Genomic DNA, 57671 nt, shown 5'->3' with positions numbered 1-57671 from the left:
GAGTACGATGGCCGGGTTATTCCGCCAGATCACCTTGCCCAGCTTAACGCATCAATCAGCCATGAGGGCGTTTCGTGCCGGATCATTACCGAGCCCTATATGATAGCGGCCGTGACCGAACTGGCTAAAGAAGCCTGCATGCGCCAGTTTACCAATACCGCCTTTGTCGATGAACTGGTGCACTGGATTCGGTTCAACCAGGCCAAAGCCGAAAAAACGCAGGATGGCCTGTACAGTGCGGCCGTGGGAAGTCCGTCGGTGCCCGACTGGTTCGGCAAATTCATCATGGGTAATACCGTATCGCCGGAACACGAAGCGGCCAAGTGCGAAAAGCTGATCCGAAGTTCGTCGGCCCTCGTGGTTTTTGTGGCGAAACAGAACACCCTGGCCAACTGGATCAATGTCGGGCGGGCCTTTGAACGCTTTACGTTGACCGCCAGCGCCTTGGGCATTCATAACGCCCCCGAAAATATGCCCTGCCAGGAAGTTGATGTCCGAGAGAAGTTAGCCCGACTACTCCAGCTAACCGAAGGCGAACAACCGCTGATGCTGGTCCGCATCGGGTATTCGGCGAAAATGCCGTACTCCTACCGCAGACCCATAAACGAGGTGGTTGTCGAATCTTCCCGTACCCTGGCAGACCCAAGAGGCCCCCTGGCAAACTAGCCCAATAAGCCAGCACGCAGAGACGCCTAAAACTTTTCTGCGTCAGGTGTGGCGTTGAATGTAATTATTACGCACCTTTGCATTGATTATAATTAGTCTAAATAATAGCAACGCTTTCGCCTGTCAGAATATCCATGTAATCAGCATGAAAAAATACGTAACAATAGCGCTTTTCTCCCTTGTTTGTGCCACATTCCTGCTTGTGTTGACCACGAACAGTTTCGCCAAACCCGTATTCACCGATACGACCCGCACCTTTGCCGTACCTACGCTTACCCGCACGCCTAGCGGCAGTGTTGCCTTGTCATGGACGGAAAAAGACCAGCAGGGTACCATCTACTTTTACTGGGCGGAGTCGACGGACAACGGCGCTACCTTCGGCGCTAAAAAACTGATTTTTGCCTCGCCGGGTATCGGTAGTTCGCGGCTGATGCGTCCGAAACTGTTGTTCCGGAAGGGTGGTCAGCCGGTAGCGGTTTTTGCCCTGCAGGGCCCTGAGGTAGCCAAAGCCGCCATGAACAGCCAGGCCGATGCCGGGCATCGCCATGCCGGTCATCACAACCACGGCGCAGCCGCCAGCGAGACCAAACCGGCCCAGCAGGCTAACCGGGGCGGCCGCGCTTCCGACTTACAAATCGTATACTGCGCTTCGAATGATGGTGGCACTACCTGGAGCATACCTACCCCTGTGCACCAGGACAAAACAGCCCAGATGGTACGTGGCTTTTTCGACGCCATTGTGCTGGCCAACGGCGAAGTGGGCGTCGCTTATCTGAACGATATTCCGGGCAAACCGCACGAGCGTGACCTCCGCTTTGTAACGACAGCCAACGGTAAATTCGGCCCCGAGAAAGTACTCGATCCGTTTGTGTGCGACTGCTGCAACATCAGCCTGCTGGTCGATGCCTCGGGCACGCTGCGGATGTACTACCGCGAAAACCAGGATAACATCCGCGACATTGCCCACCTGAGTTCGACCGACAACGGGCAGACATTCACCAAAGCCAGCATCCTGTCGCCCGACAACTGGAAAGTCAACGGTTGTCCGCACTCCGGTCCTACTTCAGCCATCGGAGCGGGCACTAACCTGATCGCCTGGTTTTCGGGCACCACCGATGCGCCGGGTATCCGGGTAGCCAACCAGCAGGGCAAGCGCCTGTTTGTGATAGATAACCCAACGGCCAAAAACGCGTGGCTGGCCCCGGCACCGAACGCGGCCGTGCTGGTGTGGGAGCAAAGCCAGGTAGCCGAATCCGGTACCTCCTCGGTGATCGCTTACCAGACGATCCGGTCCGACAAGCCGTCGACCACTCAGTTTGTGAAGAAAGCTATTAACGCGACCAACTCCACCGGGCTGGTGAATCAGGGTAAGCTTTTGGTCGCCTATGAAGTCCGGAATCCGAACAACCGGAACTCCATAGAGGTGGCTCAGGCTGACCTGTAATCGGTAAAAATTTCTTTCGAATGCCCGGCTGCCCATCTCCTGGAAGCCGGGCATTTTTTTTACCGGTAAACCCTTTGGCAGTACACCCCGTTACGTACGTGAAAGCAACGTACGTAATGGGACAAGTTCTCTCTTTTCTGACCCTTTTCAGGCAAACCTTCGCCAACTTCAGGAAGAACGATCCTGTACGCATGGCCGGGGCAACGGCATTCTTTGCCTTCTTCGGCCTGCCCCCCATGGTTATCATTCTCAGCCAGGTTTTCAGCACGCTCCTGCAGGATCGCCAGCAAACGATCAGTGTCCGGCTGTTCGGGCGGTTAGCCGAGATTTTCGGGCCGCAAAGTGCCCGCCAGCTCAAAGATATTTCCCAGCACCTCCAGCAGGACCGCACCGATCCGCTGCTGACCACGTTGAGCATTTTGATTTTGCTGATAAGCGCCACATCGATGTTTGCCATCATGAAGCGGTCGCTCAACCAGCTCTGGAATGTGAAACCGAAGGAAGACCGCTCGTCCCTGTATATTCTGCGGGACCGTCTGGTTTTTCTGGCGCTGGTACTCGGCTCCGGTCTGTTGTTTATGGGTGCCATTGGTATCCACCAGGCGCTGAACCTGCTGAGCGCCCCTCCCTCCGGCAGCGACAAGATTTTTCTGGATACAGCCCATTACGTACTATCGGTGGTACTCCTCATGATCTGGTTTGTCATGCTCTTTAAGGTGCTGCCCGATAGTCGCATACGCTGGCCGGCGGTCTGGATTGGCTCCCTGGTGACGGCCGTGCTGTTTACCTTCGGCGAACTGATCCTGAATCAACTGCTCACCTATAGCCAGCTTCGGTCCCTGTACGGCACTGCCGGCCGGATTACGCTGGTGCTGCTGTTTGTGTATTACTGCTCCCTGATTTTTTATTTCGGAGCGTCTTTTACCCGCCAGTACGCCAAATGGATCGATATGGAGATCGAACCCAAAACGACTGCCGTGGGCTATTCCATTACCGAAGACGATGAGCAGCCGAAGGAGTAGTTGGTCAGCGTACTTTGTCTGCGGCCACAAAGTGCTGGCCTCTCAGGTGTTGCTGGATAACCCGGACCGCATCGGCCGAGGCATCGATACTCCAGTCGATCATCCGCGTGATATCGTCGGGCCGCCATACGGTAGTCCAGTTTTCATCTTTCTCGGTGTTAAAGAACACCACCGACCGGATTTCCGGGTATTGGGGCAACCGGGTGAGGGCATCGTCGAGCCAGCGGACCTGATCACCGCCGAATGTTGTTGACCCAAACTCCGCCAGCATCACAGGTTTGTTCCGGATACGCGTATCGTCGTACCGCAGAATTTGCGTGCGCAGGGGTTCGTACAGCGCCTGAAAGGAATGCCACTCCCCATCGGCCGCGGCTTTGCCGTAGTTCAGGCAGGTAAACCCGATCCAGTCTACGTAGTCTGTGCCGGGGAAATAGGTTTTAAAAGCCGTATCCTGCCAGGGGTTCCAGACCCATTGGACGTTGCGGACCCCGGCCTGCCGGAAAAAAGTTACCACATACCGCCAGGCAGCAATAAACTCACCCGGCGTATTGTTGCCCCGGTTCGACCAGGGGAAGTGGGGGTTATCCGCTTCGTGCGCGAAGCGGATAAAAACCGGCGTGGGCTGCGCCTTGATCAGCGCTGCGTACCTGCGCAGGTACGCGTCAAACTTACCTCCGGTAATATAACGAAACACCTGATGGTTCCGGCTCAGTTCGGGATGCGTTTTAAACTCCGGGAAGGTACTCGACCAGGGCTCCCAGGTAATTAGCGGCTGCGCGCCCTGGGCGGCAATGGTCCGGATACGGTCGGCCGGGAAGGAGTCGAGGCTCTCTGGTCCCCAGGCCTGATAAAAGGAGATGACGGCAAAGGAGGTATTCAGGTTCTTTTCCAGTTCGGTCACCCGCTCAAACCCGTTCTTCCGGTCCATTTCCGGTACGTAAATACCCGCCAGCACCGGGCTGTTCTTCCAGCGGGCTCCCAGTTGCTCCACCCGGACCGGCCGCAGCACCGAAAACGTATTGTAGGCCACCTCCAAATAAGCAACCAGGCCAATCAGCGGCACAATAAACATCAGCGCGTATTGACGCAATACCCGATAAAAGCCGTGCTGCAGGTGCCAGATCGCCACCCGAACCGGCTGCAGACGCCCGGTAAACCCGGGTTTTCGCTTGAAGAAGCCGTATACCGTAGCGATAAATTTCTCCTGTCCCATCAGCACATTAAAGCCCAGTACCCCTACATTTATGAAGGCAAAACAAGCCATGAACAGGGCGTAAGAGTAGTATTTGGGCAGGGCTTCGGCTTCCAGGGCTTCCCACCAGATGTCTTTATAGAAACCATAATAATAGTAGGCATAGCCGATAGCGCCGAGGCTCAGTACCATGGCAAGTATATTGGGTAAACAAAGCCAGAAGTTGTTCCGCAGCTTATCGTTCTTGGGTGTGGGGATATACGGCACATTTACCCCCACCACGGTGTAAACCAGTCCCAGCAGATAGATCCACCAGGTACCCACCCGCAATAGTCCTCCCAGCATGTGAAAGCCTTTTTCGTGTTCTTCGAGCAGCCACCGCTGCGCGTATTGCCGGATCAGCATGGCCAGAATAAAGACCGGCAGGAACCGGAGCAGGAACTCACCGAAATGGACCGTCCAGGGATACTCGGCCATGACCAGCGAAGCCGCCGGTACCAGCAGATCAATGAGGCCAATCAGGCCGAAGAGGTAATACAGCGGAGCCGTCAGGTAGTGCAGCTTCTGCCGCCATGTAAACCGGCTGAACAGCCTGGGGTAAACGTGTACCAGCAGATCAAACGAGCCCCGGGCCCACTTCACCTGCTGTTTGTAATAAGCCGCCAGGGTGGCTGGCACCAGGCCGTGCGACAGGATCTCGGGGGCGTATACCGACTTCCACCCCGCGGCATGGAGCCGCATGGCGGTATGCATATCCTCGGCCAGGCCGGGAGCATGGCCGCCAATCGAATCCAGTGCGGCCCGCCGAAAGGTACAGTTAGCCCCAATAGCCTGCGCCGTGCCGTACTGTCCCATGCTCATCATCATGGGGCCGTAGAAATGGTAGGTCTGCTCGGCCGCACCGAAAGCAACCAGGCTTTCGCGTTTGTTGTAATAGGCTTGCACCACCTGCACATACCCGACTTCTTCATCCTCGAAGTACGGCACAACCCGGTCCAGAAACTGAGGCACCGGTATATGATCCGGGTCCAGAATAACGCACAGGTCGCCAGTGGCCTGCCGTAGCGCGTTGTTGATGTTGCCGGCTTTGGCGTCAACCTTCTCGGTACGGGTCACGTGAATGACCCCCAGCCGGCGACACACTTCCTTCAGCACCGGGTCGTCGCCTTCATCACAGAGGTACGTGGTATGCGGGTAGGTTATACGCTGAATGGCTTCCAGGGTGTTGATGATCATCTCGTGCGGCTCACCGGGGCAGGCCGTGGTCAACACATCGACGGCATAGGGGCGATGGGCAACCGGGCGTTCGGGCACACTGATGCTGACGTAATGGTACCACTCGTGCAGCATCCGGAACACTTTATATAACAGCGAGAAGGTCAGCAGCCCGTAGAGCCAGGGATGCCCTTTGTGACCGGGCAGGAAAAACCACCAGATGAACTGCAGCAAGGCCAGCAGCCCCAACCCAATCAGAAATCGTACCGTAAGGCGTTCTTTCCGGGTAGGCTTTGGGGCTTTTATGACGTCAGACGTACCAATCATGCGTTTGTCCAGAAAGAAATCGGGGTGTTATGCCATTCCGTTCTGGTGTCTATCTTTACCGGTAAAAATAAACTATTTACACACTTTGAGGAAATTAGTTTACCTACTGCTCCTTTTTACGGGGGCAGGGGTAATGGGCTGCCGGCCACAGGAACGGCCGGGCAGTCAGCCGGATAGCGCATCGGAATCCCGCACAGTAATTATTCGTAAAGATGATCATGGGTACCGGCTTTACCGCAACGGACAGCCCTTTTTTATCAAAGGAGTCGGCGGGTATGGTTATTACGACCGGCTGCGGGCCATGGGCGGCAACTCCATACGGGTGTGGGATACCAACGATGCCGAGCGCATTCTGGACCAGGCACATGCGCAGGATCTCACGGTAATGCTGGGGTTATGGCTGATTCGCGAAAAAGAAGGATTTGATTTTTTTAATCAGGAAGCCGTCGCCCAGTTAAAAGAGCGTATCCGGCAGGATGTGCTGCGGTACCGGAACCATCCGGCCCTGCTTATGTGGTGCATCGGCAATGAAATGGAACTGGGTACGGCCAACGGGAAAGTATGGCGGGTTATCAACGAGATTGCGGCCATGATTCACGAACTGGACCCGAACCATCCGACCACCACCGCCATGAATGCTATCCTGCCCGAGAAGATCCGGCTGCTGCAAAAGGAGTGCCCGCATATTGACATTTTGTCGGTAAACCGATACGGGGGTCTGGCCCACCTGGCCGAAGATGCCCGCCAGGCCGGCTGGAATGGGCCTTATATCATCACCGAATATGGACCACCTGGTTACTGGGAAACACCCCTGACGGAATGGAAAGCGCCGATTGAGCCCACCAGTTCGCAGAAGGCGCAGTTTCTCAGCTCCCGCTATAAGGCCGGGGTGCTGGGCGACTCGTCCCGCTGCCTGGGGGCCTACGCCTTCTACTGGGGCCAGAAGCAGGAATGCACCACCACCTGGTTCGGCATGCTGGGCGAGAAAGGCGAAAAAACGGCCGTAGCCGATATGCTGCAATACCTCTGGAGTGGTCAGTGGCCGGCCAACAAAGCGCCCCACCTGGTGTCAATTCACGTACATGATCAGGCAGGCCTTAACACCAGCCGCCTGTTGCCCGGCACCACGTACACGGCCAGCGTAGCGGCTCAGGACCCGGAGGGCGACTCCCTGCGCTACCATTGGGAACTGCTGCCCGAGTCGGACTGGCGGGAGTTAGACGGTTCTGTAGATAAAGAAATCAAGCCCCTGCCGGTTAGGGGCGTGCTGCGTAGCGACAATACGGCCACAGTGCAGTTTACCTGTCCTGCGCAATCGGGCCCTTACCGCCTGTTTGTGTATGCCTACGACGGGAAAGGCAGCGTAGCTACGGCCAACGTGCCCTTCTTTGCCGGAGATAATAAGCAACTGAGTTCCAGATAAGCGAAACGTTTCTTTTCTTTACGGGGCAGATGCCCTCACCAGCAGCTGTGTCCAAATAAATCTGTTTTATCCCCCTCTCCCATTATGACATCCCCGGTACTCTGGCAGGGCGTTTATCCTGCGTTATTGACTCCATTTACGGCCGACGATACGGTAGACCTGGCCCTTTTTGAAACCAACCTGCAGGCGCAGCTATCCGCCGGGGTGCATGGGCTGATCCTGAGCGGATCGCTGGGCGAAACCAGTACCCTCACCCGCTCCGAAAAACAGGATTTGCTGGCCACCGCCATTGCCGTCAGCGCCGGTCAGGTGCCTATTATTATGAACATTGCCGAAGCGTCGACGCGGGAGGCCATAGCGGCCGCCCGTGAAGCCGAAGCGGGCGGGGCCGACGGGCTGATGCTGCTGCCCCCCATGCGCTACTTCGCCGATTCGCGGGAGACGACCGTATTTTTCCGGACAGTGGCCGAATCGACCCCGCTACCGATCATGATCTACAATAATCCGGTAGATTACAAGATCCCGGTAACCATTGCCATGTTTGAGGAACTGGCAGAATTGCCCAACGTGCAGGCGGTGAAGGAGTCAACGCGGGACCTGACGAACCTGACCCGGATGCGGAATGCGTTTGGTGACCGGTACAAGTTGCTGGGTGGTGTGGATACCCTGGCGCTGGAAGCCCTGCTGCTGGGTGCCGACGGCTGGGTAGCCGGTCTGGTAGATGCCTTTCCTGCGGAGACCGTACAGTTGTACGAACTGGCGCTGGCGGGCAAACTGGACAAAGCCCGCGCCCTGTACCGCTGGTTCATGCCCCTGCTGGAACTGGACATCCACCCCAAGCTGGTGCAGTACATCAAACTGGCCGCCACCGCCACGGGCATCGGCTCCGAATACGTGCGGGCCCCGCGCCTGATGCTGGAAGGCGATGAGCGCAGCCGCGTGGAAACCATTATCCAGACGGCCCTGGCTAACCGTCCCGCCCTGATCCGGCCCGAAGAAAGCCTGGCCTGATGAATGGCACCCCCATTCATCATTTATCATTCCTAATTCATCAAATACCTGAATGTCTGCCTACCATTTCTTCTGCATCGACGCCCACACCTGTGGCAATCCCGTTCGGGTGGTGACCGGCGGCAGTATCCCGCACCTGCAAGGGTCGTCGATGAGCGAAAAGCGTCAGCACTTCCTGGCCGAATACGACTGGATTCGGAAGGGTCTGATGTTTGAACCCCGCGGCCACGACATGATGTCGGGCAGTATCCTGTACCCGCCTACCGACCCGGCCAACGATGCCGGGGTGTTGTTCATCGAAACCTCCGGCTGCCTGCCCATGTGCGGCCACGGCACCATCGGCACCGTTACCGTCGCCATTGAGCAGAACCTGATCCGGCCTAAAACACCGGGCGTACTGAATCTAGAAGTACCGGCCGGACTGGTCCGCGCCGAGTACCGGCAGGAGGGCCAAAAGGTAACGTCGGTGAAGATCACCAACATCAAATCGTACCTGGCGGCCGAAGGAATCAGCGTGACATGCCCGGATCTGGGGGAGCTGACGGTTGATGTGGCGTACGGGGGTAACTTTTACGCCATTGTGGACCCGCAGCCCAACTTTCCGGGCTTGCAGCACTACAAAGCCGAGCAGCTGATCGGCTGGAGCCGGGAGTTGCGAAAGCTGTTGAACGAGGAGCATACGTTTGTGCATCCCGAAAACCCGACCATCCGGGGCCTCAGCCACCTGCTCTGGACCGGTGAACCGCTGAAGGCAACCTCCACCGCCCGCAATGCAGTATTCTACGGCGACAAGGCCATCGACCGGTCGCCCTGCGGCACGGGTACATCGGCCCGTATGGCGCAGTGGTACGGGCAGGGCCGGCTGAAACCGGGGCAGGATTTTGTGCACGAAAGCATCATTGGCTCCATCTTCACCGGCCGTATCGAAGCGGAGACCGAGCTTGGGGGCAAATCCGCTATCATCCCGAGCATTGAAGGCTGGGCGATGATTCACGGCTACAATCACATTATTCTGGACGAAGACGACCCGTACATCTTCGGGTTTCAGGTCATATAACGATTGAGTGAATGAATGATTGATTGAAAATTTACCCGTCAGTATTTCACTCAATCATTCATTCACTCAATCATTTACTCAATCTAAAATGCACATAGCCATCATCGGCGGAGGCATCATTGGCCTTTGCTCGGCGTATTACCTGCAGCAGGCCGGCTTCCGCGTTACCGTTTTCGACCAGAACCCGATTACCGACGGCTGCTCGTTTGGGAATGCGGGCATGATTGTGCCTAGCCATATTATTCCGCTGGCGCAACCGGGTATGATCGCTAAGGGTATGCAGATGCTACTGCGGTCGACCAGTCCCTTCTACATCAAACCCCGACTCAGTGCCGAACTGCTCCGCTGGGGCTGGCTCTTCTACCGGCACTCGACGACGGAGCATGTAGAGCGGTCGATACCGGTTCTGCGCGACATCAGCCTGCTAAGTAAGCGCCTGTACCAGGAACTGGCCGCAACTGGTAAGGTAGACTTCGGCTGGCAGGAGCGCGGGCTGCTTATGCTGTACAAAACGGCCGCGGCCGAACATGACATGGCCGAAGAAGCCGAAGTCGCCAACCGGGCCGGCGTCGAAGCACAGCTATTGACGGGACAGCAGGTGCAGGATTTAGAGCCAGAGACGCGGGTAGACGTGCGCGGAGCGGTGTTCTTTCCGGGAGACGCTCACATCAATCCCGGTCAGTTGGTCCGTTCGCTGGTTGCTTACCTGAGGCAGCAGGGTGTTACCATTCTGGAGGAGCAGGCAGTTACCGGCTTCGAAACATCAGCCGGACGGGTTACCGCCGTCCGCACGGCTCAGGGGGATCATGCGGTAGACGAAATTGTCGTAGCCGGGGGAGCCTGGTCGCCGGTTATTGCCCGACAGCTTGGACTCTCGTTGCCGTTGCAGGGAGGTAAGGGCTATAGCTTTATGCTGAAGAATGTAACAGATAACGTGAGGGTGCCCGCCATTATGCTCGAAGCCCGCGCCACGGCCACGCCCATCGGTACCGATCTGCGCTTTGCCGGTACGCTGGAGGTAGCCGGGGTTGATCTGTCCGTAAACATGAACCGGGTGCGGGGCATTGTCCAGTCTATTAATCAATACTATCCCGACATTCAGGTGGACATGCCCAAACCCGAAACGGTCTGGCGCGGTCTGCGCCCCTGCTCTCCCGATGGTCTCCCCTACATCGGCCGACTACAGGGCTACAATAACGTGACGCTGGCAACGGGGCACGGTATGATGGGTATAAGCCTGGGACCGGCAACGGGAAAGTTGATTGCGGAGACGATAGCGGGACAGCCGCCTAGTATGGATCTGGTAGCTTTCCGGCTAGAACGGTTTTCCTGACAGTGATAAAATGCAGATGCCCGGTTCGCGAACCGGGCATCTGGCTTTCATGACGTTGAGTAAGTTGAGAATGCGTATTCTATCTATATCTATTGCTACCGACTGTAGCGAACTACTGATCCCAAACGGCTTTCGCCTGCCCAATTATATACTGAAATCGTGCCAGTTGATCTTCGTTCAAAAACCCCCTGAAAATCAATCACTTTAAAAGTTTTCATTAAAAATACCGCACAAAAACTGTGGAATACTTCCCCACTTTTGTACGGGTTTGAACACATTTCAGGCCTACTTTGACCTCTTCATCCGTATAGGAAACAATAAGGTTTTGGTGATTGTGGGTCAGCGAACAAAGTAGATATGGTATTTTTTTTTATTTTTAAACATGCTTCCTCTGCGACATTCGATGCTTGCGCGATTCCTTCTAGTTGTGTGCCTAACCATTCTATTGAGACATGGATTCGCCCAGTTGCATAGTGCCTCAGGTAGTTTCCCAAAAAAGGATCCTCTACGCTCCGTTACCAGCCAGTTTGAGCATCTGTCGGAAAAGGATGGCTTATCGGACAAATCCGTCAGATGCATCCTGCAGGACCGCGAAGGGTTTATCTGGATCGGCACAATAGACGGTCTTAACAAATACGACGGAAACACCTTTACCGTGATTCAGCAGGAGCCCGCCAGACCCGACTCTTCCCTCCGCGGTACGTATATTTCCGACCTGTATGAAGACCGCTCCGGTAACCTGTGGGCGGCAACCATAGCAAACAATTTTACGGGAGAAGGTGGCCTTCACCTGATCGATAAACGGACCGGTGCCGCTACGCGGGTAAACATCCGGGTAAAGTCGGACGAGTGGAGCCGGGCAATGGATATCTTTGAAGATCGTCAGGGCGTTTTGTGGATTGGATCATGGGGCGGTTTAATCCGGTACGAGCCTAAAACAAAGCATGCCAAATTATACCGATCACCCAGACCAAAGACAACGGTCATTTGTAGTCTGGAGGACGAGAAAAATCGGTTCTGGGTTGGCACCGTTAACGGCCTTTACCAGTTCGATCGCCAGTCAGGCCGGTTTACGCTGGTCCCCTATCCACCCGATTCGGCCGGCCAACAACCCTGGGTGAGTACCCTGTTTCAGGATAAAGCCGGCCGTTTGTGGGCGGGCACCAACAACCACGGGCTAATGCGGCTAAACCCAGAAGGTCAATCACCCGGCCTCGTTCGGTATACAGCGGGGGGGCAGATTAATCGCCACATTTTTATGAATGCCATTCAGGAGAGCCCAGCCGGACAACTGTGGCTTGGCACGACTGAAGGGCTACAGCAGGTTGATACCCGCACCGGCGAGGTGATTACGCACCGGTGCAATCCGGCGCTCCCCGATGGCCTTAGCAGCGACCGGGTTTCCTCGGTATATTTCGACCGGTCCGGTACGCTCTGGCTTGGAACGTACCAGGGGATCAATAAGCGAATCGGAGCGTCGCCAAAGTTTACCTCCGTTCAACTCGTACCGGCATCTCCGGTGGTTCCGCCGTCAGAGAACCATGTATCGGCCCTGGTTCGGGATCACACCGGCCTGATCTGGTTTGGCTCGAACAACCGTAAACTCTACCGCTATGACCCCAAAACCGGGGCGATAACCTTTGTACCTATTGATCCGGAGAACCCCGGCGATCCGGCCCCGGCAAATCGATTACAAACCGTATACGAAGATCATTCCGGACAGATGTGGGTCAGCACGGATAGTGCCCTGCTCCGGATGGACCGCGTAACCGGCACGTTTGTCCGGTGCTCGCCCCGCATCACCCGAATCCAAACGTTCGCTGAAGACAAATCCGGCTCACTCTGGTTGGGGGGCGAAGGTGGCGTCGCCCGGTTTACGCCCAAAGACGGTCGGTTCAGGTATTATTTACTGGATACCAAAACGCCTGTTGACGTTAATAGCGTTATGGTAAGCCGCACCGGCGATATCTGGATGGCCGTTAGGGGTAAGGGCATCACCCGGCTGAATCCGAAGACAGACCAGTTTACGCACTACCACCCTGTGCTGCCCGCCCCGGCCGGTCAGTTGAATGATACGCAGGTGACTGGCTTTTATGAAGACCCCGACGGAGTGATCTGGATGGGGACAAGGAGTGGTGGCCTGAACCGGTTTGATCCGCCGAGTGGCCGGTTTACAGCCCTAACCACCCGCAACGGCCTGCCGTCCAACTATGTTGCCTCCGTCATCAATGACCGGCATGGCCACCTGTGGATCAGCACCACCCGCGGTATCTGCCGATTTAATACCCGGACAAATACCTTTCACAACTACACCACCGATGATGGCCTGCCCCATAACATGTTTTTGAGTAAAGTAGCGCATGGCCTGAACGGGGATCTTTTGTTCGGCAGCCTGAACGGGATTGCCATGGTGCATACCGACCGCTTCTATGAGGATGCCACATTCCCGGTTTATATTACCGGGTTCAGCGTACTTGATCAGAACAGACCCCTGCCGGCCGGCCGGGTCGAACTCCCGCACGACGAAAATTTCCTCTCCTTTGATTTTGCCGCGCTGACGTATCAGTCGCCCGAAAAAAACCAGTATGCTTATCAGTTAGCCGGCGTAGATAAGAACTGGGTCTACTGCGGTACCCGTCACTTTGCCAGCTATACTGATTTATCGCCGGGCGAGTATACCTTCCGGGTAAAAGCCGCTAACCGGGATGGTATCTGGAATGAATCGGGCACGGAGATACTCGTTATAATTCATCCCCCCTGGTGGGCTACCTGGTCGTTCAGGATAGCGCTGACCGTAAGCCTGATCCTTCTGGCGATAGCCGGCGTGCGTTATTACACCCATTACCGGCTTAGCCGCCAGCGCACGGAGATGAAGCGGGTGCTGCAGGCCCAGGAAGAAGAACGCCAGCGGCTGGCCGCCGATCTGCACGACGACCTGGGGGCTACCCTCTCCGCCATAAAAGTGCAGCTCAAAGCCCGGCAGACTAATCCGGACAGATTAGCGAATCCGGTGCAACTGATTGACAAAGCCATTCGCGACCTGCGCCTGATTTCTCATAACCTGATGCCGCCCGAATTTGGCAAACTGGGGTTGACCGAAGTTATTCGGGAGACCGTTAAACGGGCTCAGGCCAGTTCAGGCTTAAATTGCATGTTTATCACCTACGGGCAGGAACATCCCCTTGACCAGGAAACGGAACTGACTATTTACCGCATTGCCCTGGAACTGATCAACAACGCGATTAAACACGCTAAAGCCGGACAGGTTACCGTGCAATTAATTTTTTACGCCCATCAGCTTACCCTGCTGGTTGAAGATGATGGCCGGGGCTACTCCCTTACCGAGCAGCAGGAACCTATCGGCATCGGTTTGCGAAACATTCGTTCGAGAGTAGCTTACCTAAACGCAAAACTGCTGATCGATTCCGGACAGAGAGGCACTACCATTACGGTAGATGTACCGTATACAAAAGCCCCGAAGGGCTCCCCAGAAACACCGTTTTTCTTTCCCGGAGTTTCCAGAAATAATGGCTTAAATTAGTCCCGCCGGCTAAAAGACGTTATGTAAATAAGCCAGGGCCAGACACTAGTTCACCTTATTGACCAGTACATAGTAATTTGGGTCGGTGGAAAGCGTATTGGCGCCAGATGCCCGCAGTGTCTGCCAGGTCGTGGTTGGCCGGAGCGGCTGGTACTCGGCTGATTCGTTGAGACAGATGCGGACAGGCATGTTGAAGCCGTCGACGCAGTTGGTCCACCGGTATTGTACGCCGTCTTTGGTCATCCGGTACTCCAGCGTGGGCAGGCGGGTATCGCGCAGGTATTGGTCGAAGACTTTCTGCAGATTGATGCCGGCCTGGCGGCTTACGTTTTCCTCAATTTGCTTACCCGTTACGGTCTGGTGGTAAAAGGTTTTGTTCAGCCCCCGCAGGATCTGTCGCCACTTTTCGTCATTGCCTACTACCTGCCGGATGGTGTGCAGCATACTGCCGCCCTTGTAATACATATCGCCCGAACCGGAGAAGTTGACATTGTACACCCCAACAATGGGCCGGTCGTTGCGGATCTGATTACGGCACCCGATCACATACGTGGCACCGGCCGCTTTGCCGTGGTAGTATTCGATGTACAGGTTTTCGGAGTAATTGGTGAAGCTCTCGTGGACCCACATATCGGCAATGTCCCGGTAGGTGATGTTGTTGGCAAACCATTCGTGCCCGGATTCATGGATGATGATAAAGTCCCACAGCAGGCCCCAGCCGGTGCCGGACAGATCGCGGCCCAGGTACCCGTTACGGAATTTATTGCCGTAGGTTACTGAGCTTTGGTGTTCCATACCCAGGTAAGGCGTCTCCACCAGTTTATAGCCGTCTTCATAAAACGGGTACGGACCGAACCAGTGTTCAAAAGCTTTCAGCATCGGCTTCACCTGCTGAAACTGCCGCCGGGCCTGCGCTTCGTGTTCGGGCAGGGCGTAGAAGTCGAGCGTCAGGCGTCCCTTTTCGCCCTGTAGCGTATCTGACCAGTGTGTATACCGCCCTATGTTCAGGTTGACGCCGTAGTTGTTGATGGGGTTGCCGACAAACCAGTCGAACGTTCGGGTTCCGTCGCGGTTCTCGACCACCCGGCGCAGACGACCGTTGGAGACGTCGGTCAGTTCTTTGGGAACGGTGACGCTGATGAGCATGCTGTCGGGCTCATCGTACATATGGTCTTTGCAGGGCCACCAGACACTAGCCCCCAACCCCTGGCAGGAAGTTCCGATAAACCATTGGCCGGTGGTATCCCGCGACCAGCTTACCCCCCCGTCCCAGGGTGCCCGCCGGGCAACTCGCGGCTTACCCGCATAATGCACCACCAGCGACTCTGTTTTGCCGGACTGCTGCGGCTTCTTCAGCGCGATAAAATAGGCATTTCCCTCCTGCCGGTACGCTAGTTCCTGCCCGTCCTGCTCTACCTTCACCACCCGCAAAGGTCGCTGCAGATCCACCTGCAGCGTCTGGTTTGGTTTAAGCACCCTGTACCGGATGGTGGTACTGCCATTCAGGGCGCTATCGTTGGGCTGAACGCGCACCTGCAGGTGGTAGTAGGTCAGGTCCCACCAGGCCCGTTCGGGCGTGATGCTGCCCCGCAGGGTATCGTCGCGGGTAAACTCGTATTTCTGGGCGGATGCAGTGAGTGCTGTTAGCAGACAAGCCCAGGTCAGAAGGATTCTGTACATTGACTGGTGGAAAATAAAAACCTAAATTAAGGCAAAATATTGATTTACTATTCTACTATGCATTCCCTAAACCCGGTTGCTCCTGCCAGATTGCTGATGCGAAGTATCTCTCCTTATCTAACCCTCCTTATTTCAGGCTTATTCGTCCACCTATCCGGCTCCGGCCTGGCACAGGGAACAGCCGCTGATTACCAACGCGCCGAAACCCTGCGTGAGCAGCTAAAAGACAAAGTGTATTACGCTCCCACGGCGTTCAACTGGTTACCCGACAGTCAGAAAGCCTGGTACTGGCAGCAAACGCCAAAAGGCAAAGAGTGCTGGCTGGTCGACGCCCAGGCCCGCATCAAAAAGCCGGCTTTTGATCAGGAGGCTCTGGCAGAACAACTGGCAAAGGCTACCGGCAAACCGGTCAAACCTTACAATCTGCCATTTACCACTATCAGCTTCGACAGCACGCAGACCGAACTGGAATTTACAACCGAGGGGTTTGTCTGGCGCTTTCCTCTAAACGGCACGGCAGCCCTGCGCAAAAAGGAACCCGTTAAAACCCCGACAAACGATAACCGTTACTGGGCCGCTGGTCGGGATGAACTGAGTGGCAAACCCGTAACCTCACCCGACAGTCTCTGGACCGCTTACGTCAGAAACTACAACGTGTACATCCGCCACCGCAAAACCAAAGAAGAAATCCAGTTGAGCTTCGACGGGTCAGAAGGTGAGTACTACTCCAATTATATGCAGTGGGCACCCGACGCCAAAAAACTGGCTACCTATAAATTCCGCCCGAACACAAAGCATCTGATCTACTTCGTCCGCTCGTCGCCCGAGGATCAGTTACAGCCTAAACTCGAAAGCCGGGAGTACCTGAAACCCGGCGATGCGCTACCCGTGCGGACGCCGGCCATCTTTCTGATCGATAGTCGAAAACAGCTGCCGGTTGACAATGCGATGTTCAGTCACCAGTACAGCCTGTCGAGGCCCGAGTGGCGCAAAGACAGCCGCGCGCTGACGTTTGAGTATAACCAGCGGGGCCATCAGGTGTACCGGGTGCTGGAGATAAACAGCACAACCGGCACCGTGCGACCACTGGTGGAGGAAGTCAGCAAAACGTTTATCGATTACAGCGGCAAACGTTACCGCTACGATGTCGCCGACGGCAAAGAGATCATCTGGGCGTCGGAGCGCGACGGCTGGAACCACCTGTACCTGTATGATGGGCTGACCGGCAAAGTCAAAAAACAGATCACCAAAGGCGAATGGGTGGTCAGGAACGTCATCAAAGTAGACGAAGACAAACGGACCATTCTGTTTGCCGCCAGCGGTAAAAACCCCGATCAGGACCCGTATTTTCTGCACTACTACCGCATCAATTTCGACGGCACCGGCCTGACCGCGCTGACCGCGGAAAACGCTAACCACCTGGTGTCCTTCTCACCGGATTATCAGACCTTCATCGATACCTATTCCCGGATTGATATGCCATCAACCACCGTTTTGAGAAGTGCCGTCGATGGCAACATGCTGATGGAACTGGAAAAAGCCGACGTTACTGACTTGCAAAAGAGCGGCTGGAAAGCCCCCGAAGTCTTTACGGCTAAAGGGCGCGACGGCAAAACGGATATCTGGGGTATGATCATCAAACCCACCAATTTTGATCCAACCAAAAAGTACCCGGTAATTGAATCTATCTACGCCGGGCCGCACAGCTCATTCGTCCCGAAATCGTTTGGTGCCGGCTATAGCTACCTGCACCAGGTGGCCGAGTTAGGCTTTATTGTCGTGCAGATGGACGGCATGGGAACCTCGAACCGCTCCAAGGCTTTTCATGATGTGTGCTGGCAAAATCTGAAGGATGCCGGGTTCCCCGATCGTATTCTCTGGCTTAAAGAGGCCGCCCGGAAAAATTCGTATCTGGACATCGACCGGGTGGGCATCTTCGGCACCTCCGCCGGCGGGCAGAGTTCAGCCGGTGCCCTGTTATTCCACCCTGATTTTTATAAAGTGGCGGTATCTTCCTGCGGCTGTCATGACAACCGCATGGACAAAATCTGGTGGAATGAGCAGTGGATGGGCTACCCCATTGGTCCGCACTATGCCGACTGCTCCAACGTAACCCATGCCGCGAAGCTACAGGGCAAGCTGATGCTGATTCTCGGTGAAGTTGACGATAATGTCGATCCGGCATCGACTATGCAACTGGTCAACGCACTGATCAAAGCCAATAAAGACTTTGATTTTGTGATGGTGCCGGGCATGAACCACTCATCGGGTGGTGACTACGGCGAACGCAAACGCCGGGACTTTTTTGTCAGACACCTGATCGGGGTAGAGCCGCCGGCCTGGACACCGAAAGAAGCGGCTGCGCCAATTTCAGCCCGATAACAATACGTCTCCTTCCCTTGGCTCTTAGATGAACTGGTCGATGATCAGCAGGATTATCAATCCTGTTAGGCCAGCCACGGTACCGGCCAGGGTCAGGGCTTTTAATGTTTGCGATACGGTGAGGTTACCAAAGCGGGATACGACCCAGAAACCAGAATCGTTGGGCAGGGAGAAACACATGCCTCCGCAGCAGATCGCCAAAGCAACAATCAGCGGATTAGCTCCCATCGGTACAACCATGGGAGCCAGAATAGACGAAGCGGTTACCAGCGAGACCGTAGCCGATCCCTGAGCGACCCGGATGAGAAGCGTCAGCACAAAGCCCATCACCACCAGCGACAGGTTGAAGCCGGTCAGTGACTTTACCAGATAATCACCGATACCCGATGAACTGATGATGCTGCCAAAAGAGCCGCCGGCGCCGGTAATCAGCAGGATCAGGCCCGCGGCAGAGGCCCCTTCTACAATGAGCTGATCAAAGGTTTTCCGCAGGTAGGGGCGCATGGTCAGATAAGCCACCAGCACGCCGGCCAGCATGGCTACGTTTTTGTCGCCGATAAAGCCCATCAGCCGCCGTCCCGACGAGCCGGTCGGCAAGAACTGGCTGGTAATGCTGCCGATCAGAATCAGCAGAATTGGAAACAGCAGTACCAGCAGGGATAATTGTCCGGACGGTACCCGGCGTTCGACCACAACAGCAGCGGTGGGAGTCTCCGGCACCGGATCAGGCAGGTTTTCAATAACGATATGCCGACCCAATATGCGACCCATAACCAGCCCCCCCATCAGTGAGGCAGGGAGGGCAACAAGCATTCCCAAGCCCAGAAAAGCCCCGGCATCCAGACCCATATTGCCCATAACAGCCAGCGGACCGGGAGTTGGGATAACCAGGCAGTGCGTAGTCAGCAAGCCAATCGACATGGCCGTCACATAGGTTACCAGCGGAATCCGGGTATCGCGGGACAAATCGCGGAGCAGCGGCATGAAAATAACAAAGGCCGCATCGAAAAACACGGGAATAGAAGCAAAATAGCCGGTCAGGTTAATAGCCAGGGGCGACTGCTTACGCCCAACGGTCCGCAGCAACATGGCGGCAATCTGTTCCGTCGCCTGGCTCTCGGAGAGAATACTCCCGAAAATGATACCGAGACCAATGACGATACCAATGCCACCAAGCGTCTGCCCAAACCCGGCGGCCAGCTGCTTTGTCACCGCATCGGGCGGCATGCCGCAAAGCAAACCGGTAATCAGCGCCGTTCCGAGCAGGGCCAGAAACGGGTTTACTTTAAATCGAATGATCGATACCAGCAGCAGCAGAATCGACAGCACAAAAACCACCAGAAGGTAAGATCCGGATACCATGTAAGGGTTACGTTAGGGTCTAGGGTAGGAGAATGAAATCAATATTATTGAAAAAGCACACAGGAATGAAACTTTACCCGGAACCTGTTGACCTATTCACGGCGCAGCCTTACTGTCCGCCCATAACCGGTAGGATTAGTTCTGCCCCCTTCAACCCATTTACATACGCCGTAATTTTTACCGAACCAGCCGTAGGCCCGGTTCTCAGCAATATGGAAGCGATACCGGCCTCGGCGTTGATGGGGTTCTGCCCCACCAGTTCAGCATCCCCTTCGGCCCGGAAAATAATACTATGCGCAGCATCGGGCACCACCGTGCCCCGCTCATCGACCACCGAAGCATAGACAAACACCACGTCGTTGGAACTGAGATCGCGGCCGCTCCGGTCCACGGTAAGCCTGAGGCTCTGCGCAGCACCCGGTGTCTGAACGGCCGTTTCTACCATAGCAGAACCGTTAAGGTAGCCCACGGCTTTTAGCTCACCGGCGGTAAAGCGAGACAGCGGGAAGGTAAACGGCGGATGCGCCAGCTGGGTGGCGTAGGCATTCTGGTCGGGCTTTTGCCGGCCAACGGATTTTCCGTTCAGGAACAGTTCAACTTCCTCGCAGTTGCTGTATACCACGACATCTCTGGCCGAACTCCGGGTCCAGTAGGTAGCGATGTAGATCATGGGTTTACCAAACCCCGTACGATCCGGCACTGGTCCGTACTGGCTCTGGTAAAAATAGAAGGCAAACTTGGGCAGTCTGAAAATATCCGAAATACCGGAAGCCTCCAGATCGGGCGCATAGCCCCGGTTGTAGTCGTACATTAGCCAGTTGGCATCGCCGGCCGCCCGGCCGCGCAGGTTGTCATTATGGGCCTCCTGGTAGTTAAGCGCCTGTTGCAGCAGCCGTTTTTCGCCGGCACCCCGTAACTGCCGCGAGGACCGCTCGCCTTCCTTCAGGTCTTTGAATGCCTTCTGGTTGAAGCCCGCATTCTGGGCGTAGTATTCCCAGTCGCCGTATTCAGCAATCAGCAGGGGTTTGTTTTTGTCGTAGGTATTCCAGTAGTGGGGCGGTTTGGCATGCTGCCGGACGGGGATGAACACATCGTAAACCGAATCCAGCCACCCGCAGGTATACACATCGCCAGCTGGCAGTTCATCGTGTACCGTCCGGTGCGCCTGCTCCATATAAGCCGGCGACATACCCGACTCGTTCAGCGATGCCTCCCAGAGAATAACACTGGGGTGGTTACGGTCCCGGCGCACCATACCGCGCACATCCTGCAGGCTGTTGGTCTGAAAGGTACTGTCGCCAAAGAACTGCCAGCCCGGAATAGCGTCCATCACCAGGAGCCCCAGTTCATCGCAGGCATCCAGAAAAGCGGGCGACTGCGGGTAGTGCGAACACCGCACGAAGTTGAAACCCGCATCTTTGATCTTCCAGGCATCGCGATAATTAGCGTTATCAGACAGGGCGTAGCCGAGGTACGGGTACTCCTGGTGGCGATTGGTGCCCCGGATCTTCAGCTTTTCGCCGTTCAGGTAAAACCCATCGGCGGTAAACTGAAAGGTGCGAATCCCTACCCCTACCTCCTCCTTATCAGCCACCCGGCCACTTTGCAGCACCTCCACCAGCAGCCGGTACAGATAGGGGTCCGACGGCGACCATAACCGAGGACGAGTTACCCGGATCGCTTGCGTAAACCGGCTGTATGCTCCCCGCCGGACCGACACCTCTCTGGACAGCGACTGCCCAACGGGCCGCCCGGCCGAGTCCAGCAAGGTGAGCCGGATCTTTGTTAGCTGCGCCTTCCGATGGTCGTTCTTTACCTCTGTCTGTACATTAACCACCGCCGACTCCGGACTTACCTGGGAATAATACACCCATATACCTCCTCCGGCTTTCCGGTCGGCCTGCACCGCATCGGGTATATGCAGTTTATCTTCAACAATCAGATACACATTGCGGTAGAGGCCGCTGTAGTAATTGAAATCAAGATCCTTAATGGGTTTACCGGGGGGAATGGCCGGGTTATCCTGGTTGTTGACCTTAACCAGCACACAGTTCTCGGCACCGATCGTTGCGTACTGGCTGATATCTACCTCAAACGGCAGGTAGCCGCCGATATGCTTCAGCAGGTGCCTGCCGTTCAGGTACACATCGGCCTCGTGCATAGCGGCTTCAAAATGGATAGCCAGCCGTTTGTCTTTGTCTGCGGCCGAAATGGAAAAAAACTTACGGTAAAAGCAGGTTCCCTGCCACTGATTACCGGTAATGATAAGGGGTTCAGGCTGCGCCGTATGGGGCAACGACACCAGCCGCCAGGGAATAGCCGGCCCGGCATTTTTTCGGAAGAAATCCGCCGTAACGGTTGTATCAATGTCTTTAACAAACTCCCAGCCGATATTGAAATTCAGCGCCTGACTGATGGCCGGCTTCGACCTGACTCCCCCGGCTACAGCCTGACTTGTGCCATTCAGCATTACCAGCAGCAGGAAGAAAAAGGATATACGTACGCTCATTAATGCAGTAGCCTGATGGAGACCTTTTGCATTTAACTACATTGGTTTGGCTGATGTTGCCGGTACTTATTTTGTATAAGTGGTAACAGGCTTTTTTAAACGTGCATATTGGAAAAAGCGGTAAGGACTCCCTACACCAGGGTGTTTATGAGTGCCGCCAATCAAAAACGAACAGACAGGCTCGTTGTCAGCGCGGTATTGGTTCGCCCGGTCCCGCTACCGGTTTGAAAAACGGCATCCTTACTGCGAAATGTCCGGGCTTCCACGCGAAACAGTGCCTGGTCACTAACCGCATAATCGATATTTGCCGAATATCCCCAGGTCTGGAATACCCGCGACCCGGTTTCCGTGGCCGTATCAGGGGTAATCATGACCCCGGCTTTGTCATCATAGTATTCCACTCTACCACCCAGTCGCAGTTTCTCGCTGAGTCTATACCGCAGAACGGCGGTGGGCGTAAACCAGACGTTGCTACCGCGTCCCTCCCGCCGACCCATGACCACCGGTTTGCGCTCCGACCCCACATCGAAGCCGAGGGTCAACCCTACCTTTCCCGGTTGATAAATCGCGTAAAAGTTATGGTACATCCGTGCTGACCGTAGGGAGTCGGAACGGTCGCTGCCCAGAAACGTACTCCAGTTTAGGGTAAGCCGGGATGACGGACGGCACTGAACCTGGGTACCGAACGACGGCCCCGAATACCCGGCCAATCGCCTTACCCGTTGCCACCCATTCAGGACCGAACCCAGCAGCGTCCACTTGCCGTCTGACGTCGTGTAGGTCAGTCGGGCTCCGGCCAGGTAATACGGTGAGTTCTCGGCGACAATGCTGCGCGTAAGCGTCCAGTTATCCTGGCCAATCGCACTTTCGTAGCCGATATGCGAGGAAAACAGGCCTACATCCAGCCACAGATCCCGGTTACGGCTCAGTTTTACGCCGGCATAGGCTTCAAATATGTTTTTGACCAGATCCTGCTCCGACGCATAATTATATTGCGGATAGGTGCCTACCTGAAGGGCCAGATTGGCCCGCACATACTCACCGGTATACGCACCTCTGAGGAAAGCCAGATTCAGGTTCACCTCCCGATTCCGCGTGAAATTATACAGAAAGCCCGGCCGCTCCTGAACCGTTCCCGGCACCGTGAAATCGTAGGCATAATACGCTTCGACATAGCCGCTAAAGGTCACCTGATTACCCGCTGCCGGCTGTTGCGATAATAAAGCGGTTGGAGCCGTACCCCTGGTGGTATCGGTAGCCTGCCCAAATGCAGACAGGGCCGACAGGACGATCAGTACACCGGTCTTTATATAGTTTACCATGATACAGATCACGGGATCGGTAGTTAGGTTTGTAAAATTAGCTTAGCCAGCATAATCCAGACGCTTCAGGTTTACGTTCTCCACCGGGCGAATCACCAGTGGCACCTTCTCTACCTTCACCGAACTGCTGTCGAGACCAAACCAGCGATCTTCCGACGTAGTGAACCCTTTGATGAAGAAGTAGAGGTTCATGATGATCCGCTCCTTCAACGGCAGGTCATTCTCGAAAGACAGGAACTTCTCCAGCACCACGAACCGGAAGTCGCCAATCACGTTCTGGCGGTGGAGCGATTCGTAACGGCTGGTAATATCCACCTCTTTGTTCTTTACCATATCTTCAATTACCTTCCGAAAGAACAGGTTGATCCGCTGTTCGACCCGGAAGCCCAGCCGAAAGGTCACTTTATAGCAGTCGTCGGGTGCAATAGTGTTCACCTTGTATTCCATCGTATACGGATCATCGGTCGTATCGACATGGACGAACCAGTAAATATCCGCCCGTTTCGGCCGCTTCTGAAAGATGGAGTAGATGGTCTTGGATTCAATCTCGGCCTGCCGGGCGGCATTACTCATGAACACCAGGTGGGTGGCGTACTTGGGAATGCTGATGTCGCGGCTGAGCTCTTTGATGGCCTGAATATACTGATCGATCCGGACATATTCCGTCAGCCGTAGCTTGATGTAAAACGCCTGAAGCCAGATGTACATCACCGAAGCAATAGCCGCGCCGATGACAAGCGATACCCAACCGCCGTGCGGGAATTTGCTCAGGTTGGCTATCAGAAAAGACCCTTCGATACCCAGGTACACGATCAGGAACAGCAAAACAGCCCACGCACTGAATTTTTTGACGTACAGGTAATACGCCATGAGCAGCGTCGTCATCAGCATCGTCAGCGTAATGGCCAGGCCGTAAGCGGCTTCCATATTCGACGACTCCCGGAAGTACAGCACAATGCCGACACAGCCGGCCCAAAGCAGCATGTTGACACTGGGCACAAATAACTGGCCTTTTTTGACGGTCGGGTAACGCAGCCGCACCTTCGGCCAGAAGTTAAGCCGGATGGCTTCGCTGATCAGCGTGAACGAGCCGCTGATTAGCGCCTGACTGGCAATGACCGTAGCCGCCGTAGCCACCGCCACGCCGAAAATAACAAACCATTCGGGCATAATGGCATAAAATGGCCGCCGGTCGCCTAAAGACTCCCCGGCAATGGTGGTCAGCCAGGCCCCCTGACCAAAATAGTTCAGCAGCAGACAGGTCTTGACAAACACCCAGCTTACGCGGATGTTGCCCCGGCCGCAGTGCCCCAGGTCAGAATACAGAGCCTCGGCTCCGGTGGTACACAGGAATACCGAACCCAGCAACCAGAACCCACCCGGATACTCCGACAGCAGCCACCAGGCATAGTAGGGATTGATAGCCGCCAGCACCGACGGTGCTACCACGATCTGCGAAATTCCCAGCGTAGCCAGCATCGTAAACCAGACCAGCATGATCGGGCCAAAGGTGGTACCCACCACACTCGTCCCGAAGGCCTGAACCAGGAACAGAATCGTCAGAATGGCGATAACGATGGGAACCGTAGGAATATCCGGGTAAAGAATCCGCAGCCCCTCAATAGCCGACGAAACCGATATGGGCGGGGTGATAATACCGTCGGCCAGCAGGGCGCTGCCCCCGATAATAGCCGGCACCGTCAGCCACCGGGCATGACGCCGTACCAGGGCAAATAAAGCGAAAATCCCACCTTCACCCCGGTTGTCGGCCCGCAGGATCAGGATGACATACTTTACGGTGGTTTGTAACGTGAGCGTCCAGAAAATACAGGAAAGGGCTCCTCGCACCGCATCCTGCTGGATTACCTGCGTAGGACCCAGAATGGCCGTCAGCACATACAACGGAGAGGTACCAATATCGCCAAAGATAATACCCATGGCTACCAGTAAGCCTCCCGCCGTGACGCGGTCCATCTGCTGTTTGTCTTGCATGTTGAATTCAGGTTGTATTGATTTCGTTTCTGGTGAGATGATTGGCATCAGGCTACCGGCAGGCGGAAATAAAAAGCGGCCCCATCGCTTATGTCCGGCAGTATGCCAATCTCTCCGTGCATGGAGGTGATAAATTCTCTGGAAATTGATAAGCCCAGCCCGGTGCCGCTCACAGGGCTGCTTTTGTCGGCATGGAGGTTGACCGCCCCCCGGAAATAGGGGTCGAAGAGCCGGTCGCGGTCTTCGGGGCGAATACCGGTACCGTAATCACGGACACAAAACTCAACCGTATTATTAGTTTGTCGGGCGCTTATCCTGATCGGGCTGTTGTCCAGGCTATGCCGCACGGCATTGGACAGAAAGTTGATCAGCACCCACGATGCCTTATCAGGGTCGGCTTTGACCAGGGGCAGACCTGCCGGGATATGGACCTCAAGGTGAATGTTCTTTTGCTCGGCCGGGACCCGTACGGCGCTGGTAGCTACCTCAATGATGTCGATAGCCGAGACGTTTTCCAGCCGCAATTCGATCTGCCCCGACTCCACCTGCGCCATATTGAGTAACTCACCGGTAATGTGGAGCAGCCGGTCGGCATCGTCGCGGAGCAGGTCCACCAACTGCGTCTGTTCTTCATTAAGGGGGCCGATGCGGTCATCCTCCAGCAGCTTCAGGCTCAGCTTGATGCCGGATATCGGTGTTTTCAGTTCGTGCGAAACGGTAGCGATGAAATTGGTTCGGGCCTGATCGCGCTCCTGGTAGGGGGTGACATTCGCCAGAACAATAACGTAACCGGCCGGGATAGGCTTCTCTTCGCCGGTGCAGGTAACCGTAACCTGGTGGGTCTGTTTTCTGAAATAGCTTTCTTTCCCCTGATCAGGAATCTTCAGCAGCCGGCTTTCTCCGGTAGCGGGGGTGTTGTTCATCAGATCCTGAATCAACGTCCGGGCGACATCATTCACCGAAGCCACATCCGGGGCATACGTCCCGACCAGATCAGTTTCGGTCATGCTCAGCAACCGGCAGGCTACCGGATTGGCGAACAGCACCCGCTTATGCTCATCGAGTCCGATGATGCCATCGGGCATAAGCTGAATTAAGGTATCAATGCGCTTTTTTTCGAACAGTAGCTGGGCAAGGCTGGAGTGTTCATATTCATCCAGTTTCTGCGCCATTGAGTTAAATGATCGGGCCAATTCACCAAACTCGTCATCCGAGTGAAAATGAAGTCGTTCTTCAAAGTTGCGACTGGCGATCTGTTTGATACTCTGGGTCAGCTCCCGTAGGGGATTCGCGATATAGCCGGGAAAGTAGAGGATAAACGACAGCACCAGCCCAAAACACAGCGTCCCCACCGCTGCCAGCCACAGCAGAGCCTCCCGGGCGGTTTGCCGGGCGGTATTGTTCTTGCGAAACATGGCCTGCCGGTTAATATCGTCCAGCTGCAGCACGGTGCCTCGAATGCGCGACCGGGTAAGTGAATCCACAGCTCCGGTCTTTAAACGGTCGAAGTCGCGGCTGAGGGCCTCGATCAACTCCTGCTCCCCTTCCTCAGTGATGTTTTGTTCCTGCTTCTGAAGGCTTTGTTCAAAGGTTTTCAGCGCATCCGGATCGGTACCCAACGCCGACAGGGCCTTCTGCATGGTACTGGTGTATTGCAGGGAGAGGTAGTTATTTTCCAGAATGGCCTGTGAGTCGCCGGCGAGCTGATTAAGGTAGAAAGCGCCCAACCCCGTCAGCAACAGGATGATGGAGAACAGAAAGATCAACCCCAGAAACAATTTGGTTTTAATGGTCATAGCAACAGCAGGCAGCCGGAATAAATCTGTAACGGCTGCCGGCAAATTTGTCCGGTCCACCCACACGAATCCAAATCCATACGCCAATAACTATTCCAAACAGGGTACTGCCGGTCAACTTCTGTACAACCTGCTTTTTATCAGCCGCTTATTGCTGCCGCTTTTTGCACACAAAAAAGCCAACCCTACCAAAATGGCAAGGTTGGCTTTTCAATTTGAAAGACTTATTGCCCGTCTGGGTTTACAACTCGCCAAGTTTGCGGTAAAGGGTTGTCAGACCGATGCCCAGCAGTCGGGCGGCTTCGGTTTTATTACCGCCGGTTTGGCGCATCACCCGCTGGATATGGAGTTGCTCCACGGTAGCCAGGTCCAGCGCCGATTCGGTACCGACAGTCCGATCCTGCTGCATATCATACGGCAGATGCTCGACCAGCAATTCGGGTCCCTCCGCCAGAATAACCGCCCGTTCGATGACGTTCCTGAGTTCGCGGGTGTTGCCCTTCCAGGGTTGCTGCTTCAGTTTGGTCAGGAAAGCCGGACTTAGCCGAATTTCCCGTTTACCGATTTTTGTGGCATCGCGCCGGGCAAACTGTTCGGCTAGGGCCGGAATATCCTCCGGCCGCTCGCGCAGGGCCGGTAGCGTAATGGTGAACACCGACAAACGGTAGTAGAGGTCTAACCGGAAGGTGCCGGCCTGCGTCTGCTGTTCCAGTTTGCGGTTGGTCGCGGCAATGACGCGGACATCCACCCGCGTTGGTTTGGTATCGCCGACGCGGAGAAACTCGTGGGTCTCCAGCACCCGCAGCAGCTTGGCCTGCAAATCCAGTGGCATTTCCCCAATTTCGTCCAGAAAGATGGTGCCTTTATGCGCTTCGGCAAAAAGTCCCTTTTGATCACGGCTGGCCCCGGTGAAAGCACCCGCCCGGTGACCAAACAGTTCGCTCTCCAGAATTTCCTTACTGAGTGCTCCGCAATTGATGGCGACAAACGGCCCTAATCTACGGGGACTGGCCCCGTGAATGGCCTGGGCAAACACTTCTTTGCCGGTACCAGTCTCGCCCATCAGCAGCACAGTGGTATCGGTTACGGCCACTTTACGCGCCAGCCGCATTGCCTGCTGAATAGCCTCCGATTCGCCAATGATGTTTTTGAAGCTGTACCGACGGCTTACCTGGTCCTCCAGGTGCTGAATCCGGAACTGCAACTGCGCCTTCTCAATGGCCCGGCTCACCAACGGAATGATTTTATCATTATCGTCGCCTTTGGTAATGTAGTTAAAGGCTCCGTTCTTAATGGCAGCTACCCCGTCGGCAATCGTGCCAAAGGCAGTCAGCACGATCACCTCTACGGCCGGATACTTTTCTTTGATGTACCCGGTCAGGTCAATGCCGTTCTTATCAGGCAGTTTCACATCGCTGATCACCAGGTGCACCTCTTCGCTCTCCAGCAGGCTGAGACCACTGCGGGCATCAGCCGCTTCCAGCACCTTATACTCCTCCAGGCTTAACATCCGGGCCAGCAGTTTCCGCAGCCGGTCTTCGTCATCGATCAGTAGTATGGTAGCCGCCACAGGTAAATAGCCTTTAATTCCCGGCAAAGATATAAAGTCTGCCACACTGCCGCCGTTCTTTGCTACTGCTCGTCCCCCGGCCCGCCGGAGCGGATTGTATCGCGTTACAAACGCGAACCTCACCCGTCTCGCGATGCAATCGCGGACGAGCGAAACGAGTCAGAGTAGCAACACATACTATTCCAGCCGCACGCTACTGATGGCTACGCCGTGTTTACCGTCCCGTTCACTTTGCGGCAGACCGGGGCCAATGGAAAATTGCAGACTTTCGATGGCACTCAGATCCAGACTGCCTGATGCGGGTTTGTCAAAATAGTACGGCAAAAACGATGGATAAGGCCGTGGCAGACTAACTACCTTTACCGGCTTCAGATCCTTCAGCGGCAACGTGTAGTCGCCGGTCTTTGGCTCCAGCGTCAGCAAGCCGCCATAGGCAGAGCCCTCTTTGGTCACCAGCGCCACCTGTAGTTTTTCGGGTTTGTCCAACAGCGAACGCCCCTGAATTACCAGCCTCTGCATAGAGGCAAGATCCTGCCGGCGACCGTCGACTTTGGGCGCGAAATTATACCGGAACGAGTAGTCATAAGTCCTTGCTCCGTCGCGGTTCTCCGGGTCCGGCACAACTAGTTTCTCAACGGGTAATCGTACCTCGGCCTTTCCGGGTCCTTCGGTCGGCATGAGGCCGGAACCGGGTGTCCAGGGTCGGACCAGTTCGTCGGTATCCGTGGCCGCTTCGAACAGGTAAACGGGAGCCGTTCGGGGTACGACGCGCATGGAATAAGCTTGTGGATCGTAGAAATCCCAGTCCGACGGGCGCGTTTCCAACCCCGAGGGGTACGTCCGATAGCCTCCATTTTCTTTCACGGTGATGTAATACCGCAGAAACCCTTCATTAACTACCCGTTCGGGGAGTGTTGCCGTATAGGTATAGCCGTTGCTTCGGTCCATCCGGATCACCTCCGGTCGGGAACGGGTTTCGGTTACCACCAGCTCGATTGCCTCGGGTTCATTGACGGTGACAACGGTAGCACTGAGGCTGACGGGCTGACCTACCGACACCTCCGGCACCGGCCTGTGCAGCACATAGGTGCGTTTTACGGTAGAGACCGGAGCGGCAAACTCCTTCAGCGTCAGATTACGCCAGCGGCTGTTACCGGTTAGTTGGGTGGTTGTCCCCTTCCGAACCAGCAGGTAGGTACCCGGTGCTACGGTAAACCGTTTGCCGGTGACGGTGGCCGAAAGCGTATTGCCATCGTTAAGCGGCACTATTCGATAATCGTCGCCCAGGTCGGGCAGGTTGATGGACATGGGCCACGAGCGCCAGTTCACCACGGCCACTTCTTTTTTCAGACTATTGCGCCCGAACGGGTCACGCACCCAGATGGCATCGGGCAGCACCTCCAGCCGCCAGACGCCCGCTTCGAGCCGGTCGAGGAAGTAAGCTCCGCGTCCCTCATAAGTCACGACCGGCGAGTTGCCAAAGCCGGCGATCTGCGCCAGCCGGGCAACAGCCGGTGGTGTTGTGGTAGTGTGATTGGTATAAATGAATTTCGCATCGGTCACCATTTCGGCCAGATCCTGCTCATAGCTCACCCGAAACGCATCGAAGGAGGTATTGGCCGGATAAGGTCCGTAGTCTTTGTACAGCGGCACCCGGTGAAATACCTCGGATGCAATCATCAGACTCAGGGCTTTCTGCGGAGCATACACCAGGTTCATGTAATGGGTATCGTATTCGGTATTGGCATAAGCCATGTAGGTAGGGTCATACGAAAAATGTGTAGCCACCTGCAACCCGGCCTCCCGAAACTCCCGCGCCATGGCCGGATAAATGTACGAGCGGCCCACATCAGCCGCATCGAACTCGTACACGATTTTGGCCATCTTTTTGAACTTCGGATTATTGGCAAACGGTATCGTGTATTCGTCGACGTTCGCCAGCAGATTCCCCCGCAACTCGTGACGAGCACCCAGGCCGGTAGGGTACCACTGGAACGTGCCACCCTGAATGTTGGCGTTGAAATACGCATCGGCGAGGTGGATGCTGTGGCTGATGTTGTAAAAGATCGGCTTGCAGGTGCCGCTTCGGCGCATAGCAGCCACCATGCGGTTGATAAAACCGGTCACCTGTTGCGGAGCCTCGTTGTGGTGTGGTTCATTGCTAATCTCAAACGCGATGATGTCCGGATCATCCTTATAGGCGATGCCGGTGTACGTATTGACATGGTTCAGAAACTGATACAGGTAGGTTTCCTGCGCTTTAATAGCGTCGGGATTGGTCAGGCTCGGTCCTTTGCCGTATTTGCGGGAGAAGCCGGGCGTTTTTTCGTCGGGTTCGGGCCAGCCGTTACCCCAGTAGGCAATGGGCGTGATGATGAACTTCATGCCCCGCTCCTTCATCTTCTTCAGCGTATAATCAAACAGCCGGAGGTGTTCGTTGCTGAGCAGGTTTCCCAGGCTGTCGCTGATTTCGGTATCCCAGACATGCACCCGGTAGGCATCAAACCCCAGCCGGGCGAAATGGTAGACATCGTGGTCAATCGCCTGCTCGTGCGGAATACCGAGCTGCTTTGCCACCCGATAGGCATGGGCAAAAGGAACGGTGTAGTTGATACCAAAGCCTTTTACCTCGGCTTTGGTATGGCCCCAGCGCATGACGCCATTATTATCTACGTAAACGTCGGCAGATTTCTGGGACTGAGCAATGGTGGTGAAAAGGAGTAATAAGCCGGCCAGATAGCCGGTAACTCGTTGGCGAAAAGTAAACGTCATTGACAAAAATATGCGTCTATGGTCAATAATCAAGGGAAGCTGTACGCCTGCCCGTCTCGCGATACAATCGCGGACGAGCAGTGCAGCGGTAGCAAAAAAGTAAAGCCAGACAACCTAAGTCGTCTGGCTTCTTGTGATCGTTTAATAACGCGGCTAATTCCTAAAAACTATCAGATACCTTTCACAGTATCCCCGGTTATCAACGATTTACAGATATATAACTCGCCCCGGCGACAGATTGTTTAGCTGGGTTTGAAATTTTCTTCAAACCCAGCCGAGCCGAACGTCTACGATGCTACCCGATGCCGCAGCCTTCTTCCCCGACTGACCCGATTGTCGGTGTCAGAGTCACGGCTTAAGAAAGCGGCCGCTACGGCAACAACGGCTACGCCAATGGCTACTTTAGTGACCAACCGGTAAGGCTTGTGCTCCCACTCGGCTTTCCAGCCTTTTTCGGCAAAGATGTTGGGTACCTTCGCGTTTGAGAAGTCATCAATAATGCCTTCGACAACATTTATCTTGTCGGCCAGCACCAAAGGCAGCCAATGGGCATAATCCGATTCGCTGTATTTGAACGCGTACCGGCGAATCATTCCGCTCAGCCCCGACGGCGGTGTCGAGGTTCCGAAGACTGCGGGCGTATTGTTTCGTTCAATGGAATGGAGCACTTCTACGTTGACTGGCTGCTGGGACGGACGCTCCCAGGTATAGCCATCCTGCTCTTCGTCGGTTCGTTTTTTGATAGGATAGGTCGGATCATTCTTTGGATCTGCATCAATACCCCACCCTTTGATATGCGAAAATTTTTGGGCCAGTTCTTCTTTTCTTCTGACCAGCACATCATTTTTGTCATCAAATTTATTTTCAATTTCTTCCATGGCTCTGCTTAATTTTAGTTGGCTGATGGCGGAATAAGTACAGGTTTGATGCAGTTATCCAGCTTTTCGGAGAAAATGTGGTAGGCATCGGCTATTTCCTCCAGCGGCACGCGGTGCGTAATCATCTGCTTGGGGTCCAGCACACCATTCTTAATGTGCTCAATAAGCCTTGGCAGCAGCCGCTTCACGGCAGCCTGATTGGCCCGGATGGTAATGCCTTTGTTGACGACATTGCCGATGGGTACCAGACTGTCCGTAGGACCATATACGCCCACAATGGAGACAACGCCCCCCTTCTTGACCGAGTTGATGGCCCAGTGTAAGGCAGTAGTTGAACCACCCTGCAACAGCATTTTCCGGCCGGTCAGGGTATTCATGGCATTACCGGCGGCTTCGGCCCCTACCGCATCAATACAAACGTCGGCCCCCAGCGAGTCGGTCGTCTTCTTGATGAAGACAACGGGGTCTTCCAGTTCTTTGAAGTTATACACCTCACAATGCGCAAAATTCTTGACGAACTCAAGCCGGTAATCGACATGATCGATCACAATGACCCGGCCCGCACCAAACAGCCACGCACATTTGGCCGCCATAATCCCTACCGGTCCGGCACCAAACACCACTACCGTATCACCCGGCTGAATACCACCCATTTCGGCCGCCTGGTAGCCGGTCGGTACCACGTCGGTCAGCAACACCGCATCGTCATGGTCCATCCAGTCTGGCACCACGGTTGGCCCGAAATTGGCGTACGGAACGCGGACGTATTCGGCCTGGCCGCCCTCGTAGCCACCGGCAGTGTGTGAATACCCGAAAATGCCGCCTACGGCTGTAGCCTGAGCGTTTGACTCGTGGCAATTTCCGTACAACTCCTGCTTGCAGAACGCACACCGCCCACAGGCAATATTGAACGGCACGATCACGGTGTCACCCACTTTCACGTTGGTTACCTCTGACCCAATCTCTTCGATCACCCCGATAAATTCATGCCCGAACGTCATTCCCACGCGGGTATCGGGCACATTGCCATTATATAAATGCAAATCAGAGCCACAAATACAGGTGCGGGTAACCCGAACAATAGCATCCTCGGGATGGAGGATTTCGGGCATGGGTTTGTGGTCGATACGGACCCGTTGCGGTCCCCGGAAATTCATTGCCAGCATACGAATAGTCCTTTGGTTTTAGTTGAGCAGATAAAAAAACAGCCGGTCTGGCGGGCGTTCTCCCCTTATGATGATAAGAAGGATATAGCGGCCATGCGGCTGTTTACGTAACTAAACTTAACCTATAAGGTTAATATTCTATAAGAATATCTATTCTACGAAGCAGCAAGTGTTCCAGTCTCCAGGTAGCTTTTGACATTTAGCACATCCTCCTTCACTATATCGCGGAACATCGGGTTCAGCAGCCGCGAGATTTCCTTACCGGGTACGCCCAGTGGGGCTTTATAGGTAATGATTACATGCAGTTGCGTACCATCCGGGTGATAGAGCAGTTCCACTTTGCCGGCGTTTTCGATGGCCGCGCCGGGCAGGGAGCGCCAGCCCAGCAACCGGCCCCGTTCTTCCTTAACGATCTCTGCTTTCCAGGTTAGACTTCCTATACCACCCGGTCCGGTTGCTTTCCACTCCGACGTTTTGGCATCCAGTTCCCTGACATACTCAATATGGCTCATAAACAGGGGAAGGTTCTCCAGTTTACGCCAGAAATCGTATACTTCCATTGGGCTGCGGTTAACGACCAGATCAACATGGATGTTGATGTTGTCGCTCACTTCCAACGCCTGGCGTTTCTCAATGGCACTGTGCAGCGGGCAATACCCGGTTACCCCGCGGAACAGCAGGTAACCACCAATCATCGCTTCGGGTATACTGGCTTCACGTTTTGCAAACGCATCGAGCAGCAGCCAGGAGCCACCAACGGCTGAGAAAATACGTTCTTTCGGACCAACGTTCATGCGCTGGTTTCGCAGGATTGGGCTATAGGCATCTTTCATAACATGGCAATTTTCTCATGGAGTAGATATAACTGTTCGGACTTCCATCTGTTTTGAACAGCTGGGCGAGGCTCCGCAAAAAGTAATATACTTAGTGTTAACGAACCACCATCGTGTCCATGAACCGAGCGATTTCGTCAGGGTTCACACCGGGCTTGAAAACGAGGTATTCGTGCAGGCTGTCGCGGTCTGCCCGCCATTCGTTGCTACCGTCGGCATTGATGTGGCAGTAACCGGTTTTTATGGTATCAAAATACGCCTTGGCCTGCTCAATCAGCAAAAAAACGGCAACCTGGTCCCAACTGGGCCGGCCCGCGAACCCGTTGTACAGGGCATAAGCCCGGTAAACGGGGCTTTGAGACGGCAGCTTGCTTTTCAGATACGGGCCACCGGTGGTTATCTGTTTGCCTATTTCCCACCCGCAGAAAATGACCGGCTTATCCCAGGTTTGCAGGCAATACTGTGTGGAGGCCGGATCAGGCCGATAAAAGTTGGCTTCTTTGCCGGAGGGAAACTGGCCGCCCATGCAGTACCAGTTAGCCAGTTTTTTACGGGCCAGTTCCAGACCTGTCAGTGTCGAGTATTGATCGGCACCGGATTGCAGTAGCTGTTGCCAACTGCTGAGGTGGCCGACAGTCACCACAATGACACTGGCATCCGGGCTACTACTGAGCAATTTCCGATATAATGCAACAGCATCTTCAGCCTCTTCGTGGCTCTTCAGCCGGTGCGGAAACTCCTGACTAATTTCTTTGGTGTATTTATAGTGGGCCTGATGGCTTATTTCTTTCTGATTCCTGAGGAAGCTCACCGGTAGGTCCGGCCGGCCGTAATAAGTATTAATAGCAGCTGTACAGGTAGGCGCATACGGGTCGTCACTGGTGACAATCACGCCCAGGAAGTCAATCTTTTTCTGGTCGGCTAACACATGGAGCATCGCCAGCGCTTCGACATCATCGACATCCGAGTCAATGTCAGTATCTAGGATGACCCGGTACTGCGCCCAGGTATATTGACCCAATAACAGGAAACACAGAAATAATAGAAGCTTCATCATCATTTATTTAATAAACACAAATTATATACAAACAAAATAGACTTATCACTTTGAATACGTTTACTTATTCAATATAATTGTTAACAAATATCAATTTCTAGAAACATATTGATTTGACACATTTATCTCTGCTTCTAACCGGGTTTTGATTAGCCAGATATGTAACTAGAAGTCAACATCTAATCCCATGAATTCTCTCTTCTTCAGATCAACACCCATAGTCCGCTGCGGAGTAATACCCTATAAAGAAAGCTGGCGACAAGTATACGGGATCCTTTTCTTTATCTCAACTACGAATACGCTGGTGGCTCAGCCCGACAGTATCAATACCGCCAGTCGTGCATTTTCACATTATGTAGAAATAGGAGCAATTACATCAACTACCCCCACGCGAACACCTTTCTGGCTGCGAGCTAACCAATACGGCATCGTTCCGGTCAACAGTTCAGCCGGCATGATACGGGCTGGCAGCACCGGCCAATGGACCCGGCTTAACAGTCGTGTCAAGCCAGTCGTGCAATATGGGGTTGAGGTAGTTGGCCTACAGACCCAAAAGTCAAAAGCGCTACTACCGGAGGCATTCGTTAGCGCTGGACTGGGTAAATTCTATTTATACGCCGGACGGAAACGCGAAGTCATCGGCCTTGGTGATTCTACATTATCGTCAGGTTTTGTTACCTGGTCACAGAATGCGCTGCCTATACCTAAAATTCAGTTTGGTACCAACGGCTTTGTAACCGTCCCGTTCACCAGGGGGGTACTCGCGATTAATGCGCTTTATGCCCATGGTTGGTTCCCGAGTACCGACTCCATGAAACGCGCGTATCTTCACCAGAAGGCCCTATATGGACGTATCGGCAAGCCGAACTGGCCGGTTCGGTTTTACGGTGGTCTGGTACACCATGTGCAGTGGGGTGGCTACTCGCATTTTTTAGGCGAAAAGCATTCCCGTAACGGTCAACTGCCTTCCTCCCTGAAAGACTATCCCTTCATTGTCCTCGCCAAACAGCCCGGTCAGCTTGAGACGGACAGTTATTCGAAGCACGATGGTATCAACCGGTTTGGCAACCACATCGGCTCCATCGACATTGGGGCGGAGACCTCCCTGAAGCAATGGCTCATGCTGACCTATTATCAGCATCCGTTCGAAGACAAATCTGGTCTGGCTTTGTATAACCTGCCGGATGGCCTGTATGGTCTTTCACTAAAACGCCGGCAGTCTGCCCGAACGGCTGCGTTCACCTTAAGCCATATTCTGGTTGAGTACCTGACCACCCTCAGCCAGAGCGGGAGTACGGTAGACCTTCCGGATACTCATTACGAGGGCGTAGATGACTATTTCAACAATTTCCAGTACCTGGATGGCTGGACAAGTGGCCAGCGCGTGCTGGGTACACCCTTCATCTGCCGCCGGCCGGATGTGCAGGTCCAATGGCAGCCGTCGCAGGGTCGGGTATTCACCATCGCCAACAACCGGGTCCAGATGCTGCATGTAGGCCTTTCTGGTTCCCTGCGCTCGCAGGCCGAAGTGCAACTGCTCCTGTCAGTAAGCCGGAATTATGGATTGTTCCGAACGCCCTTCTCGAAAGCCGTCAACCAGGTTTCGGGTGTTGCCAGGGTATCTATTCCCGTTCCGTGGCTTGCCGGTTCCGATCTGGGAGCCGCTCTGGCTATTGACCAGGGGAGTCTCCTTACCCCTACCCTTGGCGGCTGGCTTAGCTTACGTAAAACCTGGAGCCGGAGGTAAGCAATTAGACCACCGAAAAATAAAGACCACTGTAAACTAATCATAAAATGGGAAAACGATTTAACGTTCTGGATGGCTTCAGAGGAGCCTTTGCGCTGATTGTCGCGCTGTATCACTTTAAACCCGGACCGGGCGTAGTAGGCAAAACTTTACTGATTGCGAATGGATGGTTTTTTGTTGATTTCTTTTTTGTCCTGAGCGGCTTTGTGATTTTTTACAATTACAATAAAATGAGCCGGTCGGAGGAACAGCTATCCTTTTTGTATAAGCGTTTTTTACGACTATACCCCCTGCATTTTGGTATTTTGCTGGCCTTCCTTGTCTTCGAAATTTTAAAATATTTCCTGTATAGTTCAGGACACTTTAGCAATCCACCGTTTCAGGACGAAAATTTTGTTTCGTTCCTGGCCAACATATTCCTGGTTCAGTCGTATGGTTTGTCAATACCTGCTCTGGAGCACCTGTCCTGGAACACACCGAGCTGGTCGATCAGCGCCGAGTTCTTCAGTTATATTGTGTTTTGCTTCACCATTCCGATCATTAGCCGTTTGAAAGTCTCGGGCCAGTTACTCACCTTTCTGGTGTTCTCGTTAGCCTCGCTGGTGTTCCTCATCGTCGCGAACGACGGCAGTACCAGTTTAAAGATAGGGGCTCATTTTGGTATCTTCCGTTGCTCGTACAGCTTTTTCCTGGGTTGTATGGCCTGCATCATCTTCAACGAAGTGTCCTGGTACCAGCCATCAAGACCAACCCGGAACATGGTTATCTTATTCACGATTGCCGAAATCGGTGTTCTGTGCTTATCCCTATTAATGGTCTGCTATTTACCCTGGGACTACAGTTATCTGGCTCCGGTGGCTTTCTTCCTCTGCATCTTTGTATTTTCGTTTGAACTAGGCTGGTTATCGGGCATCCTCAACAACCGCTTTACCCAGAAACTGGGCACCTTATCTTATTCCATTTACATGGTCAATGCCCTGATAACCGTCTTTTTTGAGATTCTGCTGCTGCGCGTATTGAAAATCAAATCGCCGTTGCTGTACGACCTGATGATTATTCCGTACCTGACAGTGATCTATCTGGTTTCGCTCGTTACGTACCAATATCTGGAGGTGAAAGGGAAAGTTGTTTTGCAGAACTGGGTGGACAAGACCAAAAAAATATTGGCCACTTCAACAGCGGCCAATAACAGGTAATCTTCCAGGATATATCTTAAACTTTTGCGAACTCCCGGTGGTAGGCAGCTTTGTAAAGCTCCTCCTCCGGGAGACTTCTAAAGTAGTCATAGGTAATTCTAAGGCCTTCGGCCCGCGACATCCTAGGCTCCCAATCCAGTAACGCTTTGGCCCGGCTGATGTCGGGCTGCCGCTGTTTGGGATCATCCTGCGGCAGGGGCTTGTAAATTACCTGCTGCGTGGTACCCGTCAGCTTAATGATCTCCTCCGCAAACTCCCGGATGGTAATCTCCGATGGATTACCGATGTTGACCGGGTAGGGGTAATCGCTCAGCAGCAGCCGGTAGATGCCTTCGACCAGGTCATCGACGTAGCAGAACGAGCGGGTCTGACTACCATCACCGAATATAGTGAGGTCTTCACCCCGTAAGGCCTGTCCAATAAAGGCCGGTAAGACCCGTCCGTCGTTCAGCCGCATGCGTGGACCATAGGTGTTGAAGATACGCACAATGCGCGTCTCCAGGCCGTGGTAGGTATGGTAGGCCATCGTCATAGCCTCCTGGAAGCGTTTGGCTTCGTCGTACACCCCCCGTGGACCGACCGGGTTGACATTACCCCAATAGTCCTCGTTCTGGGGGTGAACATTCGGGTCGCCGTACACTTCGGAGGTGGAGGCAATAAGTACCCGTGCGCCCTTGACGCGGGCTAAACCCAGGCAGTTGTGAATACCCAGTGACCCTACCTTCAGAGTTTGAATGGGTATTTTCAGGTAGTCGATGGGGCTGGCCGGTGAGGCAAAGTGCAGGATGTAGTGCAGCTCGCCCGGTACGTGGATGAACCTGGAAACATCGTGGTGGAAGAACTCAAAGTTGGGCAGGTGGAACAGGTGTTCGATGTTGCGAATGTCCCCGGTAATTAGGTTATCCATGGCAATCACATGGTATCCTTCTTTGATAAAGCGGTCGCAGAGGTGCGAGCCTAGAAAGCCGGCTCCGCCGGTGATTAAGATTCGTTTCACGGTGGTTGAGATAACTGATTAATTTATAGAATGTCTTCTGGAGAGTGCGATATGGTACAGTACAACAACGGGCTCCACCATATAGCGAAACCACATCCGGCGAGGCTCAGCAATTAAACGGAAAAGCCACTCAAAGCCTCGCTTTGCGGCCCACCGGGGGGGCGTAATCACTTTCCCGGCGATGTAATCAATAGTAGCGCCAACACACCAGATCACTTGGCAATTGACCAGCGATTTGTTGCGGAGTATCCAGCTTTCCTGACGCGGCATGCCCAGCCCCAACAGAATAATGTGCGGTTTAACCTGCTCCGCCATAGCCAGGTATTCCTCGTCCGAGCGAAAGCCATCGCTCCCGACTAATTCCACGCCGGGAACCAGCGCTTTTATTTTCTCAATTCCGGCCCGTTGCGATTCATTAATCCCCCCAATCCAGAGCACCCGGTACTTCTGCTGCCTGCAGTGGACAAAGAAGTCGTGGTAAAAATCCAGAAACGTCATCCGATCCTTATTAGACACCGGATACCCCAGCCCTCTGGCCAACCAGGCAACCGGCATCCCATCAATGTAGTTAATGTCGGCCTGCCGGTAGAATTGAGCCATGGCTTTATCACGGACAGCCACGTAGAGGCCGTGCAGGTTCGTATACCCGATGGTTCCCACGGCCGCTTTACGTTCGACAAAGTCATCAATCCGCTCAAAAAGCGCTGCCGAACTGATAGCATCAATTGTATAATCCAGAAGCCTGATTCGGGTTGAATCAGTAGACGTTTTCTCCATAAGATTTCTGCTTTTGGCGTTTAATAGAAAATCCGGTAATAATCTTTTCGTACTTTTTCATAACTATACTGACGTCGTACTCTTTGGCTCGTTCCTGAAGCATCGTTTTGGGCAGAGGATTGTCCAGCGCATACTTGATAGCATCTGCAAGGGCCGGTACGTTGCTGACCGGCACTAGATAGCCGTATTTGCCGTCGGCTAAAATTTCGGCCGGGCCGCTTTTGCAATCTGTCGAAACGATCGTTGTACCTGCCGCCAGGGCCTCGACCAGAATATTACCGAACCCTTCCCATTTGGAGGACAGCACAAACGCATCCGCTTTGTTGATCCACGCCGTTGGTTTGCCCTGAAATCCAACCATCCGCACGAAATTGGCCAGTTTGTAGCCGTCAATTTTGCGCTGCAATTCATCGCGCAGCGGTCCCTCCCCGATAATCAGCAGTCGCACCGGTCTTAACTGGTTAAGCTGGTAAACCGCATCGATGAGCAGACCAAAATCTTTCTGTTCGGTCAGTCGGCCAACCCCAACAATAACGGGATACTCTTTATTAGCCAGCCAGCGATCATTCACCGGCTCGATGGCCTCGGTAAGCAGTTTGGGCGAGAAAGCCGGATTATAGATTACCGAAATCGTTGAGCGGGGAATCAGGGCCACTTTACTCAGGTCATCGGCAACTCCCTTCGACACGGCAATGATGGCATCGGCAAAGCGGTACAAAATCGGTATCAAACCAAAGCTGAGCTTATAGGCCGACAGGGGCGATTTGTTGAACTCCTCTACCGTATTGCTTCGTTCGGAAATAATAATTCGCGTGTCCACCCGTGCCAACGCCCTGGACAGAAGTGCAATGTTGTTCAGGTGGGGGACCGCCGTAAACAACACATCCGGTTTTTCTTTTTTCAGGTAAGTGGTCAGAAAGCGAATAAGCGAAAGCCGGCTGTCAGATTCCAAGCTGACAATGCGGATCCCTGCATTCAGGATGTCCTGGTAATGGCCTTCCTGCCGGCAAAGCACCACGGTTACATCATACCCATTGGCGTGCAGGTAATTGGCAACGTTGACCATCATCCGTTGCACCCCACCCTGATTGAGGTTTAAATAAAGCAGTGTGATTTTCATACAGTATATCAGCTTGCAGATTTATAAAGAGCAGGACGTTTTTTCGCCAGGCTATTGTCGATGGACATAGTCAGAAAAATAACCCAGTAAATGTTATTGTGCTTCAGCAGAAAGGTCTCCGTCAGGCTGAACAAAATGGTGAACCCAACGAGAATAATCCCCCAATAGTTGTACTCTGTTGGGTCTTGGCGAATGGAGCGGTAATTCAGTTTCCAGGCTTTGTATAGTATTACCAGAAACAGAGACAGGCCAACTAAACCGAGCTGTAACATCACATCGATAAAGCCGTTATGTGCCTGCTGCGGATTCCACTCGGTCCGTAACCATAAACTGTTTTCCAGAACTTCGGGCATCCAGAAAGCACTATAGCCATAGCCGAGCAGCGGAGCCTTACCGATGTACTCAAAAGCCAATAGCCATAACGGTATTCTGCCGGTGAATGACGTGTCTCTGCCGATAGCCGAGAAAAGCAATTCTATGTAGTAAAAACTGATGGGAAGCAGGACCACGATAACTGCAAACGAAAGAATAGTAATAGCCAGTCTTTTCTGGTCAAATTTTGCCGTTGTCCAGCGCAATAGCCGATACAAACAGTATAAGATAAACAGAATAACCAGAGACGTGGCCGAGTCGGACTGAACCACTAAAAGTACCATTCCGAGTAGCACAACATACGGTAACCATTTACGGGTGCGGATACTTCGTATATAAAAGTAAGTTGATACACAGCTGATGCTGCTGATACGGCCTAAGCCATTTTTATGAAAATAAACGCCACGCCAGGAACCCTCGTGTACCCCTTGGGCAATGCCATACGCCGGCATAAATAGTATGGAGAGCAAAGACGAGACAAGGATTAGTATGGCCAGGTGGTAAAACATGACCAGCAACTGACCTTTGTTAAAGCGCAGTGCCAGATAAAAAGAATAAATCAGGCACATCATGAATGACAAGACACGTCTGGCCGATACATCGGGCACCTGAGACCAGAACATAGAAACCGTAGTAAGTGCCGCTAGTACCAAGATTAGTTTGTTCCTCCTAAGAATACGGGTAAACCGGGGTAGAACTTTCGTGATTAATAAAACAAAGACGCCATAACTTACATACCAAAGCATCTGAACCAACCCACCCGCACTACTTTTCACATCCGGGTTTGATTCATCCGTCAGGTGAGACAGAATCGCCCCACTCAGCAAATACAATAAAATGATGTTGATACAGTACTCCAACCGACTTGCTCGTTTGCCGGGTAGGGTACTGTTTTTGGGGTTGTAATGCAAAACGTTGGAAACATTGTAAACAGCATTACCTGGTAGTGGGGCAAGACTTTGCATAACGTCAGGTTTTGATAACTAGGTTAAGACGTGGAAAAATGGCTGTAACTGTGCTTCTGAACCCTAGTAGATTATAGCGCAGTTCAAATGCCAATAAGACAATAACCGCAACGGAATTTCTCACCAATATGGAGAGAATCAGGTTGGGAACAGGCACAAACGAAAGGCCCAGGTAAACAATCGATAGTAAACCGATTAACGCGCCTAACCGGCGGTAATCAGGTTGAGGTATTTTCATGTGGGTTCTCCCAAGAAAGAAGCTCAACAGGTAGATCACCAAATACGATACGAGGGTTGCGTAAGCAGCGCCCATCAGCTGAAACTTTTCCAGCAGAACTACATTGACCAAAATGTTTATGGCAGATCCGACTAAATAGATCAGCGCCAGATTTTTAGTCTTTTCTTTAAATTGAAAGGCATTGTTATAATGGTAAACGGTTATTCCGTAGAAGATTGTCCCGATAATAATGTAAGGCATTATGTCCAGGGCAGTTTTCCGGTATGCTTCACCTAAGACGATGGTAACCAGCTCCCGTGCGTTAATGATTAGGAAGAACGCCAGAACAATGGACGTCAGCGTTAGTACATTTATATTTTGTTGTAGTCTATTCTGTAGTTCACCCGCTGCATTTTGTTCATAACTTTTAATCAGCTTCGGGTAATTTGCCAGGTTTATAATCAGAAAGGGAATCCAGATTACCTGTTTAAATAAATCATAGCTCGTGGAGTACAGAGAGGCTTTTTCAACGCTTAAATATTGCGCAATTAAGATTCGGTCGATGACATTGTTCACATAGCTGGAGGCCAACATTACCGCCAGGGGCAAGCCAAACTTCAATAGATTTAGCAAATTTTCTTTATCGGTATATGCCGTACTAGCTATTAAATAGTTACTTCTGAAGACTACTAAAGGAAGTAACATGGATAAAATATACGCTATACAGATAGCATCGGAGGTTCTAAATGTATAGACCAGTAAAATCGACAAGACAAAAAACAGGACCGCTCGAAAAGCCTCGGTTTTGGCGTATACGTTGGAGGCTAATGAGGATCGGTGTAATTCCAAGTTAATATCATACACCGAAAACACTGCCAAACACCCAAACCCGTACACGTATATTTTTGTATTCACGGCCGGATTAGTAATGAGAAAACCTACCATCATTACCAACGAAAGCAGCAAAACAGCCACGGTCAGGAACATGATGGTTTTGATAAACTGCTCGCGCCTAGCGTCGGTATAGCGGTTAAAATAGCGGAGCAGCACGACCCGAATCCATTGAAAAAGCAGGGCATTGCTGAGCATAACGCCGGCAAACAACACATTGTATTCTCCCAGTACTGCCGGCTCTAACAGGTAGCTAAAAACCGACAGACAAACAAAATTTACGCCCGACGGGAGGAACTTGGCCAGGGAATAGAATAGCGTATCTTTTTTCACTCCGGTAGCTTTTTATCTGGCTGTAATGGCGGGTAAAATCATGTTTACCCGCCATACATCGTAGTTGGGTAGCGTACGTTAAACTTCCAGCACTTTCTCTATAATGGTTTTATACTTCACCCCAATGGCGTAATAGTCAAACCCACTTTCTGATAACTGCTCGCTCTCGTAGATATTCCGGCCGTCGAAGATGACTTTGTTTTTCAGCAGCTTGGCCAGCACCTCAAAGTTTGGCGAGCGGAACTCGGGCCATTCAGTAATTAACAGCAGGGCGTCGGCGTCGAGACAGGCTTCGTAGGCATCTTTCGCGTATTTGATGGAGTTGCCGAGGTGGTGTGTGGCTTCCGGCATGGCGACCGGATCATAGGCAATGATCTCGGCGCCTTCGTTCAGCAGGGCCTCTATAATAACCAGCGAAGGAGCTTCGCGCATATCGTCTGTATTTGGCTTAAACGAGAGACCCCACATCGCAAATTTCTTGCCGGCCAGGTCACCGAAGTGGTTCTTCACTTTATTGAAAATGACTTGCTTCTGACAATAATTCACTTCTTCTACAGCCTGCAAGACGCGCATAGGATAACCGTTTTCTTCGGAGGTTTTGATGAGCGCCTTCACGTCTTTCGGAAAGCAGGACCCACCGTAGCCGATACCGGGGTAAATAAACTTCTGCCCGATGCGTGTATCCGATCCAATGCCTTTGCGTACCAGATTGACATTGGCGCCCATGATTTCGCAGAGGTTAGCAATGTCGTTCATGAAGCTGATTTTGGTAGCCAGCATGGCGTTTGCCGCGTACTTGGTCATTTCGGCCGATGGAACGTCCATAAAGATAATGGGGTGCCCGTTGAGCAGGAATGGCTTGTACAACCGGCGCATGATTTCCTCGGCCCGCTCTGATTCCACACCGACAACAATGCGGTCGGGCTTCAGGAAGTCATCAATGGCGGCTCCTTCTTTCAGAAACTCCGGATTGGAGGCCACATCGTACGGCACATACGTACTACGCTCATTCAGGGCGTTTTTGATCGCTAAATCTACTTTCCGGGCGGTTCCCACTGGTACGGTACTTTTTGTCACAACAACCAAGTAGTCTTCCATGTGACGGCCTACTTCATCGGCCACCGCCAAGACGTATTTCAGGTCGGCACTGCCATCTTCACCCGGCGGGGTACCTACGGCAATAAATATTGCCTCGCAGTCTTTCAGGCTGTCCTTCAACGAGGTAGAAAAATGCAGGCGGCCTTTCTCGACATTCCGCCGGACCATCTCCTCCAGACCCGGTTCGTAGATGGGCATAACGCCGTTTTTCAGGCCCTCAATTTTGGCGATATTGATGTCAATACAGGTCACATCAATTCCCACTTCGGCAAAACAAGTTCCGGTCACCAGGCCAACATAGCCGGTTCCAACAATAGAAATTTTCATGTTGTGATTGTTTGGTTGCTTAAAAAATATTAGATAAAACGCGTTGCTTGCACAGGAGTAAGGTATGGGTGGAAACAGAATCTCCACCCTACTCTGTCTCTCTTTACCATAAAACACTCAACTTACCTTTAGCTGTATTTCCTGATTTGGTAATCATTTATTGAGATACTTTTAAAGAGGCAAATACATTCAGGCTTCACGGTGCCTGATCGATCTTGCTATCAGGCCCTTTGGTACCACGGCTGCGGATGGAGTTCGTTGAACAGAAACTCGGCTACTTTGAAGTTGAGTTCGCCGGCAATATCCTGTGCTTCAATCTCCGGAATCTCGTACAACAACGGCCGCTCTCCAATTCGGTTCTGCTTCCGGATCATGGTTTCCTTTTTAAAAAGGTACATGCACGAATTCTCGGTGTACAGGGGCGGCAGATCCTGCGTTCGCATCAGAATGGCCGGATTGTGGTTTATGGCCCGGGCTACGGCATCCCATAACCTGGCCTGTAGCCGGGTCACCCCGATCAACGAGTCATAAGCCGGGAAATTCTTCAAGAACTGCTGAATGCCTCGCTCGACGGTTTCGGCCGACAGCAGAGGATTTGTACTGTGGGTTTGCAGAAAGAAATCTGCTCTGATCTGTTCACAGGTATTCATCAGGACATTGTTCATCAGTACGGAGCCGTCCCGAAGATGCTCGGGACGCTCCAGCACTACTACGGTGGGATACAGATTCCGGGTCTGTTCAATGATAACCGGACTATCGGTATCAATGTAGACCTGGGTAACCGAAGGGCAATCGAGCAATGTCTCAATGATATGGTGGAACAAGGGCTTGCCGGCAAATTCCCGGTAGTTTTTCCCCGGCACCCGCTCACTGTAGTGGCGCATCGGAACAATACCCGCAATTGTGTATTTGGTACAGTAATTCATGGGCAGTTACGGTTAAGGGGTAGGTATTTAAAAGGCTTTTTTATCACCCTGGACCATTTTCAGAACGGTCCACCAGCAGATTTTCATGTCCATGACTAACGATCGTTTTCGGATGTAGAAATGGTCGAACCGTACCCGGTGTTCCATATCGATCCAATCTCTAGTTTCGCCCCGGCAGCCACGTACCTGAGCCAACCCCGTAATACCGGGCTTGACGCTGTAGCGCTCACGGTAGCCAGCCATCGAATCCCAGAACTGGGCATCCAACTGGATCGGGTGAGGACGGGGTCCAACGATACTCATATCGCCCAGGACGACGTTCAGAAATTGCGGCATTTCGTCCAGATTTGTACGCCGGAGAAAGCTACCGGTAACCGTTATACGTGAGTCGTTTTTAACGGCCTGCTTAAACGTTGCGTTTCGTTCGTAGGTCATCGTCCGGAATTTGAAGCACCGGAAAATTCGTCCGTTGCGACCGGTCCGCATCTGGATAAACAGAATCGGTCCCGACGAGTTGATCCGAATAGCGATACCGATCAGCGGAATTAACCACGACAACACAAACACAATTACCAAACCGGCCATGACCAGATCGAACAGGCGTTTACTCCAGTCACTCTTTTGCGCTACTATGATTTGGTCGCTCTCTTCCGTATAGGCCGGCGGAGTACGAAATTCAGATGGTAGGCTAAGCATGGCATTTCTCGTTAGGTGGTGTTACTGTTCGTTTTCGTAATAGCCGTTGCCGTAGCTCCCGTAGCTGTAGTAATACGATTCGCCTTCGCCCACCGCATTTAGAATGACGTTCAGCCGCTGGAAGCGTTGTTCGCGGAACAGGGTATCGATCATCTTCAGCGAGTTTTTGGGCGTATGATCATGCCGGATCATAAACAGCGTAGTGTCGGCAAACGGAGCAATCAGCTGCGCGTCGGTTACCAGGCCAATCGGGGGTGAGTCGACGATGACGTAATCAAACCGGGCTCGCAGCTCCTGCAGCAATCGTTCAAGTTGAGGGCTGTTGAGCAACTCGGCAGGATTCGGCGGTATTGGGCCGCAGGTAATGATCGAATAGTTCGGAAAACCGGGGATGGGTTGCAGCACTTCGTCCAGTGTGGCCTCCTGAATCAGGTAGTTCGTGATGCCGATATGATTGGCCATTTTCAGGGCCGCATGGAGCTTAGGCTTCCGTAAATCCATTTCCAGAATGACCGTCGGACGGTCAACCAGCGCCAGACTCGCCCCAAGGTTCAGCGACAGGAATGATTTACCCTCCCCGCTGATACTCGACGTGAACAAAACAACCTGACTACCACCGGGCGAAGCGCGCAAGAATTGCAGATTGGTACGCAGCGTCCGAATTTGCTCGGCTATAACCGACCGTTTGTTCGACAACATCACTAGTTGGTCGGCGTTCCGGCTTTCCACGATCTCCCCCAGAATAGGCACCTGTGTCACACTTTCAATGTCGGACCGGCGGCCGACGCGGTCGTTCAATGCATCGCGCATGGCAATGGCCCCGACCGGCAGCATCAGCCCAACCAGACCGAACATCAGGAAAATCATCTTGCGAACTGGCCGGATGGGTTCTTCATCGGTACTAGCCGCGTCAATGGTACGACTATCGGCTACCGCCGACGCGTACGACAACGCCGTTTCTTCCCGCTTCTGCAGCAGATAGGTATACAGATTGTTCTTAATAGCCTGCTGGCGGGTGATATTCAGCAATGTCCGCTCTTTACTCGGTACGGTTTTGATCATCCCTTCCAGCCGCTGGTTGGTAACCAGGAGTTGGTGGTGCGTGCCGGTAAGCATCTTTTTCAATGTTTGCACATTTTCGCCGATGCTGGTTCTGGCGGCTCTGACCTGGCTATCGAGCGTCTGCAGCAAAGGGTTTATTTCGGAGGTGGTCCTAGCCAGGTGATCTCGTTGCAGTTCAAGGTCAGTAATCTTACTAATTAGCCCCAGCAGCACGGGATCATTTAAACCGAGGGTTGCCGGCGCTATACCCCGATCACCGGCCTTTTTGTTCAGGTACTGCTCTACATCACGCAACGCATTCAGTTGAATGGCAACTTGATTCATCTGCGCGTCGTTTTGCTGAACGGTTTGCAGAAATGTCTGTGCCTGCGTGCTAAGGTCCGTGATCCCCTGAGAGGCCTTATATTGTTCAACGTCTTTTTCGACCGTCGACAATTCACCCGAAATCAACTGAAGACGCTCTTCGATAAATTTCAGCGTATTGGCGGCTACCAGGTTTTTATCTTCGAGGGCAGCCTTGTTGTACTCGCCAATCAGGTTGTTCAGAATAGCTTCGCCTTTGGTGGGAACGGGGTCTTCCAGCGACAGCATCAATACCGTTGAGGCCTTACCGGTAGCTTCCACCTTCAGACCCTCCATGTACTTCCGGATGGTCCGCGCCCGGGGCGACATTCGAACAATCAGGTCTGAAGTCGTGTCACTAATGGCTTTACGCGACTGAATGCGCAGGGTACCATAAGGGGTATTCACGGGTTGGTTGATCGCATACGGTTTTCCGTTGATAGCCACCGTTCCGGTATCCACAAACGACACCTCCAGATCCTGTTCGTACAGCGATGCATTTGGCTTTTCGGCCGTAATCCGGATGGGTAAGGCATCGTACACTTCACGCTTCCCGAACAGCGTCGATTGGTAATACCGTGCATCGAGGCCCAGTTGATCCACCACTTTTCCCAGCAGCGTGTTCGATTTCAGGACTTCAATCTCGTTTTCGACCACTTTACTGGGCGCAAAAATTTCCAGTTCCTTCAGGATGTTCTGATCGCTCATCCCTTTCTTCTCGTCTTTTACCAGCAGGCTGGACTGGATCTTATAAACCGGTTGCTGATACAGCAGGAACACATAGGCTCCGGCCAGCGCCACGGTCAACGAAAGCGCAAACCACTTCCAGTATCGCAGATAACGCAGCAGCATCGCCTTCAGATTAGGCGTATTCTCCGCTTCCTCCATTTGGTACGGAGTGTACGTATAATGGTTGGTTGACATACTTGTTTTAGGTATAGAGGTTACAATGGCTTGATTAGTAATAGCGCAGGATTATCGAAATAAACGACAGGGCGCTTAAAACGGCAGGCACTACCTGACTCATGCGGTCTGCAGATGCCATCCGGACTTTACCCGGTTCTACGTAGACGACATCATTCGGGTGCAGGTAGTAGTAAGGCGACCGGAAGAGATCCCGCTTGGTCATATCGATATGCGCGAACTCCTTTTTGCCGTTCTCTTCCCGAATCACCAGGACATTATCCCGGCGGCCGTATATGGTCACATCGCCGGCCAGGCCAAGGGCTTCGGGCAATGTAATCTGTTCGTTGGGGATGGTCAGCAGCGTGGGGCGGGCGACCTCCCCCAACACGGATACTTTAAAATTCTGATTCCGGACATTCACGGTCGGCTCTTTCAGGTATGCTTTCAGCCGTTCCCGAATCCGGTCTTTGGCATCAGCGGTGGTCAGATTGGCTACCGATATGGTCCCGACCAAGGGCAGGTCTATGTTGCCGTTCTTGTCTACCAGGTAGCCTGTAGAATTCGGCAATGACGATTGCGGAGCCGAGGCATTCTGCGAGCGATCCATGGCTGCAAAGGATACATACGGATTGAAGTACGTAGTAGCTTCTGCATTCAGACTACTCACCTGAATGGAGAGAATATCTCCGCTCTGAATTTTCGGAGCGTACCGGCTCGTCATGGTTAATGTATCTTCCCCGGTGGGTTTGGGCTGGAAGTACACTAATTTCCTGGGCGACATACAACCAATCAGAAAATAAGCCGAGATGAGACATACTGCTAACCGGCCGAAAATGAGCGATAACTTACCTGTTGGGCAAAGAGAGGTCTGTACCATAAGTTTTGTGCTTTGGTAGGGTTAATATGAAAATTTGAACTTGTAAGCAGGTACTGATCTAACTGATCAAGGGCAGGGTTCTATTCAGGTCGATAACTGGATTAAGCCAGACCTCATAGAGCGTTTGGAGCACTAGTCGATGGAAATACATATCTGTTCAGTGGGTGCTTTATGGACTTCTTTACTAACCTTTAATATAAAATTAGATAATTTTTTGTTTACTACAAATTATTATTGGTAACAAAAGCAAAATTTTTAAAAAATCATATAATAATTAAATCCATCATTTATTTTGTACAAAAAACTAGGGAATTTTACTAAGTATATGAAGATTTACAGGCCTTTAGCAGGTAGATAGAAGCTATTTTTTATAACCATAATTGGTAATTTTTTTATTTATCAACCCTAATTATAACTATTACATAAAATTTTCACTTGTTATGTTACTTTTTTAGTTTCTATAGTCAAATAGTTAACACCGTAATTAATGACGAGTGGAGCCACTGACGAAACCTAAAAAAATAATGTACCAACTCTTACATTTATGTTACTATTCAACAACCTAAAGCCTTCTGTTATGACTGTCAGTCAAACGCTCAACCTGGTAACCCCGTTGAAAAAAGCATTGGAGGCCAGCAATCCGAACACCGCCATTGAGGTCAAGCACCGCGGCACCGATCCGAAGGAGATACTTATTGAGATTACGTCTGGCGCTGAAACGGATCTGGAAGCATTGTTTACAATACCCCAAACGGGTTACCGAATCGTAAACCTGTTTATGATGAGAACTGCTGAGGGATTGAAAGGATTCATTGCCGTTGATTTGGACTAGACAGCCTGTCTGGCGTTGCTCACCGACTGGTTACTTGCTGCCAAATCAGGCTGAATACGCGTTTATGCCCGGCTTCATTTAGCGTAGTAAGACTCGTTGTGAACAGTTCTGGATCAGGAAGGCTTTCGGGTGTTGCCATGTGGTCAAACAGGTTAATAGCCTGTTTACCATAGTATTGAAGAATCTGCTCCTTCTGAATAAGAACCTGTTCCGTTAACGCTTCGGGACCTGCCACCGGGAGCGATGTCGTAATGTAGTAATCAATATTGGCGATGGATGTCTGAGTCCGGAGTTCTTCCAGGTTGTTGACAATAGCATCATTATTCCAACCACGCCGAAGATCGTGGCTGCCTAAAACGATGATGATACAGTCTGGTCTAAGCGCAATGGCTTTGGTTATGTTGCGGGCTGTATCGACCAGCGATAAGTCTGTACGTGTAAATGGCTTATGGGGCAACAGGTGAAACGTAGTGTACCCGGATGTAGCGAGATCTATTACCTCGGAACCGTAGATGGCTGCAGTTAATAGATCTACCCAGGAACTTTCGACCGATGTCTTATCAGCTAAAGACTCACCCAATATAACAACTCGTTTGTACGGGAACTGATTAGAAGGCTTTATGTCAGGAGAATAGGTACAGCCGAACAGACCCACTGTAACAATTGAAAGCAGAACGAGAACATATCGTTTGGGTGTCATAACTATTTATCAGCTAACAGACCCAACAAATATAATATTTATTTACTTTTATTATTTTTTAGTAACAAATATTTTAATCAATAGGCTCTATTGTTTATTAAGAGTACGAGTTTGGAACCTTATCTGAGCTTCAGCATAACAACCGATCGGTTATAGGCTCCGAAACACCCAATGCCGTACTGGATGTTCGTTGTAACGAGTACAGGCTCGGCAAATGGATTCCCGTCCGTAGCATCCTGCCGTTGTACCGCTTCATGGTATTGGTAGTAATTTACATCGGTGTGAAGCAGTGAAACCGTAACGGTAGCCTCCCTGTAAAGTTTACTGAACGTGTCGTTGGCCGGAAGCAAAGTGCCTCCGGTATCAAGATAGCCTCTCCCCGACTCCAGTATTTTACCATTTAGACCATTGTCGGTAACCAATGCCTGCATGTTGTAGGCGCCTTCAAACGAAACAGGCTGGAGCGCAATCACGCTGGTATTCTGACGGCTTACGTACCTGAAGAGTCCGGTGGTCCGGTAGTAGTTTTTCTGTCCGGCCGGGTCCTGCCAACGCAGTTGAACGTAATAACGTTTATTGGCATTCGTCACATTAGTGGTTAGTGAGTCGAACTGAACACGCGCGACAGTAACCGGCTGTGGTACCATACAGGTACTCTCAGCTTTTTTACCGTCCGGGGTAGTTACTGTAATCTGATAGGTTTTACCGGCTTCAATTGCAAACTGGCGGGCATTGGCCTTATAGTACTTGTTCTTCGCATCATAGGCTAAGGTAACAGACCGGCTGCCCTCCGCTATTTTCACGGTCGCTTTTGTCACTTCGGTCGATTTATTATCGGAACTCAGGATAGGCCGGGTAAGGGTTACTTTGGCCGTCAGCAAGGTATCCTGCGGGGAAATAAAGCAGACTACAATCAACTTTTCGGGCTGGTTGACGAGTTCATCCGGTGCCACTTCCTGTTGCAACCGGCTACAGCCGGTTATGGCTGAAAGTAGCAGGCAGAGTAGTTGTAGTCTTCTCATAGGGAGGTGGCTTAAATGCGGAAGCGGTAACTGATGGATGGCATGATGGGGAAGACCGAATACTTATAAAGTGCCGTAAGGGGTGTTTGTTTGGGACCGACTGTTTTGGTGCCAAGTGCGTAGAAGAATGGATTCCGGTGGTTGTAGGCATTATAAACATTCAGCTCCCAGGTCCGTTCGAAGTTTTTCTTTTGCTTCCGGAACTGCAAACCAACATCCAGTCTGTGGTACGCCTCTCCCCGGAAACTGTTTTTTCGGGTATAATCGATGGTATGCGATCCGCCATCGAACGGTGTAACGGTAACCTTACCCGGTTCGGTCGATACATACCCCTTGTGCGCATAGGCGCTGTACCGGCCGACCGGAACGGTCAGGGCATTGCCGGTACCATATACCCAGGTTGCCGACGCGGTAATCCGGGGGTTAATAGCATATAGCGCCACTACCGAGCCATCGTGCCGGCGATCGTACTTCGGAAAAAACGGACGGCCTCCGTTCAGGGCTGCAAATTGCCACTGCGTCCACGAGAGGGTATACCCAATCCATCCAGATAGCCGACCGGTTTTTTTCTGCAGCAGTACTTCTGTCCCGTACGACCAGCCCCGGCCAGCCGTAACATTGTCTTCCCAATTGGCTTTATCGGGCGATTGCAGTGTATTGAGCCGGAGAAAACTGGCTCCTTCCCGGTAGCTGATGATGTTCTCCATGGTTTTGTAATACCCTTCGACCGTCAGCGCCAGATCCTGTTCCGTAAAATCTTTGGCGATACCCATAGCGGCCTGCCACGAATGCTGAGGGTTAATTTGCTTAGTTGTCGGCACCCATAGGTCGGTGGGGAAACCCGTTCCGGTATTCGACAGTAAATGAATGTACTGATTCATGACCGCGTATGAAGCCTTGACCGATAAGTCAGGCTGGACCAGGTAGGCTACCGATAACCGGGGTTCAGGTTTCAGGAAGTGTCTGTTTCGGTACAGATAGTGGCTCAACCGAAGTCCGCCATTTATACGCCAACGGCTTTCCGGTCGCCAGGCATCTTCCAGATATACGCCGGACTCAACAACATCAATCGGTTCCGCATCCTGTTTGGCTAATCCCCCCGCAATATCTCTGATTACAATGGCATCCGGGGTAAAGCGGTGGTACGTACTTTTTATACCAAATCGCACCATGTGCTTTGGCGACAGGTAAAAATCGGCATCATGCTTCAGGGTAATATCGCGGATGGCGGAGTTGTAACTTAATTTGAAAACGGCCTGCGGAGTAGTACTTTCCGGATTGCGGTCTTCCTGGGAAATGGTAAAGCGGTAATCGCTGATGATGAGTGAAGTGTTCGTAAAGAAACGTTCTGAAAACAGATGGTTCCAGCGTAGTGTGGCGGCTGCGTTTCCCCAGTTTAATCCTGCACTCAGAATTCTCCCGCTGGTTTCGGGCTCCTGGTTCTGGTACTCATCGCGGCCCAGGTAACCGCTGATGTACAGTTTATTCCGCTGGCCAAAATGGTAGTTCAGTTTGGCGTTCAGGTCGTAAAAATAATAGTCGGGGACAAAGCCTTCGGTCTTGAAAACTTTTGCCAGAGGCTGGGCGAAGGCATCCAGATACGTCCGGCGGGCGGCTACAAGAAAAGAAGCTTTCTCTTTTTGAAGGGGCCCTTCAACCGTCACCGTCGAAGAGAGTACCCCAACACTCCCTTCTACGTGCAGCTTTTGCTTGTCGCCTTCTTTCATGTTCATCTCAACGACCGACGACAAGCGCCCCCCGTAACGAGCCGGAAAACCACCCTTGATTAACTCCACACTTTTCAGGGCGTTGCCGTTGAATACGGAGAAAAACCCGAAAAGATGCTGCCCGTTATAGACCACGGCATCATCCAATATCAGCAGATTCTGGTCGGGGCCTCCCCCACGGACGTACAAACTGGTACTCCCTTCGGAGCCTTTCTGCACACCAGGCATGAGCTGTATAATTTTAATAGCATCCTTCTCGCCCATCAGCGCCGGCAGGTTCTTAATCTGCTGAACAGGTATGCCAATCTGGCTCATCTGAGCGTTGTCGCTTACGCGTTTCTGATCACCAGACGCCGTAACGACCACTTCGGCCAGATCGGTGCTGTTTGTCGCCAGCGCTATATTATGTAATACGTTGCGATGTAGGGGGATCAGGTACGTGATGGACTGATACCCTACAAAGGAAAACGTCAGCGAAACGCTATCCCTGGCGGGTATGGTCAGCGAATAGTAACCGTATGCATTGGTCGTAGTGCCCAGCGTGGTGCCGGGCATGTAAACACTAACCCCGGCCAGTGCCTCGCGACTGCTTTGTTCAACAACATACCCGCTAACAGAAAAGTGGCTTTGTGCCAGCAAACGAAAGGTAAACCCTAAAAATAGGAATAGGATGGTTACGCGGCACATTACGATCACGTTATCGGAAGCCACTCCTGTCATGTGTGGCTAGTCATTGAACACAGTAAATTTTATCAGGCAGCAAGCCGTTTTTTATAGCCGGAAGGCCCGTCTGACTCCCCGGATTCACTTACTCTTAGGTGAATTTCCCTGAACACCCTTGCCATATAAGCCCAACTGAAGGATCTCACCAGGTAGGCATCAACCCCACTTTCTTCGACGCGCCGAACGATGCAGGCACTTTGGTACTGACTGTAAACGGTAATCGGAATATGCCGGGTAAGCCGATGCCTCCTCAACAGACATATAATATCGATAGCTGGCTGGTAACCCATATCCAGATCGAGCAGAATATGGCTAAAGGATATAGACACCTCCTGATGATTCAGGTAATCCTCAACCAGAAAATCAAACATAGTTTGCAAACTTTCAACGCTAAGTTGTTGCCGTTTAAAGCTTTGTTGAATTTTTGACAGCTCCTTTGGACAGCAATTAATCACAAGTATGGTGGTAGAATTTTTCATAATTGAGGCAATTAGTTGGCGTAAATATATAACTACTTAATTTATATAAACCTCAAGAAATACTCACCTAAATGTATGCAAATACCAACCAAAGGTAACCTCTCTAACTATACTTTAATTTTAATCATTAATCTACTTATTTACTATAACACTCTCTTATACAAGTACTTGATAAAAGCAAGCAGTTTAATACCTTAGAAAATTCATATACTTAGTTGAAAAATAACCATGAATTATTTATAGGTAAGTACACTTAAAATAGATTTTTAGTTTAAATTAATTATACTTTTAAAATAATGCTTCTAATGTCACTTTTGGTAACATAGGGTAAACAGAAGAAGGTATCAGACAAATCAAAATAAAAGGAACTACATCCTTCGCATTTGCCGGGTCAGGCGCAGCTCTGATCAACGGCCAGTTGGCAACTACATAGGATTGAGGCTCACTCGCGTGGCCCTCCTGCCCCAATAGATGCTGAGTACCATACGTAAACTTTTTACGAGTCTCATCATCAATCCATACATCCTGCCCGAGCGGAACTACCTGCATACGAGTAGTGTCTGTGTAGACTACGAAGCGGGTCAGATAGCGAATTTTTCCATTCTGTTCCATTGCCTTAAGATGTAAGCCAGTACAATACAATTCAGCTACCAAAGTATATATTTTTGTTTATCAAGTATAATTTTCAGTAACATATTTTTTATTATTTACCACAATAGTATATTTACCGGCAGCTTAATTCACCGACTATTTATATGGCATCTATGGGCATAAAACAGAGTATATTAGGCTGTATCCTCACAGGGCTGAGCAGCATTTATCCTGCCTTGAGTCAACTGGTTACCCCAACGGCCGGATTTCCGTCAAGCACACTTCGCCTGGGTGTTCAGCTAAGCACAGCCGGCATTGGCTTTCAGGCAGAGAAGCAGGTAAGTGCGCAACATCGGTTAAGCGCTCGTCTGGGAGTTAGTTACTTGGCGTATCGAAAAACGATTCAGGTTGCCGCCGGAGAGGGTTCATCGCTTACTGTTTATCCAGACCTGGTACTCGGTATCGCCCAAGCCTCTCTAAAATGGCATCCCCTCCGGCAGTATCCTTTTTATATAGCCGCCGGGGGCGGTTATACGGGGCGCCCGTCTTTGGGCGTAACCTTACTCACTAAAGATAAAATAACGTTTGGCGGGCTGGAGATGAAAGCTGAAGATCTCGGTATTGTCAACGCTTCTGTCCGCTGGCATCATGTACTCGGCTACGCAGCCCTAGGCGTTGGTCGACCTGTTCCTCGCCGACGTATAGGTGTAAACGTAGAATTAGGTTGTTATTACCTCGGAACACCCGATGTAAGCCTCAATTACGAAGGCTTTTTAGAAACGACAACCATTCAGGAACAACTACCCAAAATCAGGCAAAATATAGCCGGTTACCGGTATTTGCCCTCGTTGACTATTGCGCTTACCTATGTAATTCCACCTCTGTAGACCTATGAGAAAGCTTTATACGATCGGTATCGTTTTGTTTGGCCTGATCAGCGCCTGCCGAAACCCAATTGAAGGTGTTGAGCTGCGGTTTATTACGCCCAGTCCGGTGGCTGCTGAGGTTCTTTTTACTACGTCTTCCGGCGAAATGCCGGCCCATGTGAACATCCGGATCGTCGGGCCGGATGCCGGCCTGATTACTACAACAGTTAACTCAAAGCGATTTCGGTTGACCGCCGATGGCGTACTTTACCTGTCGGTAGATAAAACAGCGCAACCATCACCGTCTCGCCCTCTGCGATTCTGGGTAGTTG

At 52.4% G+C, this 57671-nt stretch carries 42 protein-coding genes (2 of these 42 running past the window's edge); 14 read left to right on the top strand and 28 right to left on the bottom strand.

Annotation, left to right across the window (positions count from 1 at the left end; genetic code table 11):
• The 3 genes from ABD949_RS17840 to ABD949_RS17830 all read left to right on the top strand — a co-directional run.
• Positions 1 to 666 carry the 3' portion of an Acg family FMN-binding oxidoreductase gene (locus tag ABD949_RS17840; protein WP_345245418.1) on the top strand. Its footprint begins 342 nt before the window's first position, so only the last 666 of its 1008 coding nucleotides appear in the window; its start codon lies beyond the left edge, outside the window; it ends in the stop codon at positions 664 to 666.
• Positions 667 to 811: 145 nt separating this feature from the next.
• Positions 812 to 2110, top strand: coding sequence for a sialidase family protein (locus ABD949_RS17835; RefSeq protein ID WP_345245416.1), 1299 nt, complete (start codon positions 812 to 814; stop codon positions 2108 to 2110).
• 74 nt (positions 2111 to 2184) lie between these two features.
• Positions 2185 to 3132, top strand: a complete 948-nt coding sequence (locus ABD949_RS17830; RefSeq protein WP_345245414.1) for a YihY/virulence factor BrkB family protein — start codon at positions 2185 to 2187, stop codon at positions 3130 to 3132.
• A 4-nt stretch (positions 3133 to 3136) separates the two neighbouring features.
• Here ABD949_RS17830 and ABD949_RS17825 read toward each other — a convergent pair whose 3' ends face one another.
• The gene (locus tag ABD949_RS17825; RefSeq protein WP_345245412.1) at positions 3137 to 5866 is read right to left on the bottom strand and encodes a glycosyltransferase; all 2730 of its coding nucleotides are present in this window, start codon (positions 5864 to 5866) and stop codon (positions 3137 to 3139) included.
• A gap of 85 nt (positions 5867 to 5951) precedes the next feature.
• On the opposite strand from ABD949_RS17825, the gene ABD949_RS17820 reads away from it, so the two are divergent.
• From ABD949_RS17820 to ABD949_RS17800, 5 genes are all read left to right on the top strand, one after another.
• Entirely contained in the window at positions 5952 to 7289 is a 1338-nt protein-coding gene (locus ABD949_RS17820; RefSeq protein ID WP_345245410.1) for a glycoside hydrolase family 2 TIM barrel-domain containing protein, read from the top strand.
• A gap of 84 nt (positions 7290 to 7373) precedes the next feature.
• Positions 7374 to 8300, top strand: coding sequence for a dihydrodipicolinate synthase family protein (locus ABD949_RS17815; protein WP_345245408.1), 927 nt, complete (start codon positions 7374 to 7376; stop codon positions 8298 to 8300).
• Positions 8301 to 8352: 52 nt separating this feature from the next.
• On the top strand, positions 8353 to 9357 hold the full coding sequence (locus ABD949_RS17810) for a 4-hydroxyproline epimerase (protein ID WP_345245406.1): 1005 nt from the start codon (positions 8353 to 8355) through the stop codon (positions 9355 to 9357).
• An 88-nt stretch (positions 9358 to 9445) separates the two neighbouring features.
• Positions 9446 to 10690: an NAD(P)/FAD-dependent oxidoreductase gene (locus ABD949_RS17805; RefSeq protein ID WP_345245404.1), complete on the top strand. Its 1245-nt coding sequence runs from the start codon at positions 9446 to 9448 to the stop codon at positions 10688 to 10690.
• Between the two features lie 445 nt (positions 10691 to 11135).
• Positions 11136 to 14231, top strand: coding sequence for a sensor histidine kinase (locus tag ABD949_RS17800; protein ID WP_345245402.1), 3096 nt, complete (start codon positions 11136 to 11138; stop codon positions 14229 to 14231).
• Between the two features lie 45 nt (positions 14232 to 14276).
• Here the strand turns inward: ABD949_RS17800 and ABD949_RS17795 are convergent, their stop codons facing one another.
• Entirely contained in the window at positions 14277 to 15911 is a 1635-nt protein-coding gene (locus tag ABD949_RS17795) for a M1 family metallopeptidase (RefSeq protein ID WP_345245400.1), read from the bottom strand.
• A 57-nt stretch (positions 15912 to 15968) separates the two neighbouring features.
• Between ABD949_RS17795 and ABD949_RS17790 the strand changes: the two genes are divergently transcribed.
• Positions 15969 to 18293: a S9 family peptidase gene (locus ABD949_RS17790; RefSeq protein ID WP_425576769.1), complete on the top strand. Its 2325-nt coding sequence runs from the start codon at positions 15969 to 15971 to the stop codon at positions 18291 to 18293.
• Between the two features lie 24 nt (positions 18294 to 18317).
• Here ABD949_RS17790 and ABD949_RS17785 read toward each other — a convergent pair whose 3' ends face one another.
• From ABD949_RS17785 to ABD949_RS17735, 11 genes are all read right to left on the bottom strand, one after another.
• The gene (locus ABD949_RS17785) at positions 18318 to 19655 is read right to left on the bottom strand and encodes a GntP family permease (protein ID WP_345245398.1); all 1338 of its coding nucleotides are present in this window, start codon (positions 19653 to 19655) and stop codon (positions 18318 to 18320) included.
• 109 nt (positions 19656 to 19764) lie between these two features.
• Complete coding sequence (locus ABD949_RS17780; RefSeq protein ID WP_345245396.1) at positions 19765 to 22164, bottom strand: glycoside hydrolase family 2 protein; 2400 nt, start codon at positions 22162 to 22164, stop codon at positions 19765 to 19767.
• A 161-nt stretch (positions 22165 to 22325) separates the two neighbouring features.
• Complete coding sequence (locus ABD949_RS17775; RefSeq protein ID WP_345245394.1) at positions 22326 to 23486, bottom strand: porin; 1161 nt, start codon at positions 23484 to 23486, stop codon at positions 22326 to 22328.
• A gap of 42 nt (positions 23487 to 23528) precedes the next feature.
• Positions 23529 to 25478 (bottom strand): KUP/HAK/KT family potassium transporter, encoded by a 1950-nt coding sequence (locus ABD949_RS17770; protein ID WP_345245392.1) that lies wholly within the window; start codon positions 25476 to 25478, stop codon positions 23529 to 23531.
• 47 nt (positions 25479 to 25525) lie between these two features.
• The gene (locus ABD949_RS17765; protein WP_345245391.1) at positions 25526 to 27274 is read right to left on the bottom strand and encodes a sensor histidine kinase; all 1749 of its coding nucleotides are present in this window, start codon (positions 27272 to 27274) and stop codon (positions 25526 to 25528) included.
• Between the two features lie 241 nt (positions 27275 to 27515).
• On the bottom strand, positions 27516 to 28844 hold the full coding sequence (locus tag ABD949_RS17760; protein ID WP_345245388.1) for a sigma-54-dependent transcriptional regulator: 1329 nt from the start codon (positions 28842 to 28844) through the stop codon (positions 27516 to 27518).
• 177 nt (positions 28845 to 29021) lie between these two features.
• On the bottom strand, positions 29022 to 31616 hold the full coding sequence (locus tag ABD949_RS17755; RefSeq protein WP_345245386.1) for a cellulase family glycosylhydrolase: 2595 nt from the start codon (positions 31614 to 31616) through the stop codon (positions 29022 to 29024).
• Positions 31617 to 31903: 287 nt separating this feature from the next.
• Complete coding sequence (locus ABD949_RS17750; protein ID WP_345245384.1) at positions 31904 to 32494, bottom strand: hypothetical protein; 591 nt, start codon at positions 32492 to 32494, stop codon at positions 31904 to 31906.
• A 14-nt stretch (positions 32495 to 32508) separates the two neighbouring features.
• On the bottom strand, positions 32509 to 33660 hold the full coding sequence (locus tag ABD949_RS17745; protein WP_345245382.1) for a zinc-dependent alcohol dehydrogenase: 1152 nt from the start codon (positions 33658 to 33660) through the stop codon (positions 32509 to 32511).
• A 155-nt stretch (positions 33661 to 33815) separates the two neighbouring features.
• Complete coding sequence (locus ABD949_RS17740) at positions 33816 to 34493, bottom strand: SRPBCC family protein (RefSeq protein ID WP_345245380.1); 678 nt, start codon at positions 34491 to 34493, stop codon at positions 33816 to 33818.
• Between the two features lie 97 nt (positions 34494 to 34590).
• Positions 34591 to 35547: a nucleoside hydrolase gene (locus ABD949_RS17735; protein WP_345245378.1), complete on the bottom strand. Its 957-nt coding sequence runs from the start codon at positions 35545 to 35547 to the stop codon at positions 34591 to 34593.
• Positions 35548 to 35737: 190 nt separating this feature from the next.
• Between ABD949_RS17735 and ABD949_RS17730 the strand changes: the two genes are divergently transcribed.
• Both ABD949_RS17730 and ABD949_RS17725 read left to right on the top strand, forming a co-directional pair.
• Positions 35738 to 37297 carry a capsule assembly Wzi family protein gene (locus ABD949_RS17730; RefSeq protein WP_345245376.1) on the top strand — a complete coding sequence of 520 codons (1560 nt, stop codon included), beginning with the start codon at positions 35738 to 35740 and terminating at the stop codon, positions 37295 to 37297.
• 47 nt (positions 37298 to 37344) lie between these two features.
• Complete coding sequence (locus tag ABD949_RS17725; RefSeq protein WP_345245374.1) at positions 37345 to 38493, top strand: acyltransferase family protein; 1149 nt, start codon at positions 37345 to 37347, stop codon at positions 38491 to 38493.
• A 16-nt stretch (positions 38494 to 38509) separates the two neighbouring features.
• Here ABD949_RS17725 and ABD949_RS17720 read toward each other — a convergent pair whose 3' ends face one another.
• The 10 genes from ABD949_RS17720 to ABD949_RS17675 all read right to left on the bottom strand — a co-directional run bounded on the left by ABD949_RS17720 (position 38510) and on the right by ABD949_RS17675 (position 50399).
• Complete coding sequence (locus ABD949_RS17720; RefSeq protein ID WP_345245372.1) at positions 38510 to 39490, bottom strand: UDP-glucuronic acid decarboxylase family protein; 981 nt, start codon at positions 39488 to 39490, stop codon at positions 38510 to 38512.
• A gap of 18 nt (positions 39491 to 39508) precedes the next feature.
• Positions 39509 to 40267 carry a WecB/TagA/CpsF family glycosyltransferase gene (locus ABD949_RS17715; protein WP_345245370.1) on the bottom strand — a complete coding sequence of 253 codons (759 nt, stop codon included), beginning with the start codon at positions 40265 to 40267 and terminating at the stop codon, positions 39509 to 39511.
• A complete protein-coding gene (locus tag ABD949_RS17710) occupies positions 40248 to 41387 on the bottom strand; it encodes a glycosyltransferase (protein ID WP_345245368.1) in 1140 nt (379 codons plus the stop codon). The genes ABD949_RS17715 and ABD949_RS17710 overlap by 20 nt, the downstream gene beginning before the upstream one ends.
• An 8-nt stretch (positions 41388 to 41395) precedes the next feature.
• The gene (locus tag ABD949_RS17705) at positions 41396 to 42382 is read right to left on the bottom strand and encodes an O-antigen ligase family protein (RefSeq protein ID WP_345245366.1); all 987 of its coding nucleotides are present in this window, start codon (positions 42380 to 42382) and stop codon (positions 41396 to 41398) included.
• Positions 42383 to 42728: 346 nt separating this feature from the next.
• A complete protein-coding gene (locus tag ABD949_RS17700) occupies positions 42729 to 44165 on the bottom strand; it encodes a lipopolysaccharide biosynthesis protein (protein WP_345245364.1) in 1437 nt (478 codons plus the stop codon).
• Between the two features lie 78 nt (positions 44166 to 44243).
• Positions 44244 to 45590, bottom strand: a complete 1347-nt coding sequence (locus ABD949_RS17695; RefSeq protein ID WP_345245362.1) for a UDP-glucose dehydrogenase family protein — start codon at positions 45588 to 45590, stop codon at positions 44244 to 44246.
• 221 nt (positions 45591 to 45811) lie between these two features.
• On the bottom strand, positions 45812 to 46516 hold the full coding sequence (locus tag ABD949_RS17690; protein ID WP_345245360.1) for an acylneuraminate cytidylyltransferase family protein: 705 nt from the start codon (positions 46514 to 46516) through the stop codon (positions 45812 to 45814).
• Positions 46517 to 46543: 27 nt separating this feature from the next.
• Positions 46544 to 47212: a sugar transferase gene (locus ABD949_RS17685; RefSeq protein WP_345245358.1), complete on the bottom strand. Its 669-nt coding sequence runs from the start codon at positions 47210 to 47212 to the stop codon at positions 46544 to 46546.
• Between the two features lie 21 nt (positions 47213 to 47233).
• A complete protein-coding gene (locus ABD949_RS17680; protein ID WP_345245356.1) occupies positions 47234 to 49540 on the bottom strand; it encodes a GumC family protein in 2307 nt (768 codons plus the stop codon).
• Positions 49541 to 49574: 34 nt separating this feature from the next.
• Positions 49575 to 50399, bottom strand: coding sequence for a polysaccharide biosynthesis/export family protein (locus tag ABD949_RS17675; RefSeq protein ID WP_345245354.1), 825 nt, complete (start codon positions 50397 to 50399; stop codon positions 49575 to 49577).
• Positions 50400 to 50976: 577 nt separating this feature from the next.
• On the opposite strand from ABD949_RS17675, the gene ABD949_RS17670 reads away from it, so the two are divergent.
• Positions 50977 to 51231: a hypothetical protein gene (locus tag ABD949_RS17670; RefSeq protein WP_345245352.1), complete on the top strand. Its 255-nt coding sequence runs from the start codon at positions 50977 to 50979 to the stop codon at positions 51229 to 51231.
• Positions 51232 to 51250: 19 nt separating this feature from the next.
• Here the strand turns inward: ABD949_RS17670 and ABD949_RS17665 are convergent, their stop codons facing one another.
• The 5 genes from ABD949_RS17665 to ABD949_RS17645 form a co-directional block, all read right to left on the bottom strand.
• On the bottom strand, positions 51251 to 51811 hold the full coding sequence (locus tag ABD949_RS17665) for an SGNH/GDSL hydrolase family protein (RefSeq protein ID WP_345245350.1): 561 nt from the start codon (positions 51809 to 51811) through the stop codon (positions 51251 to 51253).
• Positions 51812 to 52050: 239 nt separating this feature from the next.
• Positions 52051 to 52953: a DUF4249 domain-containing protein gene (locus ABD949_RS17660; RefSeq protein ID WP_345245348.1), complete on the bottom strand. Its 903-nt coding sequence runs from the start codon at positions 52951 to 52953 to the stop codon at positions 52051 to 52053.
• 11 nt (positions 52954 to 52964) lie between these two features.
• A complete protein-coding gene (locus ABD949_RS17655) occupies positions 52965 to 55319 on the bottom strand; it encodes a TonB-dependent receptor (protein WP_345245346.1) in 2355 nt (784 codons plus the stop codon).
• A gap of 113 nt (positions 55320 to 55432) precedes the next feature.
• Positions 55433 to 55774, bottom strand: coding sequence for a PleD family two-component system response regulator (locus ABD949_RS17650; RefSeq protein WP_345245344.1), 342 nt, complete (start codon positions 55772 to 55774; stop codon positions 55433 to 55435).
• Between the two features lie 396 nt (positions 55775 to 56170).
• Positions 56171 to 56494 carry a hypothetical protein gene (locus ABD949_RS17645; RefSeq protein WP_345245342.1) on the bottom strand — a complete coding sequence of 108 codons (324 nt, stop codon included), beginning with the start codon at positions 56492 to 56494 and terminating at the stop codon, positions 56171 to 56173.
• Between the two features lie 143 nt (positions 56495 to 56637).
• Here ABD949_RS17645 and ABD949_RS17640 point away from each other — a divergent pair, with 143 nt between their 5' ends.
• Both ABD949_RS17640 and ABD949_RS17635 read left to right on the top strand, forming a co-directional pair.
• Positions 56638 to 57360, top strand: a complete 723-nt coding sequence (locus ABD949_RS17640; RefSeq protein ID WP_345245340.1) for a hypothetical protein — start codon at positions 56638 to 56640, stop codon at positions 57358 to 57360.
• Positions 57361 to 57364: 4 nt separating this feature from the next.
• Positions 57365 to 57671, top strand: the start of a protein-coding gene (locus tag ABD949_RS17635; RefSeq protein ID WP_345245338.1) for a hypothetical protein. The gene runs 1304 nt beyond the window's last position; only the first 307 of its 1611 coding nucleotides appear in the window; its start codon is at positions 57365 to 57367; its stop codon lies off the right edge, out of view.

It is taken from the genome of Nibrella saemangeumensis (genome assembly GCF_039541915.1).
GTDB lineage: Bacteria > Bacteroidota > Bacteroidia > Cytophagales > Spirosomataceae > Nibrella > Nibrella saemangeumensis.
This window is presented reverse-complemented; position numbering and strand designations above follow the sequence as displayed.

Excerpts from the sequence above, each read along its gene's own strand:
- ABD949_RS17660 (WP_345245348.1), bottom strand. The coding sequence starts at position 52,953 with ATGAGAAGACTACAACTACTCTGCCTGCTACTTTCAGCCATAACCGGC.
- ABD949_RS17640 (WP_345245340.1), top strand. The coding sequence starts at position 56,638 with ATGGCATCTATGGGCATAAAACAGAGTATATTAGGCTGTATCCTCACA.
- ABD949_RS17750 (WP_345245384.1), bottom strand. The coding sequence starts at position 32,494 with ATGGAAGAAATTGAAAATAAATTTGATGACAAAAATGATGTGCTGGTC.
- ABD949_RS17690 (WP_345245360.1), bottom strand. The coding sequence starts at position 46,516 with ATGAATTACTGTACCAAATACACAATTGCGGGTATTGTTCCGATGCGC.
- ABD949_RS17650 (WP_345245344.1), bottom strand. The coding sequence starts at position 55,774 with ATGTTTGATTTTCTGGTTGAGGATTACCTGAATCATCAGGAGGTGTCT.
- ABD949_RS17835 (WP_345245416.1), top strand. The coding sequence starts at position 812 with ATGAAAAAATACGTAACAATAGCGCTTTTCTCCCTTGTTTGTGCCACA.
- ABD949_RS17815 (WP_345245408.1), top strand. The coding sequence starts at position 7,374 with ATGACATCCCCGGTACTCTGGCAGGGCGTTTATCCTGCGTTATTGACT.
- ABD949_RS17705 (WP_345245366.1), bottom strand. The coding sequence starts at position 42,382 with ATGTTCTGGTCTCAGGTGCCCGATGTATCGGCCAGACGTGTCTTGTCA.
- ABD949_RS17755 (WP_345245386.1), bottom strand. The coding sequence starts at position 31,616 with ATGACGTTTACTTTTCGCCAACGAGTTACCGGCTATCTGGCCGGCTTA.
- ABD949_RS17730 (WP_345245376.1), top strand. The coding sequence starts at position 35,738 with ATGAATTCTCTCTTCTTCAGATCAACACCCATAGTCCGCTGCGGAGTA.
- ABD949_RS17810 (WP_345245406.1), top strand. The coding sequence starts at position 8,353 with ATGTCTGCCTACCATTTCTTCTGCATCGACGCCCACACCTGTGGCAAT.
- ABD949_RS17725 (WP_345245374.1), top strand. The coding sequence starts at position 37,345 with ATGGGAAAACGATTTAACGTTCTGGATGGCTTCAGAGGAGCCTTTGCG.
- ABD949_RS17795 (WP_345245400.1), bottom strand. The coding sequence starts at position 15,911 with ATGTACAGAATCCTTCTGACCTGGGCTTGTCTGCTAACAGCACTCACT.
- ABD949_RS17785 (WP_345245398.1), bottom strand. The coding sequence starts at position 19,655 with ATGGTATCCGGATCTTACCTTCTGGTGGTTTTTGTGCTGTCGATTCTG.
- ABD949_RS17745 (WP_345245382.1), bottom strand. The coding sequence starts at position 33,660 with ATGCTGGCAATGAATTTCCGGGGACCGCAACGGGTCCGTATCGACCAC.
- ABD949_RS17825 (WP_345245412.1), bottom strand. The coding sequence starts at position 5,866 with ATGATTGGTACGTCTGACGTCATAAAAGCCCCAAAGCCTACCCGGAAA.
- ABD949_RS17735 (WP_345245378.1), bottom strand. The coding sequence starts at position 35,547 with ATGAAGCTTCTATTATTTCTGTGTTTCCTGTTATTGGGTCAATATACC.
- ABD949_RS17685 (WP_345245358.1), bottom strand. The coding sequence starts at position 47,212 with ATGCTTAGCCTACCATCTGAATTTCGTACTCCGCCGGCCTATACGGAA.
- ABD949_RS17670 (WP_345245352.1), top strand. The coding sequence starts at position 50,977 with ATGACTGTCAGTCAAACGCTCAACCTGGTAACCCCGTTGAAAAAAGCA.
- ABD949_RS17645 (WP_345245342.1), bottom strand. The coding sequence starts at position 56,494 with ATGGAACAGAATGGAAAAATTCGCTATCTGACCCGCTTCGTAGTCTAC.
- ABD949_RS17805 (WP_345245404.1), top strand. The coding sequence starts at position 9,446 with ATGCACATAGCCATCATCGGCGGAGGCATCATTGGCCTTTGCTCGGCG.
- ABD949_RS17715 (WP_345245370.1), bottom strand. The coding sequence starts at position 40,267 with ATGGAGAAAACGTCTACTGATTCAACCCGAATCAGGCTTCTGGATTAT.
- ABD949_RS17780 (WP_345245396.1), bottom strand. The coding sequence starts at position 22,164 with ATGAGCGTACGTATATCCTTTTTCTTCCTGCTGCTGGTAATGCTGAAT.
- ABD949_RS17770 (WP_345245392.1), bottom strand. The coding sequence starts at position 25,478 with ATGCAAGACAAACAGCAGATGGACCGCGTCACGGCGGGAGGCTTACTG.
- ABD949_RS17695 (WP_345245362.1), bottom strand. The coding sequence starts at position 45,590 with ATGAAAATTTCTATTGTTGGAACCGGCTATGTTGGCCTGGTGACCGGA.
- ABD949_RS17675 (WP_345245354.1), bottom strand. The coding sequence starts at position 50,399 with ATGGTACAGACCTCTCTTTGCCCAACAGGTAAGTTATCGCTCATTTTC.
- ABD949_RS17765 (WP_345245391.1), bottom strand. The coding sequence starts at position 27,274 with ATGACCATTAAAACCAAATTGTTTCTGGGGTTGATCTTTCTGTTCTCC.
- ABD949_RS17740 (WP_345245380.1), bottom strand. The coding sequence starts at position 34,493 with ATGAAAGATGCCTATAGCCCAATCCTGCGAAACCAGCGCATGAACGTT.
- ABD949_RS17680 (WP_345245356.1), bottom strand. The coding sequence starts at position 49,540 with ATGTCAACCAACCATTATACGTACACTCCGTACCAAATGGAGGAAGCG.
- ABD949_RS17710 (WP_345245368.1), bottom strand. The coding sequence starts at position 41,387 with ATGAAAATCACACTGCTTTATTTAAACCTCAATCAGGGTGGGGTGCAA.
- ABD949_RS17790 (WP_425576769.1), top strand. The coding sequence starts at position 15,969 with ATGCATTCCCTAAACCCGGTTGCTCCTGCCAGATTGCTGATGCGAAGT.
- ABD949_RS17775 (WP_345245394.1), bottom strand. The coding sequence starts at position 23,486 with ATGGTAAACTATATAAAGACCGGTGTACTGATCGTCCTGTCGGCCCTG.